Below are 51022 nucleotides of genomic sequence, written 5' to 3' on the forward strand. Positions count from 1 at the left end.
CCCCACCAGCGCCGTGACCTGCAGCAAGTGCCACACCGTTACGTTCAAATCCCCCTCGGTCACCTCAGCTCCTGGTGACAAAGGCATCATCACCCTCCACTCCTCCAGCCACATGAGCTGCCCGGATTGCGAGACGAAGCTCGTCGCCTGGGGCAAGAAGGGCGAACTGCCCACTCACACCTGCAAGACCTGCGGCGGCACTCTGCATCATTGCTCAACTCACTAAGCTGGAGCATCGCATCCACACGGGCGGCGTCTGTGATCCAGACGCCGCTTTGTTTTTATCGAGCGTGCGGGACTTTGAGCCCAAACCAGATCACAGCGCACAAGGCGAGCCCACCACCCGTGCCAAAGGCAACGAAAGGCCCGTACGCCGTCCACAGCCAGCCCATGAGCAGGCTGGCAGGCAAGGCTCCAATGCCGGTGATGAAATTGAAGCTGCCAAAGGCACGGCCACGCTGGGCATCCGGATAAAAATCAGCCACCAGCGCACGCTCCGTTGATTCCGTCATGCCGTAGAAGAGGCCATAGGCGACAAACAAGGCCCAGATGTGCCAGGGCTGTTTCGCGAGGCCAAAGCCCACATACACCAGTGCATACACACACCAGCCACCGATGATGAGCCCCCGGCGGCCGATGCGATCACTCAGCACGCCTGCAGGATAGCTGCTCAAAGATTTTACCAAACTGAGCGCCAGCCACAGCAGCGGCAGACTGCTGACAGGAATGCCCACCGCCCGCGCGCGCAGCAACAGGAAGGCATCGCTCGAATTTCCCAGCGTGAACAGCAGCACGGCGCCGAGATAGCTCTTGAAGGCGGGCGTGACATTGAAAGGAACCACAGATTTGTCCGCAGGAGGTGCTGCAGGAAGCACCTGGTCCCGTGCGCCAAAAATCAGACAACCCATTGCCCCAACCATGGGGATCACGGCGATCCAAAACAGCACCCGGTAATCACTCGTGAACCAATGGAGCATGATCCACGCAATGAGTGGTCCGAATACAGCACCAGCATTGTCCATGGCACGCTGCACACCAAAGGCCGCACCACGCTGCTCCGCCGGCACTGAGGCCGCCAGCAAGGCATCGCGCGGTGAAGCACGGATGCCTTTGCCGATGCGATCGATGAAACGTGCGCCCAGCACTTGTCCACCTGTTGCTGCAATGGCAATCAGTGGCCGTGTGAGCGCACTGAGGCCGTATCCTGCGATCATCAGAGGCTTGCGCTTTCGCACCCGGTCAGACAACCAGCCGCTGGCGATTTTCAGCAGGCTTGCCGTGGACTCTGCGATGCCTTCGACCAATCCCACAAACGCCATGCTGGCCCCCAGCACCGTAGTGAGAAACACCGGCAGCAGCGGGTACACCATCTCGGTGGAGACATCGGTGAAAAAGCTCACCCATCCCAGCGCCCAGACAGTGGCGGGCAATCTGTACCGGGGTGGCGGTTTCATGGTCATGCGCGACGATGCCACCGCTGCCGTAGACCTCAAGAACTCGTGGCCGTGAAACTCCATCAATTCGAGAACTAATCATTCTTTACGAAGCTCAGCACGTCTTCGTGATTCGGGAAACCATCGAAGCCCGTGGCCCAGATGCGATTTGCCAGTGCTTTACCAGCATGTTGTCATGACAGCGTCCCCGCCTTCATGAGAGGTTTTTCATCTTGCAGGCAAAATCATAACCCGGCATTTCATTACCACCTCGTCAGCCTGCATCCACGCTCTTTTTACTTATCCAACCATGACTCCCGACCCACAACCAACTGTCATGCCCAGACGACTGACACCACGATCGACCATCGCCCGGGGTGCCCTGTTGATCACCGCCATGTTTCTGCTGATTGCGCTGCTCATCCGTGTCGCGCTTTTGATTCAAGGACGGCATGACATCGCGTGGAATCTTTCCCTGCTCGGCTCGTTCGGCTTTGGCCTGTGGTATGATCTGCTGGCCGCCGGGCATGCAGTGGTGCCATGGTTTTTGCTCACCCTGCTGCTGCCAGCCGTGATGTGGCGCAGCAGGGCGGCCCCATGGGTGGTGTCTTTTCTCCTCCTGCTGTACGCCGTGGCGTTCATTTTCATCGGCGTGGCGGAGTGGTTTTTCTGGGATGAGTTTCAGGTGAGGTTCAATTTCATCGCGGTGGATTACCTCGTCTTCACCCAGGAGGTGATCGACAACATTCAGCAGTCCTATCCAATGCCGCTAATCTATGCAGGACTGGCACTCGCCGGCTCTGCTGTAGTCTGGGTAATGTGGAAGACAGGCGCGGTGCGCTGGGTATGCGCAGGAGACAGTGCCTGGAAACTGCGCGGCCTGCCCATGCTCGGCATCGCCGTTGCAGTGGTGGGCATCTCCTATCTTTTCTCGCAATCACAGCTCCCGCGCTTCAGCAACGAGTTCAATCGCGAACTGGCCAAGGACGGCCCCTATGCTTTCTGTGCCGCGTTCTGGGAGAGCGAGATTGATTACGAGCGCTTCTACCTCAAGCAGGACACCGACAAGGCGCTCGCCCGAGCTAAAGAACTGCTCACTCTTTCAGACACCCCGGGTGCCAGCGTTGATCCACACGACTTGCGTCGTGTCATCAAACACGAAGGCGCGGAAAAGCGGTACAACATTGTCTTTGTCTCCGTGGAAAGCCTGAGCGCCGCCTTCATGAGCCACTTCAAGGTGAACTTCAAGATGCGCTCCTATCTCACTCCGAACCTCGACCGGCTCGCGGATGAAGGCATCCTCTTCACCAATCTTTACGCCACGGGCACCCGCACCGTGCGCGGGCTGGAGGCGCTCACCCTCAGTGTGCCGCCCACGCCGGGCCAGTCCATTGTCTGGCGGCCGATGAACACGAATCTCTTCACCTCCGGCTCCGTCTGCCGCAGCCGTGGTTACGACGTCAGCTACCTCTACGGTGGAGACGCGATGTTTGACAACATGCGCACCTACTTTTCCCGCAACAACTACCGGGTGATCGATCGCAGCACCAAACCCAAAAGTGAGATCACTTTCCAAAACGCCTGGGGCGTGGCGGACGAGGATCTGTTCCGCTGGGCCCTGCAGGAGGCGGACACGAACCATGCGGCTAGCAAACCGTTCTTCATGCACGTCATGACGGTATCAAATCACCGTCCCTTCACTTTCCCGGACAACCGCATCGACATGCCGCAGGGATCCCGTGATGCCGCCGTCAAATACACCGACTGGTGCATCGGCGACTTCCTCGAAAAGGCGAAATCAAAGCCGTGGTTCGCCAACACGATCTTTGTCGTCGTGGCAGATCATTGCCACGGCAGTGCAGGCAAGGTGGAGCTGGATGTCACCAAGTATCACATCCCCTGCATCATCTGGAATCCTCAGCTGATCCAACCCCGCTCCTACGACCGCCTTTGCAGCCAGATCGACATGGTTCCGACACTCTTTGGCCTGATGAACTGGAGCTACACCACGCGGAACTTTGGCCAGGACGTTTTTTCTCCCGGCTACACACCAGACAAGGAGCGCATCTTTGTCTCGAACTACCAAAAGATCGCCTACATCACCCAGGGTGACTTTGCCATGCTCAAGCCCAAGCAGGAGACCACTGTCGGCAAGGTCGATCTGAAAGCAGGGACGATCACACCTGACAAATCAGGAGCATTGCAGTCGCGACTGGATGACACCATCTCGCTCTACCAGTCCGCCTCATGGCTCTTCCGCAACGGGCATCTGGGTGCAGAGACGGACAAGCCGTGAGTCACTGGCCCATCCTTAATGGACCGCCGCTGCGCACCTCCGTGAGTTTGCCATCGCGGATCGTGACACCACCGTTCACAATCACATGATCAAACCCCTCCGCGTACTGATGCGGGTCGCTGAAGGTGGAAGGATCTGTGACTCTGGCAGGATCAAAGATCAAGATGTCGGCATGCGCACCCACTTGGAGCATGCCACGATCTTTGAGATGAAAAATCTGCGCAGGCAATGAGGTCATGCGGCGCACCGCTTCTGGCAAAGTGAGCAGTTTCAATTCGCGCACGTAGCGGCCAAGCACACGCGCATTGTTGCCATAGCTGCGCGGATGCGGCACATCCTCGCCGAGGCGGCGCGGCCCGCCGTCGCTGGCGGTCATTGTGAGCGGATGCTTCAAGAAGATCTGCAAATCTTCCTCGTTCATGCCGTGGAAGATGGCGCTGGCACCACCCTGCGCTTCGATCTCAAGGATGACTTCGATTTGATCCTCAAGCGTGTCTGCTCCGCGCCGCATCTTTGCCGCCTCAGGAATGGTTTTGCCGTTGAGCGAAGGATCGGCCTTGCAGCGGGCGATCACCGCATATCCGTAATCTTTGCGCCCCTGGCGGGCACGCATCTCGGCCATGCTGGCGATGATCGAGGCTTTCTTCTGAGGATCAGAAATTCGTGCGACGAAGTCTGCATGCTCGCCTTCGAGGGCGCTGTCTGGCAAAGTCTGGCGCAGACCGGTGCTGGAGGCCGTGTAGGCGTACTGATCTTGCGTGATCTTCAAACCGCTGGCACGTGTCTTGTCGAGCACAGCGAGCACTTCGAGGGCCTTGCCCCAGGCAGTTGGGCCTGAAAGCTTGATGTGTGAGACTTCGGCACGAATTTTTGCTTCTGTGGCAATGCGGATGATCTCATCCAGTGCTTCAAAAATGCGCACGGTTTCATAACGCATGTGGCTGACATAGATGCCGTCATGAGCTGCCGCGACCTTTGCCAGCTCGATGAGTTCATCCGTCTTCGCAAAAGAGCCGGGCACATAAATGAGCCCCGTGCTCAAACCAACCGCGCCGTCCTTCATCGCCTGATCGACCAGTCCTTTCATCGTGGCGAGTTGTTCCTCATTCGGTGCCCGGATGAAACTGCCGCCCATGCCCTGCTCACGCACAGAGCCATGGCCGATCAGCGTGGCCACATTGAGAGCGACTTTCGACTCCTCGATCTCCTGAAAAAACTTCGCCACATCGGTGCGCGAATGACCGCAGTTGCCGGTGATTATGGTCGTCACGCCCATGCGCAGAAAATTTTCCGCCGCGGGGATGAGGCAGATGTCCTCGGAGTGGGTGTGAACATCAATGAAGCCCGGCGCGGCCACTTTGCCGCCCGCATCGATGACCGTATCGGCTGAGCCTTCGACTTGGCCGACCGCCACAATGCGCCCGCCCTTCACCGCAATGCTGCCATGCGCCAGCGGACCGCCGCCTCCATCCGCAATCTGGGCGTTGGTGATGAGAAGATCAAAATCCGCCGCCAGGGCGGACCCCGCGAGCAGCAGGGCAAAAAAGAAGCCGGAATTCATGGTGACAGGGAAAGACGTGGCTGATGGCACGGACATTGCCAGGATTCCTTTTGCCAATCCGGCCTCCGCATTCCATATCTTCGCACCATGATCGACCTGACGAACAAGAAAATCGCCCTCCTGATGGGCGGCCCCGGCTCCGAACGCAAAGTTTCGCTCAAAACCGCCGAAAGCGTGGCCGAGGCGCTGCGCAGCAAAGGCGCCATCGTCGTCGAAGTGGATGTCACCGGCCCGGACTTCGAAGTCCCCGGGGATGTGTTCATCGCCATGAACCTGATCCACGGCACCTTTGGCGAGGACGGCCAGATTCAGGCCATTCTGGAACAGCGCGGCATCCGCTATACAGGTGCGGGCGTGACCAGCAGCCGCATCGCCTTCGACAAGCTTCTGAGCAAGGAACGCTTCATCGCCGCCGGTGTGCCGACTCCGCTCTCGCAAACCTATCCCCTCGATGGCAGCCAGCCGCTGGCGATCTCCCTGCCCCTCGTCGTCAAACCACCGCGTGAAGGTTCCAGCGTGGGCGTGCATATCTGCCACACGCAGGCGGAACTCGATGCCGCCATTGAAGACGCGAAGAAATTTGGCAACGACACCCTGATTGAGGACTACGTGGCCGGCAAAGAACTGACTGTCGGCATTCTTGGCGACCAGGTGCTGCCGATCATTCACATCGAACCCGTCGAAGGCTTCTACGACATCAACAACAAGTACCCTTGGATGGGCGGCACCGGCAAAACGAACTACAACTGCCCTGCCAACCTCAGCCCCGAGGTGACCAAGGCCGTGCAGGACGCCGCCTTGAAAGCCTTCCGTTCCTGCGGCACCGAAGTCTATGGCCGCGTGGACGTCATGCTGCGCGACAGCGATCAAGCACCCTTCGTCCTCGAAGTGAACACCATCCCCGGCATGACAAGCAGCAGCCTGCTGCCCAAAGCTGCGAAGGCGGTGGGCATTGAGTTCCCCGATCTGTGCGCGAAGATCATTGAGCTGTCGATTGCGGCCAGACCCTGAGTCGCTCAGGCCCGGGAGGGCTTGCGCAGCCAAAGATCACTGCAAAACAGCAGCACGCCGAGCCAGATCAGGCCAAACGACACCAAGGAAGCGGTGCTGACCGGCTCATGATACACAAAGGCCCCCACCATGAACTGCCCCGTGGGCGCAAGGAACTGCAGCACTCCGAGCAGCGCGAACGGCAGCTGTCGTGCACCATGCGCGAAACCCAGCAGTGGAATCGTGGTGATGATGCCGAGGCCGACGATGAGCAGCAGATCATGCGCTGAAGCCGTGCCCCAGATGGGCATGCCACTCTGCTGCGTCCAGATCAGGTAGAGCACCGCCACCGGGATGCCGACCACGGTTTCCACCGCCAGCCCCGGTAGGGAGCCGAGCGGTGAGCGCCGCCGCGCCAGACCGTAGAGCGCAAAGCTCCCAGCCAGCAGCAGGCCGATCCACGGAAATCTCCCCAGCAAGACCAGTTGCGTCAACACCCCAAAAGCAGCGGAGGCGATGCTGAATTTTTGCAATCGCGACAAACGCTCACCCAGCAAACGGCTGCCGATGAGAACATTCAGCAGCGGATTGATGAAGTAGCCGAGGCTGCAGTCGATGATGCGACCATGCTGCGCCGCCCAGACAAAGACGCCCCAGTTGATGGCCAGCAAAAAGGCGGACCAGGCATGCGCTTTGAGCAGGCGCAGATCCCGCATGGAGCGCAGAAAACCGGTCCACTCGCCGCGCAGCATCAGCAGAGGCACCACAGTGGCCAGGGTCCAGACGACACGCTGCGCCAGGGCCACGCCGCTGCCGAGATGACCAATCTGTTTCCAATACACTGGCAGCACGCCCCAAAGGCCAAAGGCGATCACAGCACTCAGCACTGCATTGGCGGATGATTTTTCAGGATTCATGCAGCTGGGTTTTGCGAGTGTAGAGAATGAGGAGCGCCGCCACAATGCCGAGCACGGCATTCATCACCCACAGCACGGTGGGGTGATGATCGTAAAGCGGCATGCCGAGCGCTGAACTGGCGGTATTTCCCGCGCACCAGGCCAGACTGAGAAAGCCGACGTAACGCCCACGCATGTCTTCTGGAGAGAGACTCGCCGAATAGGCCTGCTGCCGCGAAAACGCGGACATCTCTCCCATCGTGAAAACCACCATCATCAGCACAAAAGCAGTGAGCGATCCGCTGATCAGGAAGGTCAGGAAACTGGCCCCCATCAGAATGTAGCCGAGCGCAAGCACCTGCTTGACCGGCCACAACCGCAGTCCAGCCGCCAGCGGCACCTCAAAGAGGCAGATCATCACGCCATTCAAAGCCAGCACGAGACCGCACCAATGCAGCGGCAGGCCATTGCGCTCAAAGTGCAATGGAAAGGTGGTGTTCGTCTGCCGGAAGATCCATGCCGTGCAGATGCAGGCACCAAACAAGGCCAGGAAGGCGTGATTGGCACGGATCGACCGCCACGCATGGCCCCAGCCCGCATGCTCGCGCGCGGTGCGTCTGCCGCGCGGCAAAAACAGCCACGCGACGATGCCAAAGAAGGCCGATGAGGCGGCATCCACCACGAAGAGCCAGAAGAAAGAATACTCCGCCAGAAACCCGGCCGTCGCGGGTCCAAGGGACCACGCCAGGTTCACGGCAAACCGCTGCACCGCATAGGCAATGACACGGTGCTCTGGTGGCACAATATCCTGCACCAGCGCCGCGCTGGCCGGACTCCCCGCCTCATTGATGGCCCCCGTGATGAACGCCAGCGCTGCCAGCGCCCGCCAGTCCACCGCCTGCGACATGGCGATCATGCAGACTGCGCCTGCGAGCGCTGAGACAGCCATGGTGACATTCCGCCCAAGACGGTCCGCCATCCAGCCGCCGATCCCGGCGGCAATAAAGCCCCCTAACGAATACGCAGCCACGGCGTAGCCTGCCTGCGTGGCCGTGTTGCCGTTCCGCGTGATGAAAAGCGCCAGGAACGGCACGACGAAAACGCCGAACCGGTTGACGAAAGTCGCGCCTACGAGAACCCAGAAGGGCCTGGGAAGGAGCTGTAGTTGTGAAAACAGAGACATGGTTGGAAAGAGAAAAAGTGGTTCATGGGAAGTTGGGAGATGAGCAGGTACGCAAAACGGGCCGGCTCAGATGAGCCGGCCCGTCGAAGGCTTTGAAGGTTGCTGTGTTCGTTTAGATTACAGGCCTTTGCTCACAATGTATTTCACGAGATCGACGACTCGGTTGGAATAACCCCACTCGTTGTCGTACCAGCTCACCAGCTTGAAGAACTTGCTGTTCAGCTCAAGGCCGGAACCGGCGTCAAAGATGGAGCTGTGCTGGTCGTGCATGAAGTCGGTGCTCACCACTTCGTCGGCGGTCCAGTTCAGGATGCCCTTGAGGTAGGTTTCGCTGGCCTTCTTCATGGCGGCGGAGATTTCCTTGTAGCTGGTTTCCTTCTCCGTCTTCACGGTGAGATCGACCACGGAAACCGTCGGCGTTGGCACGCGGAAGGACATGCCGGTGAGCTTGCCCTTCACTTCTGGAATGGCGAGGCCCACGGCCTTGGCGGCGCCGGTGCCGGAAGGAATGATGTTGATGGCGGCGCTGCGGCCACCTTTCCAATCCTTGGCGCTCGGGCCGTCCACAGTCTTCTGCGTGGCGGTGTAGCTGTGGATAGTGGTCATGAGGCCTTCGGCGACGCCGAATCCTTCTTTGAGAAGTACGTGAACGACAGGAGCCAGGCAGTTCGTCGTGCAGCTTGCGTTGGAAACGACGTGATGATTGGCGGGATCATACTTCTCATGGTTCACGCCCATGACGATGGTGATGTCTTCATCCTTGCCAGGGGCAGAGATGATGACCTTTTTCGCGCCGGCGTCGATGTGACCCTGAGCCTTGCTGCGCTCGGTGAAGAGACCGGTGGACTCGATGACGATGTCCACGCCAAGCTCTTTCCATGGAAGTGCGGAAGGACCTGCGCGCACGGCGAGGCATTTGATCTCATGGCCATCGACCACCAGGATGTCGTCTGCAGCCAGATCAGGGCTGGATTTCTTGGAGGAAACGTTCTCACGGGCCTTGCCCTGGGTGGAGTCGTATTTGACGAGGTAGGCGAGATTGTCAGCAGGCACGAGGTCGTTCACAGCAACGACGTCGATTTCCTTGCCCAGGAGGCCCTGGTCACAGATTGCGCGAAACACGAGGCGGCCGATGCGCCCGAAACCATTGATGCCGATTTTGACCATGTTATTTGAGGTAGTTTGGATTTTTGAGGGCTTCAGGATTACCGCCGGGGGGAGAGGGTGTCAACCGCCGAGGCAGCAGGATTCGGGCCCGAGAAAGCTGGTGTTAATACAAACCTTACGATTAAAATTAAGGCATGAGTCCTGTTTTATTCACCTCGAGGGTGGTCCTTTGCCTTCTCAACCTCCCCTGCTTGACACTCAGGCTGCCTGCGGCCGAGCCCAACCATGGAAACGTGCAGGTCTCAGCAAAAGTTTGGACATTGGATTCCGCCGTCCCGCTCAAAGAGATGGGGCCGCTTGCCAGACAAATGCCGGCCAATCCAACCATTGGAGGAGTCCTGCCGGAGCCTCAACCGATGCTGCCAGGAATGATGCCAGCTCCTGTCTTTCTCCCTGCCGCCAAAGCCATGCGCATCCTGCAGGAACTCGAGACGAATTCCGGGGCCAGGAGTCATCCTTCGGTCACCAAAACGGTAGCCATCGGCGAGGAAGTGGTCTTCAGCATTCCTTTCGCGACTGAAAAACTCGAAATGCATGTGCAGACAGTTTTAAACTGCCGCCTGCGCGATGTGGTCAGCCTGCTGGCCTCCTTCCCAGATGCCTCTCGTTCGGTGAATCCCGTGGTGGAAATGCAATATTCATCCCCGTCGTACGAGGACACCTCCTGCCTGCTCTGCCGTACTGAGGCAAAAGGCCCCCTACTGCACCACACCCTGATCCTGATGGAAGAATCTCATTATGACGTATGCGGGACGGACTCGGTTACACTCACCCGCAACCAGATGCAGCGCCTGATTCTTCCCCAGGCGCATCTGGAAAATCTGACCTCGCTCCGTCTACTCGAATGGCTGGTGCAGCAGAGCCGAAAGCAGGGCGGATCATCAGATCACACTTCCCGGCGCGGCATCAATGCGGTCTGGCGGCTGGAGACAGCGGAAGATGTAAAAAACTCCTACCCGCTGGGCATCGACTCACTTTTCGAGGAGAAGGGCACGACTCTGCGAAAAGCTCTCACCGTGCTGACCGAATTGAGCCAAATGGACATGGGGATCGAACAGCACGCGCTGGTCTTTCACACCGGCTCAACAGACAATGAATGCTCTCCAGGAGAACTGTTGCGTCATCAGTTTAAGGTAAAGTCGGAGATTCTGAAGCGTTTCCAGGACAATTCAGCCATCAACAGAGCCGCACGGTCATCCAACATCCCCATCTATGAAGAAGATGGTTTGGCGCTGGATCGGGAGCACCTCATTCTGACCTACAGACAGACACCCGAACACTTCATAGTGGCCGAAAAATGGCTGCGCGATCAGAATCTTCTGAACGAAACCCCTCCGCCACCACCCGCGCTGCCTGCGGCACTTGCCAGAGCCGGGAAGATCGTTCTGCCGCAGCTTGATCTGCGACGGACCAGCTTGAACGAGGCTGTGAAAGCCATTCAGCAGGCTGCGGCGGCAGCCGACCCACCGGTCAAAGATCTGAAAATTGTCATCCAGCCAGGCACCGAGGAAAAAACCCTCATCACCATGTTCACACGTGGAATGCCCGCAGATGAAGCACTCAAACATTGTGCCCGTTTGAGTTTTCATCGGATCGAAGCCGACGAGACAACCATCATCTTGAAACCTTCATTTTAGGCCTGCCCCCGCACGGCTCGTTTCGCCGCCCGGAATTCGGCTGCTGCTCCACCAGCCAATGCCTCATCACTACATTTGTAGTTGCCATTTCACGACAAATGTAGTGAAATGGTTTTAATTCCAATTAATCATGCCAAACGCACCCGACATTGCTGAATCCGAATGGTCCGTCATGGAGGCCCTTTGGGAGTCTTCCCCTCAGACAGCTTCTGAAGTTACCAAGGCGCTGCGCCCCACCATGAACTGGGCGGAAAACACCGTCCGCACCCTGCTCACACGCCTGGTGGAAAAAGGCGCGCTCAAGACCGCCGAGAACGCCAGCGGCACCCGCACCTTTCTCCCTGCCGTGAAACGGGAGGCCTGCGTGCGCGCCGAGAGTGAGTCCTTCATGCAGCGCATCTTCGGCGGTGCCGCCAAGCCCCTGCTCGTCCACTTCGCCCAGAACAGCAAGCTCACTGCGGAGGAGGTGAAGGAGCTCAAGAAACTGCTCGACCAAAATCTCAACTCCTAACCCTCCATGAACACGCTCACCCAGATCTTCGACTGGCTCCTCGCCGCCAGTCTTCGTGCGTCCCTACTCACACTCGCGACGCTGCTCGTTCAGGTGGCTTTTCGTCGGCACCTCACCGCCAGCATGCACTATGCCCTCTGGCTGCCTGTGCTTGTCGTTCTCCTCATGCCCGTGTTGCCACAAAGCCGCTGGAGCATCGAGCACGTCTTTCAAGCTCCACCCCAGCCAGCACTACCAACTCCCTCAGCCGTCTCTCCTTTGATGGTGGAAGCGGCCCCGGTTGTTTTCGAGGCACCGGCCCCGATGCCCGAACCCACCAACTGGCAGCACGTGCTCCTTCTTTCCTGGCTCGGCGTCTCCGCAGGCATGCTCGTCTTCGGCAGCGTCTCCTTCATGCTCACCCTCCGCCGTTTCAAACACGCCCGCCATCCCGCCAGCGACGAGCTTCTCGCCACGCTCGCCCAAATCGCCAGCGAAATGCACTTGCGCTACGTCCCGCGAGTTTTGATCGCCTCCAGTGTCAGCAGCCCTGCCGTCACCGGTCTCCTGCGCCCCACCCTGCTGCTGCCCGCAGAGTTTGACCGCGAGTTCACGCCAGCCGAGGCAAGGCTCGTCCTCAAGCACGAACTCATGCACCTCAAGAGGGGCGATCTCCCGCTCAATGCCCTCATGTGCGTGCTCATGGCGCTGCATTGGTTCAATCCCCTGCTCTGGATCGCGTTCTTCAAAATCCGTGCCGACCGTGAAGCCGCCTGCGATGCCCAGGTACTTCAGGATGCCACCCGTGACCACCGCATCGCCTACGGCCATGCCCTCCTCAAAGTCGAAACCGCCTTCTCCCCTCGCGGCTTAAGTCTCGGCTTTGTCGGCATCTTCCAGCGCGGCTCCGCCTTGCGCTCCCGCATCCAGTCCATTGCCACGCATCGTACGCCTCATCCTGCCATGAAGACCTTGATCGCGTTGTGCATCTTTCTCATGACTTTCCTCGGCATCACCCGAGCGCAGCAGCCGAAACCCGCTGAGGATGCGCAGCTCATCGCGATCGAAGTGAAAATCGTGGAATTCAAGAAAGCCACCGACTGGAATTTTGACGGCATGCTGCCAGCCGATGAAACACAGTCTTTTCTCCCGGCGCTGTTGTCCCCCGACGAGTTCGCCGTTCAACTGCGGGAACTGCTGAGGAATGACAGAACCAATGTCACCTCCTACCCACGCATAGTCACGGCCAACGAAAAGGAAGTCGTGATTAAAAGCATCGTGAATCAGCCCAGCAAAGACAAGGATGGCAAAATTGTCTATGTGCCGATCGGCCTCGTCTGCAAGTTCACGCCCACCGTAAGTGGTGAAGCGGTCCGCCTCGGCATTGATATCAACATCTCGGAGCTTTTTGACCCGGCAACAGGTGCGGTGGTCTCCGAGGTCAAAGGTGAATATGCGAACGCCCGCAGCCGGGTTTACAAGTCCACTCAACAAATGCAGAACGGACAATCCTGTGTGATCGCCGGTTGGCATGACGGCAAACCTCAAAGCAAACGTCCCTTGCTTTATATCATCACCCCCCACGTGATCGATCCAAAGAAGGGCGGTCTTCCGGCAGCCACCCCCAGCGACTTCGCCGTGGGAAAATCCGCCTTTCGTCCTCGCGACTCCATGGTCATTACCTCCATGACGCGCTCCGCCGAGATGCTCACGGTCGGGGTGGATTATGAACTCGGCAGCGCAGATGAAGCAACCGCAGCCCTGTACATCACTTCCACCACTGATCAGAAAGCATCCGCCTTTGATTCACGGCAGCATGTCCTTGTGAAACGAGGCCGGGGCAGCTTTGTCCTGCATCTCCCGACACCCTCTCAAGGGCTGCCACACGTCACTTTCTACGATACCCTCACACACAAGCCATTCGGCGGCATCTACTTTGGTACTGAAGCAGAAGCCGCCAAGTCCCGGGCGCTTGATCTGAGTTACATGACCTCATACGCTCAGACGAAAGCAGCAGCATCGACTGATTTCATCAAAACCAAGCTCAACGAGATCATCATCCCCAGCGTTCAGTTTCAGGGTGCCTCGGTGGAGGAGGCCATCGAATACCTCCGCATCAAAACCCGTGAACTCAGCCCCGGCCCCAAGGCACCAGGAGTAAGCATCATTTACAGACAAGGCAATCCACCCTCGAAAGCTGCCATCTCCATGGATCTCAAAGACGTGCCACTGGGTGAAGCCCTGCGCTATGTCGTGGAACTGGCCAGCCTCAAGATGATCATTCAGCCATACGCTGTTCTCATCGTCCCTGCTGATGACTCCGTGTTTGCGAAATCCGCGGCTGCACCGCCTGTGCTCGACCCGTTCGACAAACCCACTGAGATTGTCAATGCAGCCCCGGGCTCCAAAATCATCATCCCCAGCGTCGAATTCCGCGACGCCTCACTCATCGAGTGCATCGACTTCATTCGCATCAAGTCCCGCGAACTCGGCCCCGATAAAAAAGGTGCCAACATCCTCATCAAGCCCGGCGGAGATGCATCGGCACGAATCACGCTGTCTCTCAAGGACGTTCCGCTGTCCGAAGCCTTGCGCTACTGCGCGGAGCTCACAAACCATAAGCTCACCTCAGACGCCAAATCCTTTTTCATCACTCCCGTTTTAGCAGAACCTCCGGCTAATAAAGATCAGGCTTCCAGCCCTGCTGCACAGCCATCACCAGGTGCCGCCGAGGCAAAGGCCGCAGAACTGCGCAAAGCCCGTCCGCAACAGTATGACTTCGCCAAGGCGAACCTCGGCGATGTGCTGCGTTTTCTTGCCACCGATGCCGGCATCAATTTCATTTCACTGCCGGATGACAATCCCATCAATCAAAAGTTGGTGACCTTCAGTATCAACAGCAGCCCGTTTGGGGTCCTTGAGACTCTTTGCCGCGCGAATGGTCTGGTGCTGGTGCTTGATCAGAACAGGTGGTTTATCCGTATCGCCGATGACTCCGCCCTGGTCACGAAAGTATATGCCCTGCCAAAAACGCAGGCCAGCATCGAAACCATTCTCAAGGACATCAGCACAGTCATTGAGGGTGACGAAACCAAGCCTGTTGCAGACGCACCTCAGCCCAGCATGACCTTCAAAAAAGAACAGAACTCAGTCTCCGTTAAGGCCACCCGCCTGCAGCACACCTGGATCAGCGCCTATTTCCAAGGGCTGAGCAGTTCAGCTCAGTCCGGCAAAACCAAGTGATCCCCGGTTGAACTTGCCTCAATGCTCGCTCTGGATGCCCCGCTCATGGCATCCCCACCCGACCTCGATCTCACTCAGCGCCTGCGCGAAAACGCCTGGATTGGCGATGCCGTTCTCGAACTCTACGTCCGCAGCCTCATCCTGAAGCAGCAGGGCAAGGTGGATGCCGAGATGAAAACGCGCTTCACCTGCAATCAGTTCCTCTCCTGCACCGGCAATCCCACCGCTGTCGAAGCCGACATCGGCGTCATCTATCAGCGCGAAGGCCTGGAGGCCGCCTTCGCGTGGATTCGCGAAACTTTGGAACCGCTCTTTCTCAAACAGGAAGCCAAACGCAAGCGCACTGGAAAATAACTACACCCGCTGCCCCAGCGCCTTCAGCTTGGCCTCGGCTTCACTCCAAGGAACATCATGCGGCAGTCGCTTTGTCCTCGCCGCCAGCGCTGCAGTCACGCCAGCAGCTTCGCCCATCGCCACGGAATTTCCTGTCACCCGATAGCTCGCGTGAGCAATGAAATCACCGCTGATGTTGCGCCCGGCCATCATCAAGCCGTCCACGTCTTTCGCGATCAAGGCCCGCAATGGAATGTCATACGGCTTCACTTTGATGCCCGCATTGCTGTAGGCCGACTTCTTGTTCATGTCCGCACTCAGTGCGTGAATATCCACGCTGAAGGTCGGCCGCACCACAGCATCATCATAGCGCGCACCGGCGATCACATCTTCCTTGCTCACCGTGTAGCGTCCCGCAATGCGCCGCCCGTCGCGCACACCGATCTGCTCCGCCGTAGCGGCGATTTGCAGTCCCTCCCATGCTCCGCCGAGATTGCGCAGGCCATTCACGATCTTGTTCATCTCCGCACGAGCATGAACAGTGGCCTCGGTGATCTTCGCCGCATCAAAACACGGCACGCCATATTGGTGGTTCATCATCACCAGCAGCAGATTATCCCGCACCTGCCACAGCGTGGGCTTCGCATACGAGGGGAAATGATCGGTGCGTTTGATCTCAGCAAGGAACGCGTCTTTTGACGTGCCATCCGTCTTGCTCGGATCTGAACCGTGAATAAAATCCTTCAATGCCGCCGCGTCTTTGCAGACCAGCAGAGCATTGAGCGACATCGGCTGGCAGGGACACGAATCTGCCTCGCCATATTCAAAGGCACAGCCTGCCAATGCGCCGAGATCTCCATCACCCGTCGTGTCAATGAACACCGGCGCTTTCCACGCCTGCCGCCCTGACTTCGACTCGGTCACGATCGTCGTGAGCCGTTTCCCTTCGCGGTATGCAGCGCAGACCTTGGTGTGGAGCTGGAACTTGATGCCCGCTTCCACAAACATTTCCTCCAGCAGCAGTTTCATGCCTTCCGGCTCATACACGACGCTCTTTTTGTTCGTGCCACGGCGAATGTCGCGTTCCTCCAGCCGTTTCAGCAGTTCCTGGTTGAAGCCCGGCTTGTCAAAATCCAGCAAGTAACCCAGCAGCCCGGCCGTCCACACGCCACCGAGGCAGCCACGCCACTCAAACACCTGCACCTTGGCCCCGGCACGCGCCGCAGTGATCGCCGCCGCAATTCCAGCCGGTCCCGCACCGCAGACAATGACATCGGCATCTTCCGCCAGCGGCAGATCCTGCGCAGGCTCATGAAACTTCCCTGCAATGGCCTTCTCCACCTCCGCCGCATTCATAACTCCAGGGGTGACAAGTGCACCGGAGAATGCTGCGGCCAGAAAGGAGCGGCGTTTGAGATCAGGGGACGGGCTGGGAGTGCTCATGATGGTATAGAAGTCAGATCAAAGGCAGAATTGGACAAGATCATTGTTCACTTTTCACCATCAGCGACTCCACCTGCACCGCCACGGCCTCATCGCAACGCTTCAAGGCTTCCTGCAATTTCACGCGATCAGCCCCGCTCTCCTGGATCAATCGCCGGGCGATTGCTACCGCCGGCTCAAACCGTCCGTCACCATCTGCATCCAGCCAGATCGGATTCGTCGAACCCACCACACGCGGCACGAAAGTCTTGCTGCTCGGTTGATACGGCCGGGGAATCTCCCAAAACGGCTCGGTGACGCCCGGTCCCGTCGCAATCACCACCAGATGCATATCGTGCGCCGGTTTCGGCAGCTGCCAGACGATGCGCGCCTTTTCACCCGCACGATGGCCATCCTCGATCTTCTGCTCGCGAATCAGAACGCCGTTCGCGAAAAGCTCGATGCGATCTGCCTGCGTCCACGCCGGACCAAAGACGGTGGCCTCCACTTGGATGCTCTTCCCCAGTCCCGTGGCCAGATCGCCGACCGTGAACTTGTCATCCACCCTCAGCGTCGTCAGCAGCCCCAGGCTCACCAGCAGCCGCCCCTCCTTGTAGCTGCGCCAGACTTCATCGCGATCCAGATTCGCTGGATCGGCATCCTTCGCCGCCACATACGTGCGCCCCTGCCCCAGTATGAAGCGATTCACATCGTGGCTGTCGCTCGACGCAATCGCCGCGATGCGATGACCACGGTTCAGCAAAGCAAACCAATCCCGGTACAGCAGATGAATGTCCGACTGCATCGCCGCTGAGGTGATCACCTCCATCGCATCAATGTCCAGCGCGTCCGCCTGACGATGCCTGCCCGTCTTCGGATTGAACTGCATGCCGCCTAGCGGAATAAAGCCGCTGTGCAGGTCACGTGGATGATTCAGCGTGATCACCTTCACGCCCGGTGTCGCACGGATCTCTGGCAGCAGCTTCGCCCAGTCCTCCTGCTGGTGATTCACCACACGCACACCCGGTTCAATCGGAAACGCATTGAAGTGCCCGTGCTTCGTCGTCACCTCATTGCCGATCACCGGCGCGAATCTCTCCGCCACGCCCATGCTCGCAGCGCTGGGAGCATAATCCGTGTGATGGTTGTGATCTGTGGCTATCGCCAGTTCGATCCCCTCCCCTGCAATCGTCAGCATCCGCTCCTCGATCTTTGCATCGCCATGGCCGCTGTGCGTCAGCGTGTGAATGTGGCTGTCTGCCGCGATCCAGCCCGCCGTCGGCACCTCACGCCGCAACTGCACCGCCACCTGCTTTGTATCACCCGTGCGCAGCGAAATCGCCGTACGCTCCACACTCCATTCAAAACCACGTCCCGCATGCAGAACATAGTCACCCGGCGGCAGCGAAAGCATGGCCTTGCCATTCCGCGTATAAACCACGCCAATCCGCACCGCCACCTCTCCCTCCGGTTCCGCAAGCAGCGGCTGCAGCGTCCCATCCGCACGCGTCAATGTCAGCCGGCATGGCAGTCCCCCGCCCGTTTCACCATCCGTCACCGTCACCTCCACTTTCGCGCCTCTCATCACCTCCGGCATCGGCTTCGCAGCAAGGAACACCGGCCCCACCTCGATGTCATCCAGACTAGGCGGTGCTTCGATCGTCAAAACATTTTCACCATCACGCAGAGCCCCCGCCGGGATCGCCAGCAGGCTCTCCATCGCCGTTTCCGCCGTCACCAGCGTTCCCAGCTTGCGCCCGTTCAACAGCACCGGCCATGTCAATTTCACATCCCGCTGCCATAGCCGCAGCGTCTGCTCAGTGGCATTGGCCTTCGCCTCAAATCGCCGCTCAAGCCGCTCTGCATCGACAGCGCGATCCTTGAACGCCTCCCACTCAAACTGCCCCGTCTTTCCGAGATGCAGCCGCTTGGCTTCCACCGTCAAATCCTCCGCCAATAAACTAAGTGCAGGCAGGCAAACCAGAATCCATTTCATCCAGCACCAACGCACCTACTCGATGACAACTATCCACCCGCCGTTGAATTGACGCGTGACCTTGCCAAAGCTGCCGCATGAAACGCTACCCCGTCCGCCACGCCTCCTCATCTCCCTTGGATTGGTCTTCCGTGGAACCATTGACCGACTTCACCTTTCCTTGGGAAGAGCGCCACACTCCGTTCACCGAGTTCCGCGCCCTGTGGAATGAAACCCATCTTCATTTCCGCTTCGACTGCATCGATGACGATCTAGTACTGCCCGAAGGCCCCACCGCCAAAGACCGCGTGCTCGGCTCCGACCGCGTCGAAATCTTCCTCGCCCCCGATCTGAGCCTGAAACCCTACTACTGCCTCGAAATGTCCCCCCGTGGTGACGTGCTGGCCTACGAAGCAAATTTCTACCGCGAAATGATCTGGGACTGGCAGTGTGAAGGCCTGCAACTCACCGCCAATATCGAAGGCAATCGCTACACCGTCACCGGCAGCCTGCCGCTCGACACACTGCGTGCCTTGAAGGTGCTCAAGCCCGGCTCATCTGAATTCTTCGCCGGCCTCTACCGCGCCGAATTCCATCACCGCCCCGATGGCACCGTTCACTCCGGCTGGATGCCCTGGGTGGATCCGCAAACTGAACGCCCAGACTTTCATGTGCCCGCTTCGTTCGGGGTGCTCGAACTCGTGCGGTGATCACTTCACACCTGCCAATGGATACTTCGACACTGTATCCCATGCGATTTTTTGAAGTATCGCATGCTGCTCCGCATTGATGCTGCGCTCAGGGGCCGTGTGGCCAACGGGACTGATGCGATAGATCGCGGCAAAGTTGCAATAGGCAGCCAGTGCCATGACGGCGCCCTGACCATGGCCGATGGGATCGCGGAAGAGCGCGGACTGTTTCGTGATCCTAGGAAACTCACCCGCCACCACCATGGCGCGCAGTTTCACCACTGCATCGCCCACAGGGACAATGAACACACACTTTTTGCCGTACTTCTGGTTGAGTCCGGCCACTTGCGCTTCGATCTGCGTGCGCCAGCCATTGATGGCGGCTTGCAGATCTTCGATCTTCACGTTGTCACGCTGGGCATTGTCCTTGATTCGCCGGTCCGGCTCACCGGAAGCAGGTGCAGGTAAATCAAAGGGATACCACGAGGCCTGCACCAGGAAGCGCACGTTGGGATTATGCTCCAGACCAAGTTTCACGAAATTCGTGATGCCTTCATCCGGGCTGAGCAGGTGTGACGCCATCGTGAAGACATCGACCTCGCCGCCGCCGAGCGCTTTTTTCGCCACGTTCTTATCGTCCGCCAAGTCCCAGTGCTGGATCACCTTCGAACCACCGATGCCCTGCTGCCCGGCAAGCTTGTGCCTCCTAATGTCCGTGGTCTTGACCATCGCTTCGATCATCCCCGGCACAAACATGTGAAAGCTGTGCCCCGTGTAAAAGACTCGCTGGCCAGGAACGGCGTCAGCACCGTTGGCGCAAAACAGTGATGCAGTCAGGCAGACGGCAAGGAGACGAAGGATGAATGAGTAGCGGCGCATGAGCATGGTGATTCATCAGCTACGCGTCCTCCCCCTCCTACATTACGATGAATCAATTATGCGTCCGCATCCTGGCTGGATTCATCCAGCTCCGCCAGCTCGCTCAGCAGGGTAGTGGCATAGGTCCCTTTGGGAAGATCAAAGCGAATCTTCAGGTCACCATTTCCCATCACCTCAAACGTGGAGTCGAGAGGACGCAGCCGCATCACCCGACGCTCCTGCCTCAATCCAAAGGCTTCGAGTCCAGCGGTGATGTCAGGAAACCCAGCAAGCAGTTCCTGTTCGAGGCTGCGTACCTCGCCCGCACTTTGCAGCTCGCCACTGCCCCATAGGGGTGCCGTGAGTTCAACGATTCCTTTCTCGAATCGTGCCACCTCATCGCCACGCTGATTTTCCGGCAGCAGAATCGTGCCGTTGTCAGCAAACCCGAAGACCTCACCCTCCAGCGATTTGTCCCAGCTCCCGCCCGCCATCCGGCCAGCCACCACGGCATTGAACAAATGACTGCGCGCAGCAGAAAGCAGGATGCCTCTCAGCAGACGATCCCCCGGTGTGAACTCTCCGCGAAACATCGCCTGCGCCTTCGCCACATTTTGCCCCTCGTTACCAAAGCGCTGGGTGCCGAAGTAATTGGGAGCGCCCTTCTCCGTGATCGCCTGCCAGCGCTGCGCGGCAAGCCCTGCATCGAAATTCGGCTCGCGCAGCCGGATCGTGAAGCGATTGCCCAGATGAATGCCTCTCCGCAGCTTTCGTAAGTTACGAGTGATGCGCAATACACGCAGCCCTTCGGATTCCAGCGCCTCAGGTTCCGGCGATGCCTGCCCCGGCATGTGCAGGCTGAACCACTGGCGCGTGACCGCATGCCGGTCCTTCAGCCCACAGTGGCTGACCAGCCGCCGCCGAATGCCCACTGCATCTGCCAGGCGAGCCGCAGCAGCATTGCTGTCCAGATTACGCTTCTCCGCCCAGACAAGGCAGTGCTCGCCCTCGCCCGAAGGTTCGAAACCGAGCAGCTCCTCCACCACAAAATCTTCCGGCTGCACTTTGAAACGCGCACGACCTAAAGGGCCGCCGTGCAGATAGGGAAGATCGTTCGAGTCTGAAATCATTTTCAAGCCTCGGGCCCGCTCACCAGATGTTTCGGCAGATCTGCCACGCGCTCACATCCCACCTGCTCCATCACCTGCTTGATCTGGCGCTTCAGCATCGTCATCGTATGATCTCCACCGGCCTTGCCCAGTGCAGCGACGCCATACATGAAGGACCGCCCCATGAAGGCAAACTTGGCACCGCTCGCGAGGGCACAGGCGACATCCGGACCAGCGCGCAGGCCGCTGTCGATCATGACCGTGGTGCGCTGTCCAAATTTCTTGGCGAGCTCGGTGAGCGGTTTGATGGTGGACTGCCCGGCATCAAGCTGACGGCCACCGTGATTGGACACAATGAAACCATCCACTCCCAGGCCCAGCGCCGTCTCGGCATCCTCCTCAGTAACGACGCCCTTCACCACGAGCTTGCCCTTCCAGCGCTCGCGAATGGCTTTGATCTTCGTCGGATTCAAGCGACCCGAGAAGGTTTTGTTCATGAAGAGGCCGAGGTGTTTCATGCTCAGCCCCTTCGGCAGATAAGGCTTCATCGTCTTGAACTCCGGCGCACCTGCCGCGAGCTGGCTAAACGACCACGTGGGATGCAGCATCATCTGAATCACATTGCGCACCGACATCCGCGGCGGGATGGACAGTCCATTGCGGATTTCCTTGGGCCGATAGGCAAAGGTGGGCGTGTCCGCGAGAATGACGAGCACTGGAAAACCCGCATCCCGCGCACGATCCAGCAGCTTGTCGCGCAGCGAATCCTCGGCGGGATGGTAAAGCTGAAACCAGGCCTTCCCTTGCGTGAGTTCGGCCACCGTTTCGATGCTGGCCGTCGCGACCGTGCTGAGCGTAAAGGGGATGTTGTGCTGATGCGCCGCTTTTGCGATGATCTCGGTCGCCTTGGGCCAGATCAGTCCCTGCAGCCCGATGGGCGAGACGCCAAAAGGTGCATCGTAAGTCGTGCCAAAGAGCTCCGTCTTCAGGTCTGAACCCGGATAGTCCCGCAAATACCAAGGCCGCAGCTGCACCTGCCGGATCTCATCTGTGTTGCGTTGGAGATTGATGTTTGAGAAGCAGCCGCCCTCCAGATACTCAAAGGCAAAGCGCGGTACACGCTGACGCGCTCTCTCGCGAAGATGTTCGATGGAGGGGTAGTTGGAATTGAAAGCTTCAGACATGGGGCGTGAGTGATTTGCAGTGAAGACGAAAACCGCCCGTCGATCAACACTGGCGGCCCGTCTTCTTCATCCGCAGTAAACGCCGGATTTACAATCTTCCAACACCCACACTGCAAATACCGAAACGCACATGTGCGATTCCGGGGCCGGCGGCCGATCACTTCACCTTCTTCATGCCATCTTTCTTCTTTCCACCGGGCCCCTTGCCTTTGCCCGGTCCTCGTCCCTGCGGAAAATCTCCACGCTCCAGCGCTGCGTAGGCCTGCTCCCCGAGGCCTGCACGGACGTGGGCCTTGAGCTCGGCCTGAAGTCTTGCAGCAAGTTCAGGATTTTGCTTCGCGAGATCACGTGTCTCCCCAAGGTCCTTCACCACATCAAAGAGCAGACCTTCCTTGGTATCCCAAAAATAGAGCAGCTTGTAGTCTCCCCTGCGAATGGCGGACTGCGGATGCTCAACCTCGACAGTCTGGTGCCACACGAATCGATCGACAGGGCGCTTCACCAGCGCCTTGCCAGCGCTCATCAGCAATGGCTTCCAACTGCCCCCTTCAACACCCTTCGGCAGCACAAACCCTGGAGCCGCAAAATCAAGAACCGTGGCCATCAGATCGTAGCTGATGACAGGGGTGGTGCAGTTCACACCACCTTTGATGCCAGGAACTCGAATGATCATCGGCTCACGGATGCCGCCTTCGCCCAGATCACCTTTGCCGCCGTTAAGCAGCGTCGTTCGCGCACCGTTGTCGGAGGTGTAAATGACGAGGGTGTTTTCGGCGATGCGTAGGTCGTCGAGCTTCTTCAAGACCGCCCCCACACAAGTGTCGAGATCCTCAGCCATGGCCGCCATCACCGCACGATCTCCGCGCCCGCCTTTGCTCGCATCAGCCATGCCTTCATATTTTTTGAGCGTCGCAACAAGCGCCTGCGGTGTCTGATGCACGGCATAGTAGGAGAGCTGAAGAAAGAACGGGTGCCCCTCTTTCACCTGCGACTCCATGAATGCACCCGCCCGTTGAGTGATGCTGAAGGACTGCTTGGGATCTTCTGGATCTGTCGTGTCTCCATCCTCATTCATCGTGATGCCATCGCTGGCATCGTAACCCATCGACTCCGGCGTGTGAAACCACTGCCACTTGCCGAAATGCGCAGCACGGTAGGTGCCATCCGCCTTCTTGAGCGTGTTCACAAGTGAGTCCGTGACCGGAGCACTCCAGTTGCGCGCATTTTTGTCAGTCGCATTGAGCGTGCTCGTGCTGCGCCCCATCTGGATCGCCGCGCGTGAGCACTCGCATTTGCAGTGGGCCGCATAGGCCTGCGAAAATGTGATGCCCTGCGCCGCAAGTTTTTCGAGATTCGGCGTGCGAAATTCGCGGCTCGCACTGTCCGCCTCATTGGGCATCATGCGGACCGAGGTCCCGCTCCATGATTGGTCATCCGCGAGGATGAAGAGAATGTTCGGGGCCTTGGCCCAGGCGCTGCCAGCCAGAAGCAGCAGACTAGATGTGATGAGTGTTTTCATTTCAGGGGTGCTCCGGTGACGTCGAGATCAGGCTTCGTGTTCCAGCGCTGCTTCCACTCAGGCTTTTCGATCATGGTGCGGAAGATGATCGTGTTGTCGAGTGCGAGATCATCGGTCCAGATAAACTTGGCACCTTCAAAATCATTCTCGAAATAAGGCTGCTTGGGATCAACCTCCTCCACCGTGTACTCTTTGGCGTTCTTCCATGAACTGTCGTCGAAATCCACGGCCCACCAGTTGGCCGGCAGCAGCTCCTGTTTGACCTGCGGGTTTGCAGTGTCGCCATTGATCGGACCGTGGAAAAAGCTTTTTGCCTTCCACCTGGCATTGGTCACGGTGCCATCGGCAAACTTCAAAACGAAGCCTCCATCACCTATGCTGCTGCCGTATTCGAGAGCGGTCTTCGGATCGGCGTTGTCCTTCGCCAGCACCGCAATCGTCATCGGATACTCAGGGAGGAAATCCACACTGACGACATTATGCGGGGTGAACTGAATCGGATCCACGGCCACAAGGCGTCCATTCACATAAAGCATGAACCAATTGTCCGCATACACGTTGAGCTTCATCGTGTCAGTGATGCTCGGCTTGATGAGTCCGGGTGGACCACCACCTTTCTTCTTTTTTCCGCCCCCACCCTTTCCAGTCTCACCCGGAGCACCCCCAGGCCGCTGCCCACCCTGGCCTGCACCGGCCTGCGCACCCCCACCGCCTGCGCCAGTCTGCACAGTCGGATTGAAAATGCCGTCGAGCGGGCGCATACCGCCGCTGCCACCAGCCCCGTTTGCGGTTGGCATTGCGGTTGGTCCGGGTGGAGGATTCGTGGCAGGAGGTGGCGCGGGCGGTTGATCTCCACTGCCAGGAGCGGCAGCGCGCAACGGCGTGTTGGGCGCGTTTTGCACCTCTTCCGCCGTGAGCTTGCCATCGTGGTCCAGATCCGCTGCACCGAACATGTACTTGGCGGCATCCGCCAGTTCCGCGCTGCTCAGACGGCTGTCTTGGTTCGCATCCAGTTCGTAAGCATGACGGTAGATAAAACCGGCAAACGCAGCACCTTCGCGGATGTCACCTGCCGAATCGATCTCCGCAGGTGTGATGATGCCATCCATGTCCGCATCATATTTCGAAGCAGCGACCTTCATGTCAGCAAGAGCCTCTGCCGCGGTCACGATGCCGTCCTGATCGCCATCGAGCTCAGTTCCATGCATCTGCATCCACGGCTTGCGCTGACCACCCTGCTGCCCGCCACCCCCCCCCTGCGGAGCCATGGGCTGCGTCGGCTGCATGGACGTGTCAGGCCGTGCCGGCTGGGGACCTCCGCCGGGAGCCATGCCACTGCGTCCGCCACTTTCACCACCACCTCGTGAGTAAACCACGCTCAAATCCGCCTTGGCGAGAATCTTGCCATCAATCGCAGCGAGCAAATCTTCGCGTGTCACGCCCCCGCGCCCCGTGGCCTTGGGCGCAGGCTCAGCCGAAAGCGCATAGACATGCAGCACATACGTCTTTTCACCGGGTCCCTGTGAATGCGGCGGCTCGTAGCCTTCCTCACCTTTGAACCCAACCCCCAGCTTGCCCACACCCTTCACGTTCTTCGGCAGATTCGTCACCTTCGCCGGGATGCCCCACATCACCCAGTAGCTTTTCATCTCATTGCCCGGAGCCAGGTGATCCATGATCAAGGCAAAGCTCTTCGTGCCAGTGGGCGCCCCCTGCCATTCGAGAGGCAACGTCGCACCACTGCCATCGCCGGTATAGTCTGCGGGCAGACTGCCGCCGTCTGCCACTTCGGGGCTGGTCAAAACGAAGCCACGGGTCGTTGCGGCAGATGCTCCACCTCGCCGGCCGCTGGGTTCCTGGGCAGACGCGGCCATAAGCGCCGCCAGTTCGCTCACATCCAGTTTGCCATCAGCATTGCGGTCCAGTGCGGTGAATTCGGCGCGGGCCTTCACCATGGCGGCCGCCAGCGTCCCGCCACTGCGCTTCGCGGTAAATTCACGTTTCACATTATCAGCAAATTCTTGCGCTGAGACAATGCCGTCACCATTCGCATCCATCAGGCTCCCTGAAACATGCGGCTGAGGTGGGCGCAGCGCATCTTCCGGAGGAGGTGCAGGTGGATTTTCATCGGGCTTCATGCCTTTCCCAGGGCCACCCTTGCCCTTGCCTTTTCCGCCGCCACCACCGGGTCCTTTGCCTCCGCCACCACCGCCCCCCCGGCTCGTATAGACTTCCTTTACGATACCCTCGCTGCCGTTGTTAAACTCAAAAGGATAAGTGCCATCGCTGTTGATGCTGTAACTGATCGAACGCTTATCACTGCCCACCTGATAGCTGAGCTTGTAGCTGTTGGCTCCCGTACTTTCAAACCCGGTGATCTCTGCACCGCGCAGAGGGGGCGTATCCGGGCGCACGCCCTGCGCACGCGGCTGCGGGTCCACCTGGCCCTCGGCCTCCACCACCACTCCGTGAAACGCACTCTGCAAATACGGCCGCTTCGTCGATGCATGGTAGTGGTAGCCCACCTTCGCATCCTCATGTCCTTGGCACTCGTCCAGCTTGCCCACGGGCGATCCGTCCGACTCCGTGAGGCCATAGATCGGGTAGCCATCCAGCGCATAAGCGATCGGCATCCCCTTCCCCACCATCGTCTGCAAATGCAACGGCGCGATGTGGTAGTGGTAATCGTCCGCACGTCCACAGTGACCGCCCCACTTGTCCAGTTCCCCGATCTCATAGGAAACCTCGCCGCGATTGTTCTGCGGATTGAAAATGGGAATGCCGTTCACCCCAAGCGCGATGGCTCCTCGCAGGAAATGCCCTCCCACTATCGCGGGAGTTTTCGCCGGCACTGGATGCAAAGGAATGCGCCACATGTTGTCCCCCGTGTAGTTCTGCGGCAGCGGCACCTGCTGCTGCCACGCGGTGATGCCCACCATCATGTTGTGATCAGGCATCCCATTGGACCCAACGAACAGGAAATCCTTGTCCCATTTCAATTCAAGTCTCTGAAACGCCAGGAACGGCTTCGCCGCCGCCGGTGCGTTCGCCGCATTGGCCACCGTCGCCGCAGCAAGATTCAAAGTGGATGCTGTCGAAGCCACCTGCACCGGCTTGATCTCCCCTTGAGCAGATTTCCCATGCTCCTGCATCCACTCCTCCAGAATATGCTCACGCAGGCTCTCTTTGTCGGTGGCTGCACCGGCTTTCCATGTGTGGGCAAAAGCCGCAGGACTGTTGAACAATCCCACGGACAAGGCGGCAACGAAGATGGCTTTCATAGTCCTCATGCTGGAGCACTGGTGTCAGTCGCTTATCAGCGAATCGCTCCAGATTTGTCAGCAAACCGTAAAGAAACTCGCGAAACCAGTCGCTGAAGCCCATAGTTCCACATGGTACCCGTCACGCGCATCCTCGTCATCGACGACGACACCGAGCTTTCCCAGCTCGTGGCCGATTACTTGAAGCCGATGGGCTTTGAGGTCGAGTGCGAACACGAGGGCAACAGCGGAGCCGAACGCGCCACCAGCGAAGCTTGGAATGCGATCATCCTCGATGTGATGATGCCCGGCTGCGATGGTTTTGAGGTGCTGCGGCGCATCCGGGCAAAATCCAAGGTGCCGGTCATGATGCTCACAGGCCGTGGTGAAGAGGTGGATCGCATCGTCGGTCTCGAACTCGGAGCAGACGACTACCTGCCGAAAACGTTTTCATCGCGCGAGCTTCTCGCCCGGCTGCGCGCCGTGCTGCGGCGCTCCGGCTGGGTGGCGGAAACTTCCACGCAGGCCCCCATGAAGGAGATCGTCATCGGCCCGCTGCGCATCAATGTGGATTCGCACGTGGTCGTTCTCGGCGACACCCCCTTGGAACTCACTCCGGCAGAATTTGGCCTGCTGCTCTCATTGGCAAAGGCCCATGGCCGCGTGCGCACCCGCGAGCAGCTCATCGAAGATGTCGCCGACCGTGAATGGGATGTGTTTGACCGCGCCATCGACATGCACATTTCCACGCTGCGCCGCAAGCTTGGGGACGACCCAAAGAACCCGCAGTTCATCAAGACCGTGCGCGGCTACGGCTACCAGCTCGTCACGCCCACTCGCTGACCCCTCATGAGCCGCCTGCGCCTGCCATTGTATCTGAAGATTTTGCTCTGGTTCGGAGTGAATCTGCTGGTGCTGGCATTCCTCGTCTTTGGGTTCCTCAGCATGCAGTTTCGCATGAGCCTCGACTGGATGCTTTCTGGGGAGGCAGGCGAGCGTGTCTCCGCCATCGGCGACAGCCTCACGGACGAGCTCTCCCAGCTCCCCGAACAGCAATGGCCAGAAGTCCTGCAGCGGCATGGCGCGCAGTACGATGTGACCTTCGCTCTTTTCAGCAGCAACGGAACCCAGATCATGGGTACCCAGGTCCAAGTTCCACCGGAAGTTCTGCCAAAACTCATCGACAAACGTGGCCCGAACGACCGCCCGCCCCCACGACGCCCGCCACCCGGCGTTGCCAGAAAGAGACCCAGCGATGCGCCGCCCAAACCACGCTTCATGCTGCGCGCCGGTGATCCCGCACACTATTGGGCGGGCGTGCATCTCGATCTCACCCAGCAGATCGATCACCTCCCGCTGACCCTGCTCATGGTCTCAAACACCATCACCGGAGGCGGCCTGTTTTTTGATCTATGGCCCTGGCTTGGTCTCGCCGCCGCAGCCCTGCTGCTCTCCGCGCTCGTCTGGATGCCCTTTGTGCGTGGCATCACCGGCTTTATTGGACGTCTCAACCATGCCGCAGGCCGCATAGCACAGGGAAACTTCGGCGAACGTGTCTCACGCAGCCGCAATGATGAACTGGGCGAGCTGTCCTCCTCCGTGAACACCATGGCAGCGCAGCTCGGCGAATACGTCGCGGAGCAGCGTCGCATCACGGCGGACGTGGCGCATGAGCTTTGCTCGCCAATCGCGCGCATGCAGATGGCGCTCGGCGTGGTGGAACAACGCAGCACGCCGGAACAGGCGGGCTATCTAAAAAAACTCGACGCCGAACTCCAGCACATGGCGAAGCTTGTTGAAGAGGTGCTTGCCTTTTCCAAAGCAGAGACGCTGCCCGAGCGCGAAACCGCCGAAGACATCAACCTGCATGATTTGATTGTGGCGGTCATCGCTCGTGAAGCCCCTGAGGCTGATATCCAGCTTGCTGTGTCCACGGATCTTCAGCTGCATTCACTGCGCGACGCTCTCGATCGCGCCATCGGCAACGTCCTGCGCAATGCCGCACGCTACGCCGCCGATTCCGGCCCCATTCAAATCCATGCCGGGCAGCAGGATGGCAAAACCATCATCCGCATTTCCGATCAAGGCCCGGGTGTGCCGTCCGAAACATTGCCCCGTTTATTCGAACCCTTCTATCGTCCGGAAGCCGCACGCCGCCGCTCCACCGGCGGCAGCGGCCTCGGCCTCGCCATCACGAAGCGCTGCATTGAGGCCTGCGGCGGCACGGTGACCGCAAAACTGCGCGAACCAACCGGCCTGGAAATCGCGATCTCCATTTCCGCGGCGTAACAACGTTCAGTCCGCCTTTTTCAATTCCGCCAGCATCTCCAGCAGGTTGTCCGTGAGAATGACACTCGTGTCCTTCTGCACCTGATTTGTACCCAGCCAAGTCTCATAACCTCCGAGCTTGTGCTGCTCCAATGTGGGCAGATAACCGTGCCGTCCATTGGCCAGACCAACGACCATCGTCTGAGGAAATGGGCTGCGTTTCTTCAAGTCGAGACCGATTTCGACAAAGGTCTCAAACGGAATGCCACACACCACAAGGTCGCCAATGCGGATGGCTTGCAGCTGCACCGTGAGCGTTTCTTCCTTGCGCTCCGCCGCAGCGACAACACTGCCAGCATAGTTCTTCGCCAGACGCGGCAGCTTCTCCACCGCCTCCTTGTCCTTCACCGCCAGCACCGCTTTCGCCTCAGCAACATCCTGTTCCGACGGGCGGCGAAACTTGAGCGTGATCTCGCGCTGGAGCATGCCCAACGTCACATCGCCGCGATGCTTTTCGATCTTCCTCTGCGCAAACCAGGCCGTGTCCGCCGCCTTCTGCGCCACGATGCGGATCTGCTCAAAGGGCTCACGTGGCGGACGCGTCACGCCAAAGGGAATGTTGTTGATGTCGCCGGAGGTCCCGTTCGACATCATCGCCACGAAGTTCTCATCGCCACGCACACGCGAAGGCATGACGCGGGCAAATTCACCAAAGTAATCCGCCGACATCTCCCCTGCTGGCGCACCACCGACATAGTGCAGCGAGTAGTTCGCATAAAGGGCGATGGGCTTCCGCTTGGCATCCTGCACCGAAATGATCGTGATGTCAGGATCCGTGGGTCCGGCAGGATGATCCAGGGTGTTCGGGTCGGTGCCAGGATTCATCTTCACCTTGTCCATCCGGCCAAAGGGATTCAGCGGCATTTTCCCTGGCTTCAAATACCAGCGACGATTGAAAACCTCATCTGCAAGAGGATGCGCCGCCGCACCGACCGACGCCGGCCTCAGCGCCCCATGCGCCTTGATGATTGATTCGGAGATCCCCTCGACAAACCGTTTGTAATAACGCGCTGCCATCTCGCTTCGAGTGTTCACCGAAGGACCGCTGTGCGTGTGCGTGGAACTGATGAGCATCTTGTTCGCCGCCATGCCTGTCTTTGCCGCTGCGATGGCCTTCGCCTCATTGAGCACATCCGGCCCCGCACCCAGAACATCCACCACCACCATCGCCACCGTCGTTTTTCCATCATCAAGCACCAGGGCACGGGCATGAAACGGATCATGCGCCTTGTTCGCCGCATTGGCGCTGAATCCTCCCGGCATGTTCATCGGAAACTCCGTGGGCGTGATGTCCACCGCCGCTGCTCCGGCACGCAGCGTTTTGGTTTGCGCAAACAGGGATGGGGCAATGAGTAGCAGGGCAAAGACGGCAGATTTCATGGCTCTCCAATACGTTTCACTTGTGCGGATTCTCATACCAAATCACCCCAAGCTGATCCCGCTCCTCGCAGGTGATGACATCGAGATCGCCATCCCCATCGAGATCCAGCGTTTGCATGAGGTCATACTTCAAGCCTTCTGGCCCACCCAGCGTGTGCTGCTTCCAGGGCCCATGGCGCTGCTGCTCCAGCCACACGATGCCCTCAAGTTTCCCTTTGGCATTTTCACAGGTGAACAAGAGATCCGCGAGCTTGTCACCATTCACGTCCGCAATTTTCACCGCCTTGGCATCGCCCAAATTTGCGCCATCCAGTTTCAATACGTGCTCGTCCCAGCCCCCATCGGCCTTGCGCAAACAAAGCACGATCTCCACCGGTTTGGCGGCCACCGCGACATCCAGCAGGCCGTCACCATTCACATCGCCAAGGTCGGCAAACATGACCTGTTTGCCCAAACCACCGATGGCATGCTCTTTCCACGCTCCATGCTCGCGGTTCCCCGCCGCCCCGGGATTTTCCAGCCAGAAAACACCCGTGCGCTCACCTTTGCGATCACTGATCACAGCATCCGCGTCACCATCCTTATCCATGTCCTGCGGCGTGAGTGACATCACCCAGCCTGCATCACGCAGCTTGTGCAGTGACCATGCTTTGAGATCATCCGCTTTTTGCGGCGCCTGCAGCCAGCTCACCGCTGCGCCTTTGTTTTTCGATGCCACCAGCAGATCTGCCCCATGCTGCCCGTCGAGATCAAGCGCAGCCACCTGCATCCACATCTGCGTGTTCGTCGCTGCAGGAAAGGGTTGCGTCGTCCATGCGCCGTCCACCCGTCGGTGCCAGTACAGCGTGCAGGTCTTGCCTTCCGTGCCACTGACAACCTCCAGCTCTCCATCACCATCCAGATCGGTGAAGATCGCCTCCTCGACATTCTTCACCTCACCCACGGTAACCTGCGGCCACGGCTGACGCGCCTTCGCCGCGCCTGGATTCAAATACACCCGCACCACGCCGCCCTCCTCCCAGCCTGTGACAATGTCCGGCTGTCCATCCTTGTTCAGATCCCCCAGTTTCACCCCATCGGCCCCACGTGAAGTGTTGTCGATGGTATGACGATTCCAAGGTGTCTCGGGCACCAGGATCACCGAATCGTCAGCCATCAAAGAGGCCGTGAAACACAGGGCAGCTAGAAGCAAGTTGGGGCGCATGCCCCTACTGAACGGTGAGGAACGCCAGCAAATCTCTCAATTCTTCATCTGTCAGAGACACCGCGAGCCCCTGCGGCATGATCGATGTTTTCAGCTCCGTTCGCTTCACAATGTCCGTCTGCGGAAAGGAACGCTCCTTGCCGGTGAGATCACGAAAGACCTCCGTATTGGAAGAACGCAGCATGATGCCGATGAACTCGGTGCCGTCCTTGAGCTTCACCTGTGAGGGGTAGTACTGCGGGGCCACCTCACGGCTGGGCTCTAAGATGGAGCGCAGAATCGCCGCTCGATCCCCCTGCTTCGATACTAGGCTCAAATCAGGACCCACCACATTGCCGCGCCCGCTGTGGCGATGGCAGGTGGCGCAAAGCCCGACTTTGGAATGAAAGAAAATCCGACGGCCAGCATCCACATCCGCCTTGCCAGGCAGCGCATCCAGCAGTTTCAGCCACGCAGCGGTGTCATCAAACACAGGGCGGGTCGTGCTCATCACAAACGACTTGTCCTTGTCAGTATAGCGCAGCGCGCGCCGCGCTTCATCCCGCAGGCTGGCTTCCGTGCCTGCAGCGAGTTTCACCAGCAGTGCCTGTTCCTCTGCTTTGGTGGAACTAGCGAGCCCCATGATGGCATCCGCACGAACCTCCTTCTTCTGGGATTCATCGGCCGCAATCTCCGTCAGCACCACGCGCGCATCATCAGCATTGCGTGCCACCAGAGTGCGCACCACTTCCTGTGACAGCACGGAATCGCCATTAGCAAAAAGCTCACGCAGCAACGGCACCGTGAGTTGCTTGTGCGTTGCTGGCGCAAGACGAAGCGCATAGCCTTTGAGCCGTGCGGGCGTCTTGGGATTGATGATGCGCTCGACAAGCACCTCAGGATTCGTCACGCCTGCGGCGGGTTCACCGCGCAGCGTGTTCCAAGTGGCCAGAACAGCTTCAAACAGATGATAGTCGAGCGTCGAGTCTGACAACATCGCCTCCACCTGCGGCGTGAACTTGGTCAAAACCGCATCCGCAATCCAGCGCAGGCACTCGAACCGCATTTCAGGATCTCCATCGCCCAAGAAGGCGCTCACCCATTGGTCATCGTTCAAATCTACCCGCCGCAGCGCCACAAAGGCCCAGAGACGGTCTTGCGCCGGCAGCTGCTTCAGCTTATCAACCGTCCACTTCACACGCGCGAGTGCAGTCAAAGCGGCATCAGCCAGATACGCATCCTTGCCACGCGCAAGCTGGAGCAGCTTGTGGGTATCCAGCGTGGCTTTGCCAGTGCGAAGATCTTCGGCAAGACGCGCATCTTCATTCGGCACATCCGGTTTGTCTTTCACCCAGGGCGCTTTCGCCTTGTCGATCTCCAGCTTCCAAAGACGCCCGCGCTTATGAATCGGATAAGAGCTGAACACCCAGTCATTCAGATAGTAGGAACCATCGGGACCGACCGCCATGCACGTCGGCCGGAAGAAATCGCTGCCCTTGACCAGCGGAATCCGCTCTGAAGTATATCCCGCACCTTTTCGAGTGAGAGGAAAGTAATCAATGCTGTGATCGCTCCAGCTCGGGATCAATACACCGCCGCCGAGTTCCACAATGGCACAGGGGCCTTCGCCAGAAGGATGCACCATGCCAAGCGTACCGCGCAGTTCGCCGTTCCATGCTACGAAAGGATGCACCGGTGCGCTGCCATACACCCACTGGAAACCGTAGTCTGCGCCTTCCACGACATACAACAACCGGCACGGCGGACGGCTGCCGGGATCATTTTCAGCAGCGAAGATCTCGCCGTCTTTGCGCACCATCAGTCCAAACGGATTCCAGAAGCCCCGGGCGATGCGGCGCATCTGCGCACCCTCCGCCGTGCAACGAAACACCCCGCCCTCACCACGTCCGCTGACCTTGGAGCCATCCTTGGCCGTGAGCGTCCAGTCCTTGCCAAAATTTTCACCGAGCGAAAAGACAAGGCCGCCATCAGGATGCCAGGCCATGCCGCTCAGTCCGTTGTGCGGATAATCCGCCACGGAATCGAGCGTGGCCAGATTCTCCTCCACATCACCCACGCCATCACCATTGGTGTCCTTCACACGCAGCACGCGGTCCCGCTCCGCAAGGTAGATCCAGCCATCCGGCCCGATCTCCACATGCATGGTCGCATCAGTCTTGTTGTAAAACACCCGGCGGTTCTTGCCGTTCGCATCAAAGATCACCACCTCATCATGCACCGGGCCGTCATAGTCCTCCGGCCGGAAATGCGTGTGGCAGGAAATCGAATAGATGTTCCCATTTTTATCCACAGCGATGCCTGTCGGCGTCACCAGATCAGGATGCTCTGCGAGCAGCGTGAGTTTGACGCCCGGCTGCAACGTTTCGATCTGCGGCGGCAGCTGCGCCGGCACTTCCGGTGATTTGGTCGGTGCGGCACCCAGCGCGGCGAAAGCTGGCAGAAGAAGAAGCAAGTGGAGTGGTTTCATAGAGTTATGCATTGCGGACGCGTTCCAAGGCAGCGGCGATTTCTCTTTCGATGACCGGCAGCGGATTGAGCAGGGTGAGTGGATCGGGCACAGGCGTGACTTCGTTGGTGCGTGGGTCCCAGTTCACCGGGCCGAAGCGGCAGGGTGCTGGGTTCCCAGTCAGGATGTGCATCCCGGCATCGTCTTTGTCGAAGTGCCAGAACTCGAACGGGAAATGAATGAAGCCATGCTTCTCCATCATCGCCGCGATCTCTAGCCGTGTGGCGACGTGCTCGGGCGCGACGAAGGGCGACCTCATCGGCGTGCATTCGCTCATTTCGAGATACGGATAGCCGCGCCTGACCTCGGTGCCGTCATCACGACGAAACACAGAAATGTCGATGGCTGAACCCGACATATGCGCACCGATCTTGGGCATGTTCGCCGTCAGCACAATGGCCCGCCGAAACATCATCTCCGTGCTGGGGATTTCTCCTCCGAGTTCCCAGATGCACTTCTTCAAAACCGTGTCAAACACCGAAGGCTTGCGCACCAGTTGCCGCTGCATGTCCAGCGAACGAAACCCATCCTCAATCTTCAAGATCCAGCCACGCTCATTCATCTCACGCCCGATGGTGATGACATCTCGCACAAGGCTCTCGCGCAGGAAGTAAACGCGGTCCAGATCCCCGGCGATCTTGCTGGTGGAAAACATCATCTCCACATCCGCCGCCGCAGCGGCATCAGGGATCGAGGCAAACCGCTCGCCACATTCATTGACCGGAAACTCGATGAGCTTCTGCACAATCGCATAGCCTTGCTCCATTTGATCCGCCCAGTAGGCACGGCGTGCTGCTTCGTCGTTGTTCATAAGCAGTTGGTTCAGTTGGCTTTGCGTACCGCCACGGCCTCCACCTCATAACGCAGCGTGGGCGGCAGGCAGTTCGTGATCGTGGTGCGCGCAGGCGAAGGCTGCGGGAAGTATTCACGATAGAGCTGATTGTACAGCGGCACGTCCTCCGCATCGCGCACATAGTTCCGCGTCTGCACCACGTGGGCGAGATCACTGCCCGCGGCTTCCAGCACCTTGCGCACGTTTTCTATGCTGCGTCGAAACTCCCCTTCGAAAGTATCGCTGACAATGTTACCCTCCTGATCCACGGAGGCTTGGCCTGAAACAAAAATCAAATCGCCCACCACCACGCAGGGACTGAAGGGCAGATGTGATGTGGGCGTGTCAGGCAGCTGAGGATAAGAGACAAGCGGATGGGTCATGATGATAAGAAGATCAGGGTTTGCCGGCTGGCGCGGACTGCAGGCGCGCCTTTTCCTCGGCTTCGCGCTTCTGCATATCCTTCGGATGTTTCGAGAAACTCTCAAACACATCGCCGACCACTCGATCCGCCAGCGCGCCAAGCTTCTTCAAAATGATCGCCTCAGCTTCGGGCTTGAGCTTGGACAAGTTGGGCTCGTAACCACCCACCGTATGGGCATCTGCAGTGGCGATGTAGCCGATGTTTCCATTCGCATAGCCGACGATGATGGGCGTGGCCCGGTTGGCGATGGCCTGTTCAAGTTTGAAGCCGTATTCCACCATCGGCTCACCCGGCATGGTCAGCAGAAGAAACGGGCCGATCTTCATCGCCATCAGTTCAGCGCGCACCGGCTGTTCTTTGCCTGGAAGTTCCACCACCTCGCTGGCGACACGGATGGGGTAAAAGGTCTCGCGTTTGCGCAGTTGCTCACGCGTCACGCTGAATGACGCCGCACGCGCCACCGCGCCTCCGAGATCACGGCCCGCCCACTGGATGTCCGCCTCATCAGCACAGCGATACGGATACCCGGGCAGATTGGGCCGTATGTCTCCGGCACAGCCCTGCATGAACAAAGCGCTGGTCTTTTGCGCGTAGCACATCTCCACAAACGTCTGCGCCTCGCCAGGGAAGTCGGCGCTCATTTTCGGATACCCTTTCGGATACGGCTGCGAGCCCTTGTCGCCCCAGGTAAAAAAGCACGGATGACAAACCGCGTGCATGATGACCGCCAGCGGAGTCAGCGTCTTGCCATCATCAAAGCGCAGCACCTTAACACGCTTGTCATTGGGTCCGTCGGGGTTCAAGCTCACCACCGCCCGGCCATCGTATGTTTTCCGGCGGTTGATGCCAAAGCTGATGCGATCTTCGCCGTAGCCGATGTTTACAGACTTCATGCTGGCAGCAGCCTCCTTCGCAGCCTGCCCCAGTTTTTTGATCAAATCCGCCGCCCACCGCATGTTTTCCATGTACCCAGGCCCCGAATGATTGTGTGAGGCGGAGATCAGGATGTTGGCGGACGGCACTCCTGTTTCCGCCTCGATCCGCGCCCGCGCATCCCGCACCATGTCATCCCACGCGCCAATGGTGTCCATTGTGACAATGGCAGCTTTCGTATCGCCATCGTCCAGAATCAAAACTCCTGCACGCAGCGGATCTCGCACACCGCCCACCTGACGCACATGCCCGACAATTTTGGATTCCGCCGCATCAGGCGGGGTGATGTCCACCTTGGCCACCCCCGCTTTGAGATTCGAGATGATGGGAAAACTGCCATCCCTGACCTCCTGTGCCTGCGCACTGGAGAGGAGAAAGCAAACACCAAGAAGAAGTGCCGGGCGGAGATGCATGGCTCTCTTCTACGCTCTCAAAGGCTGCAAATCATCACGCGATCAGCTCCGCGATCGGCTTTCCATTCTCCACAATGTGAACAGGACGCCCATTGAGATCGTTGAGGGTGACCTTGGAGTAGTCGATTCCGAGATGATGATAAATCGTGGCCAGGAAGTCGCTCGCGTTGCAGGGGCGCTCGACCACGTCTTCACCGCGCTTGTCACTGGCGCCGATGATGCCACCCGTCTGGATACCACCGCCGGCCCACACATTGGTGAAGGCACGTGGCCAGTGATCACGTCCGGGCTGCAGTGTGCCAGTGGGTCCGCTGGCATCACCCGCGCCCGTGCTTCGGTCAAAGCTGATTTTTGGCGTGCGCCCAAACTCTCCCGTCACGACAACCAGCACGCGTTTGTCGAGACCACGTGCATAAATGTCCTCAATCAGCGCGGACACTGCACGGTCGTAAGTCGGCATGCGGAAACGCAGCGCTTCAAATTGATGCTGGTTCACCGCGTGGTCGTCCCAGTTGTTCACCCGGCCGCACAACGGGCCGCTGAGGCTGCTGGTGACGATCTCCACACCCGATTCGACGAGACGACGCGCCAGCAGAAGCTGCTGCCCCCAGCGATTGCGTCCATAACGATCACGGATGGCGGCATCCTCCTTGCTCAGGTCAAAAGCATCACGCGTTTTAGGATTCGTCAGCAGCGTGGCCGCCTGTGCTTCAAATTCATCCAGTGCACCGAGTTCGCCCTCACGGTCAAACGCACGCTCCATCTTGTCCAGGCTCTTGCGCAATACGATGCGGTCACTGAGGCGGCGATTTTCCGATTCATCAGCCAGACCGATGTTAGGCACCTGAAAGCTCGGACGGTTTGGATCATCGCTCACTGCAAATGGCGCATACGCATCGCCCAGATAGGCAGGACTCGAATACTCCGGAGATGCCGCTGGCACCCCGATGTAATTTGGCAGCGGATTGGCTCGGCCGCCTTCCTTGGCTCGCAGGTAGTGTGCCACCGACATCCAGTCGGGCAGACGCGGCTTCGGCTTGTCTCGTGTGTCACTGTCACCGGAAAACATCTGCATCGTCCCTGCCGGATGTCCGCCCGCCGATTGGTTCATGGAGCGCACAATCGTGAACTTGTCCGCGATCTTCGCATTCATCGGCAGCATCTCGGTGAACTGCATGCCCGGCACCTTGGTGCTGATCGTCTTGAACGGCCCGCGATACTCGCTGCTGGCCTCCGGCTTTGGATCGTACGTGTCGATGTGCGACTGACCGCCCGGCAGCCACACCATGATGATGGACTTGCGTTCACCCTTCGGCTTCGCTGCATTTTCCGCACGCAGCTTCAGCAGGCCCGGCCAGCTCAGCGTCGCCATTCCTGACAATCCAAACTGCATGAAACTGCGCCGCGACAAGGGACCGGCGCAGCGAACGAGAGAAGGGGGCTGAATGATGGATGACATGCACTGAAACCTACGCTCGGAGATGCATCTCTTTATCGGGCAATGCATCGGCAAACTCACGCCATCAAGCCTGGAATCGGCCGGCCATGATCGACAATGGGCGTCGGGCGTCCATTGAAGTCATTGATTGTGACCTTGGAGGCGTCAATGCCCAGATGGTGATAGATCGTCGCAAGAAAATCCCCCGCGCTGCACGGCCGCTCGATCACGTCCTCGCCGCGTTTGTCCGTGGCACCGATGACCGCACCCGTCTGGATGCCGCCGCCGGCCCAGATGTTGGAAAAAGCCCGCGGCCAGTGGTCGCGGCCCGGTTGCAGCGTGCCCGCAGGTCCGCTGGCATCTCCCGCGCCCGTGCTGCGGTCAAAGGTGATTTTCGGTGTGCGCCCAAACTCACCCGTGACGACCACCAGCACGCGTTTGTCGAGACCCCGCGCGTAAACGTCCTCGAGCAGCGCGGACACCGCCTGATCGTAGTTTCCCATGCGGAATCGCAGCGCCTCAAAGATGTGGTGGTCCACCGCATGATCATCCCACACCTGAGTGCGGCCGCACAGAGGGCCATGCAGGCTGCTGGTGATGATCTCCACGCCCGCCTCCACCAGACGACGCGCGAGCAGCAGTTGCTGCCCCCAGCGATTGCGTCCATAGCGGTCCCGTGTCCGGCCGTCTTCTTTGCTCAGGTCAAAAGCATCCCGCGTCTGTGCATTCGTAAGCAGCGACATCGCCTGGGACTCAAACTGGTCGAGCGCACCGAGTTCCCCCTCGCGATCAAACGCGCGTTCCATCTTGTCGAGGCTGCGACGCAGCGCGACGCGGTCGCTGAGCCGGCGCGTCTCCGCCTCATCCGGCAGGCCAATGTTCGGCACTTCAAAACTCGGGCGGTTCGGATCCTCGCTCACTGAGAACGGTGCATAGGATGCGCCCAGATACGCCGGCCCGCTGTAGGACGCATTGATCGGATTGACGCTGACATAGTTTGGCAGCGCCTGCGGCCGTTGTGGATTTTTGGAGCGCAGGTAGTGCGCCACGGACATCCAGTCCGGCAAACGCGGCACTGGTTTGTCGCGCGTATCGGGATCACCCGAGAGCATTTGCAGCGTTCCTGCCGGATGTCCGCCCGCCGTTTGATTCATCGAGCGCAGCACCGTAATCTTGTCCGCAATCTTCGCCTGCAACGGCATCAACTCCGTGAAATGCACGCCCGGAATCTTGGTGGCAATCGTCTTGAACGGCCCACGGTACTCGCTGCTGGACTCCGGTTTCGGATCGTAGGTGTCGATGTGCGACTGCCCGCCCGGCAGCCAGACCATGATGATGGATTTACGCTCACTCTTGGGCAGCGCCGCGTTAGCCGCACGCAGCTTGAGCAGGCTCGGCCAGCTCAGGGTCGCCATGCCGGTCAGACCAAACTGCATGAAAGCGCGGCGCTGTATGGGACCGGCGCAACGCACAGAAGAAGGAGGCTGGATGAGGGAGGACATGAGAGAAATTCACGAAATAAAAAGCGGCCTTTCCTCCCATCGAATGAGCTACTTCGCCCCAAACGCCACCAGCTCTTTTCCTGCGCCATCCCACACGCGCAGGATGCTGTCTTCACCACCGCCGATGATGGCGCTGCCATTGGGCGCGCTCACGGCGGCCTGCATAAAGTCCGGCAGGTTGGCCATGGCACGGACTTCGGTGCCGTCATCGGTGACAATGCGAATGCGGTTGTCACCGGCCGAGGTGACGATTTGATTCGTGGCACCGATGAACTGCAGCGAAGTGACCTCCTTGGTCCAGCCTTCGATCTTTCTCTTCCGCTCGCCGATGATCATATTCCAAGTCACCACCGTGCCCTCCGCACCCGCCGTGGCAAGCACACGGCCATCGCTGCGGAACGCAACACCCATGACGTGATGAGTGTGGCCTTCGAAAAGGTTCAACTGCTTGCCCGTGGCGATGTCGGTGACACGCGCGATCTTGTCAGCCCCACCGGAGGCGAGCCGTTTGCCATCTGGCGAGTAATCAAGGCAGAGCACCGTGTCGGCGTGCTTTTCCTTCCAAGTCTGTGTGGCCTTGCCAGTTGCGACGTCAAAGAAAATAATGTCGCCGCTGCGTGACAGCTCACCGCCCCCTGTGGCGAGGGTTTTGCCATCGGGACTGAACCGCACCGCATTCACACGATCGGCAAAGAGTCCCTTCTGATCGATCTTGCGCTCCAATGCCCAGCGCGGTGAACTGCCTGCCGACTGTGTGACAGCCTTGGTGGCCACAAATGAACCATCGGGAGAGGAGGTGATGGTCGTGGTCGCGGCAGCACTGCCGGTGCTTTCTTCGATCGGCGTACCAGTGGCAGTTCCCCAGACGCGCAGGCTGCCATCATCGAACATCGAGGCCACACGCAGCGCATCGGCGGAGAATGATACGGCAATGGGTTTTGCGGTGGTCTTCGTCAGTGCCAGCTTCGCAGCAGCGAGATCGGCCGTGGCCTTGTCCTGCACAGTTTTCGCGGCCGCGATGGCGGCATTCGCAGCAGCAACGACCTTCGCATTGACGGCTTTGGAATCCGTGATGCGCTTCAAGTCATCCTCGGCGTCTTTCACATTGCTCTGCGTGGCGGAGACGGCCGCGAGCGCGGAAACCTCCGTCATTTTTGCGGTGATGAGCTTTTCTTGCGCGGCCTTGAGCTCCTTCTCAAGCGCAGCATCAGGTTTGCCGCCAGGCAATGCTTTGATTTTGGCGGCGGCTTCATCGACAGCTTTCTGTGCCGTCGTTTTCGCCTCGGTGGTCGGCGGCACGGCTTTCTGCTTCTCGGGCAGCACCTTGTTCATGGCCACAATGGCCTCCTTGGCTTTGCCCAGCAGAATATCCAGAGCCTTGTCCTGGGCCTCGATTCGGGTGATCTCACTTTTTTGAAATGCCTGCTCCAAGGTCTGCGCCGCGATGACCCAGTCCAGTTCCGCCATCTTCTTTGCCGCCGCCACACTGCCGCGCAGTTCGATGACAGGCTTCGCGGTCGCCGCATCCCACACACGCACGGAGCCATCCTCACATCCTGTGACCACCTGCTTGCCATCGGCAGACATCGCACTGCTCAGGACAGTGACTTTGCCTGCAGTGGCGATCTTCTTGATCAACTCGGCGCTCGCAGGAGCCGAGGACGCTTTCGCGGCACTCGCCGTTGGCTTGCCTTCTGCCAGTTTCCAAATCTTCACCTCACGAAAGCTGCCGCTCGCGAGGCGCGTGCCGTCCGGGCTGAATGAAAGCGACTGCACCAGCGCGCGGTGCGCTGCGCCATTTTTCTCCGCAGGGTCGCTGATCTGCGCGACGAACTGCCGCGTGGCCATGTCATAAACATAGATGTGGTTCGAACGCCCGCAGGCAACGTAACGCCCGTCCTTCGTCATCGCCACGCTGTAAATCGGATCAATGCTGGCGGAGAATGCCTGCAGCACCACCGCGCGCTCCACCATCACCGAACCCTTTGCACCCTGGTCAATCCACGCCTGTAGGGTGGCGATCTGCTCAGGGATGAGATTCACCGCGCCAGACTTGTTGTTCGGCGGCGGCATTTCCATGTCCTTCGTGTGCAGCGAGGCAGTGACGATCAGGCTCTCCGCGCCTTTCCCTGGAATGATCGCAGGACCGCTTTCGCCGCCTTTGATCATCAGTTCCGGTGTCTCCATGTTCAGATCTGCTTTCGTCGTCGTCTTGTTATGACACGAAATGCAGTTCGCTTTCAGGAACGGATAAACGTCCCGATAGTAGTCGAGATCGGCCGCCAGAGCTGCGGTCGAGGTGAACAGGAGAACGAGGAGTGAGTGCGGCTTCATCACTTGCTGGCTGTGGTGGTTGCAGCGGGTTTCACCGAAACGCGAATCGGTTCCGAAATGAGGATCTCCACCGTGTCGGTGGGCGAAGCCGCCGTGGTGATGGCCTTCATGCGGTTGGTCGCCGCAGTCATCGCGGCTTCCGCCTGCTTTTGCTTCTCAGCGGCTTTCTTCGCGGCTTCTGCATCCGTGGCGGCGAGTTTTTTGGCTTCGGCGGCCACCGTGGCCGCAAGCTGCTCGGCCTTTTTCTGCTCAGCTTCGGCCAGTGGCACGGCGGCGGGATTGTAGCGGTATTTGCAGATGCCCAGGCTCTGGAACGCAAAGGTGTAATCGCCCGGCGCGATCTTCAACGCAGCAAGATCAAGCACAGCGTCGTAAGTGGCTGCTTTGAGTGGAATGTCGAACTCCTTGATGGCGCTGAAACCTTCGCCGTAGGCCTTCACCTTGATCGAGGTGCCGTTGAATTCATTGCGCCAGGTGAGCTTGAGCGGGATTTTCAAGGTTTCGCCCACCTTCGCCTCGAAGACCTTGTTTTCAGCAGTGGCGATGGTCAGTGGTGCCTGCTCGGAATCACTCACGGAAACCGGAACGTCGGCCATGAGACGCGGCGCAGGAATCTCGCCCTTCGCATCTTTGACCGGCCATTCCATGCTCGCCACACGCACCGGACGCGTCACGACCGCTCCATTGACCGTGGCTTTGCCAGTGATTTTCGCCAGCGAGAAGCCGCGCTTCGCATCGCTTGAGGCAGTCAGAATCAGATGACCGTAGGGCTTGCCTTTCGCGATCTTCAATCCGGCGGCACTCACCCCAGGCGGCAGGTTTTCCATGCCGATCTCAATCTCGCCATCGAACCCATCGCGACGCTGCACCGCGACCTCAAAGGCGCGCGTCTCACCCGCACGCATAGCCATCGGCTTGGAAAGCGCAGCGCGGTCGCCGTTGCGCAGTGTCATGTGAACGGCCCAGGCAGCGAGCGAGAAATCCGGCGTGGCCTGACGTACGAGGAGGCGATAGACATTGTTCGCATCGCTGCGCGTGCCGCCGAAAAGATCGCGCACCTGCAGGCGATAGGTGCCGTCTTCCTTGATCTCAAACTTGCCGTTCACGTCGGGTGATCCGGCGTCGTAAGGCGGGCCGTCGTACGAGTAGCCGTTGCTGGTGACCTTCATGGGCGGCGCGATGTCATACAACTCGGCCACATCGGTCAGCGTTTCTTTTCCAGCCGTTGTTTTCACCTGCTGCACGAGCACAAAGGGGTCCGTGTTCAAACCAAGGCGCTCTGAGGCCACTTCGACCCACCAGGTTTCGCCTTTCTTGGCGGTGAACTCGAAGGTATCGACATCCGCAGCTGGGAAAAAGGAACCGGCAATGTCACAGGGCAGCGTGATCTTCTGTGCTTCAGCAGGCTTGTTGTTGGGCTCCGTTTCATTCGCCTTCGCAGTCGCGGCAAGACCGGCTGGCGGCCAGGACATGGCGCTGACCGTCTGCGTTTGCGGCTGGCGTGGTGCAGGACCGGTGCCCGGCACTTCCTGCAAAGCGAGGCGATAGAACAGGCGCTCGCCCCCTTGATAGGTGAGATCGCTCACCTTGATCAGGTAGGTGCCATCAGCAGGTGGGGTGAAGTCGATCACGCCTCCTGTTCGGTTCACTTTCAAATCACCACCCTTGGCGTCCGCCAGGATCAGCACCGGCGTCAGCCGGGAGTCGATGCCCGTCGCGGCGCAATCCACTGCCACGCGTTTCCCCTTCACGCCTTGGAATGCATAAAAATCCACCGACCGCTTCGTCATCGTCGCATTGCAGATGGTGCCCAGAGGCAGCGGCATCGCCGTCTCCACCGTGTTGTTCGCCTTGGTGCGAATCACCTCCGGCAGTTTGTTCACCGAAAACGCCCGCGCCGCCGAGACGCCAAGTCGTGACATCACCCGCGCATCATAAACGCCCACCGGTGCATCCGCCGCAATGCTCACCGTGAACTTGTTCTCCGTACCTGCGACTGGCTTCGCGGTGATCTTTGGCGTCGAGAACATCAGCTCGCTGATGTTCTCTGTGTTCTCTCCGGTGATCGTGACCTCAACAGTCGTGCCCGCCTGTCCGCCCATGGGCATGACCGTGAGCAGACGTGGCAACGGCAGAGTGACCTGCTGGGCGAGGGCCGAAGCAGCCATCCAAGTGAAGACGGCGAGTGTGAGTGTGGATTTCGCGAGCATAGATTAGTGATTGTACAAAAATTCCTTCGTGTTCAGCAGAGCCCAGAGCAGGTCTTCGTAGCCGTTGCGTTTGGCACGCTGGGAATCGAGCGGTTTACCGGCTGCATCAGTGCGGGGCTTGACGACATAATTTTCACTGATTCGCACTTCATCGGCGGTGGGTTCGCGGGAGAAGGCGGCAAGGTAGAGTTCACGGATGCGCTTGGGCTCGGGCATCTCGGCCTTGCTCAAGGATTCAGCACGTCCGCCGCTGGCGGTGAGCTTGGCCTTCACGTCGGCGGCATTCATGAGATGCAGGCTTTGCGCCAGGCTGGCGGACGACACGCGCTCGCACTCGCAGACGCTGGCCCCCTCAGGACGGCCGAAGACCTTGAGGAAAGGCGCGGCGCGGTTGTAGCTGTTGTCCGGCAGCGATATGGCGCGTGTACCGGCCGGCAGATCGGCGAAGTCGGTCTTGGAGCCGGTGACCATGTCGATGCTGTCGAGCATGACCTCGGCCGTCATGCGTCTTGGGTAGTAGTGGGAGTAGGCCTGCCGATCAACGGCATTGTACTGGTTCGGCGTGGAACTGAGCTGATATGCATGGCTTTGCGTGATGGTGCGCACGAGTGCTTTCAAATCGTAGCCGCTGTCCGTGAAGCTTTTGGCCAACGCCTCGAAGAGATCGGGATTGGTCGGCGGATTCGTGTCACGCAGATCATCCTCGGGCTCGACGAGACCGCGCTTGAAGAAATGCTTCCAGTAGCGGTTCACGAGCGACTTGGCGAAGAAGGGGTTGTCCTTCTTGCTCATCCAGTCGACCAGCGCGAGGCGGGGATCGTCATCGGGAGCGATGTCGAGTTCCGGCTCGCCGAGACCTGCTGGCTTCAGCATCACGCGGGTTTTACGATGCTCGGTCTGCGCGGTGCCGCGTTTGTGGAAAATGAGGTCTTCACCGGCAATGGCGGTCGGTTTGCGACCGATCTGGCTGAAGAAGGCAGCGAGGTGATAATACTCAGCCTGCGTCCAGCGCTCAAAGGGATGATGATGGCATTGCGCGCACTGCATGCGCACGCCGAGGAAAAGCTGTGCAACGTCTTCCAGCTGCGTGGTGGGCTCTTTCACGCGCTTGTACCAAGCTACCGGAGGATTTGAAACGATGGTACCGGTGGAGGCGAGGATCTGTCGCACGATCTGGTCGTACTTGGTATTTGCCAGAAGGCTGTCGCGCATCCAGGCATGGAAGGCAAAGTTCGAGGTGATGTCCGCCGCTTCCGAACGGGTGTTCTTGAGAAGCGAAGTCCATTTGTTGGCGAAGTAGTCCGCGTAGTCGGGGCTGTTCAGAAGGGTCTCGATGGCGCGGTCCCGCTTGTCAGGCGCCTGACTCTCCAGGAAAGCCTTTGTCTCTTCTGCTGTGGGCAGGCGACCACCGATGTCGAGGGAGATGCGGCGCAGAAAGGTCGAGTCATCGCAGAGGGGCGAAGGTGGCACACCGATCTGCTTCAGATTGGCAAACACATGCTGATCGATGAAATTCTTCACCGGGGGCAGCGAGTCAACGGGCGCACCCAGTGGAATTGAGACGCTGCAAACGGAAACACGGCCACCAAAGCGCACCATCACGGCCACGTTGCCGGGAATATCCAAGGTCTTCACCAATCCCTGCTCTCCTGCCTCGGCCATGGCGCGGTCATTGGCTTCAAAGAGCGCCAGTTTGGTCACATCCCGGCTGCTGCCATCCGAGTAGCGTGCGGTTACTTTAAGCTGCTGCGTGGTTTTAACTTTCATCGTCACGCGCGCAGGCTCCACCAAAATGCTGCTCAGCTTGGCCTCATCCTTTTGCGCATAGTTCATGCCTTCGGCAATCCAGCGCACGAGCATCTTGTAGTCTTCGGAGCCCGGTTCCAGCTTCTTCCCGCCCGTGTGCGGCACGATGGCTGCGCCCTTGGTGATCAGCAGACTTTCCTCAGGTGCCGGTGGAAACACACGCCGTCCCTTCCCCTGCTTCACGATGGCCTCGTAATCTTCTTCAGGCTCAAAACCGAGCACGCTCAGACGGAAGCCGCGCTGCCCTGTGATCGCCTTGGCATGGCACACGCCTGCATTGCATCCCGCCTTGGTGAGGATGGGTTGAATATCATTGACGAAGCTTAAGGGGCGCGACGATTCCGCCGCGAAACTCGTTCCGGCGAGCATCACGATCATCCATGCTTTAAGAGGTGCTTTCATTGTTATCACTTCAAACCTACGGTTTGGCGCACCCCTTTTTCGCATTCAGTAACTTTAGTATTAACTTCAATCACAATGAGACAGCTCGCATTTGCCGCTCTTTTGCCCCTTGCAACTCCCTCCTTGGTCTTGGGCTGGGGTGAGCCGCATCATGCCATCACAAGAGCGGCGCTGGAGGTTTTGCCGGCGTGGCAAAAGGAGGTGCTGGGTGGTGAATTGACGCAACTTGGCGACAACTACTGCATGATTCCGGACCATGTGTTCTCGGACAAGGAAAACGCAAAGTATGCCAAGATGGAGTCAGTTCCCAATGAGGTGTATTTGAAAATCCTGCACCTGCCGACGCAGCAGCCGGAATATCTTGAAGCGATGCGTTACTTCATGGAGCAGGCGGTTGCATCTCTGCGCAACGGGAAGCCTGGCGATGCAGCGCGTTACATGGGCACGGTCTGCCATCAGATCGAAGATTATGGCAGCCCTTCGCACACGGTGCCCGGAGACAACATGTTTACGCTGCTGCAGCAGTTCCTGCCGCCGACGGATGCCATGAAGGGCCAGCTCATGCATGGACCGATTGAGAACGGGGACTTCAAGGTGAGCATTGAGGGGTACAAGCCTGCACTGCTTGGCACCACGGTGAATGAAGCTGCATGGAGGCTCATGCACCGGGTGCACGATGAAATTCTCAATGCGCGCAGCACCACGGTGCCGATCATCCAGGCGCTGTACAAGGAGGACAAGGAAAGTGTCGTGAAGCATCAGCTGCGGGCGGCGACGATGGATGCGCAGGTGGTGGCGGATGCGGTTTATACGATCCTTTGCCTCGGGATGCAGAAGTTTGCAGCGGAAGAGCAGGCGGCGCTCAAGCAGGTGCAAATTGGCAGCTTCTTTCCGCTGGAGGCGGCCAGTTGCTACTATCCGCAGTCGCAGTTTTTCAGTTCTCCGAACTGGGGGTATGCGCGGAGCGGGGTCATATTGGCGGGTGGAAACACGGACATGCCGCTCAAACTTTGTGTCGGATCCGGCAATCAGGAGTTCAAAAACGGGATCAGCGCGGGCATGGGGAAGGCGCTGACTTTTTTGCTGCCGAAAGATGTTTATTCGCGCTTCACGGTGCTGGCCGGATTGCATCCGGAATTGGGGACCAAGGGGCGCGTTGAATTTACGATCAGCGGGGATGGCAAGGTGCTGACGACAGTTATTCTGAATGGGACTGATCCGGCAAAGTTGCTGGAGTGTGATGTCACGGGTATTTCGGAGCTTCAGCTTGCGCTCACTTCACGCGGTGTTGATTCCAAGAGCAACTATGCGATCTGGGCGGAGCCGACGTTGGTGAAGAAATGAGGAGCAGGAGGGCTCGCTGGAGGTTGAGAGGATGAGGAGACGTGCGGAGGCATGGGTGCTTGCGGAGTGCTGCGGACTGGAAGTCCGCGCTCCGGGGCGCTTTGGTCTGCGGCGCTCTATTCGCGATGATGGTTCTTAACTGAGTGCCATTCGCGCCTGAGATTATTTTAGCATTTGATCGAGCCACTGATATGCGGCTTTCCGTTCGGGGTCGGGGAAGTCGTGGGGGGCGCCGGGGGCGCCGGGGGTGACGAGGGTGAGTTTGTTTTCGGCTTTGAGGAGGGAGTAGATATCGGCGGCTTTGGTGAAGGCTTTGCGGACGCCGGTGATGTCGAAGTTGCTGTCTTTGATGGGGGAGTTGGAGAAGACGGCGCGGGGGGCGATGGCGGCGAGGATTTCGTAGAAGTCGAAGGGGATTTTGTCGGCGTTGTTTTCGTAGACATCGCGGATGCGGGGCATGTAGCGGTCGCTGGTCCAGCCGGCGACTTTGCCGCCGTAGTAGTCGTGGAAGGGAGTGAAGCCGCAGCTGGTGACGACGGCTTTGATGCGGTCGTCGAAGACGGCGGTGAAGAGGGAGTTGTGGCCGCCGAGGGAGTGGCCGATGACGCCGATGCGGTCTTTGTTTACCTGCGGGAGGGTTTGCAGGAGATCGACGGCGCGCATGTTGTTCCAGATGGCTTTCATGGAGCCGCTGGCGCGATGTGCGCCCTGGGTTTTGAAGTCGTAGGAGTATTCGCCGAAGGAGGGATAGTCGGGGACGAGGCAGACGTAGCCGCGTTCGGCGAGTTCGTGGGCGTAGTGCAGCGAAGGCTTGCCGCCGAGGCCGGCGGGTTCGTCTTTGCCGATGTTCGTTGTTTGATGGAGGCAGAGCATGGCGGGTGCTTTGCCGCTGGCAGGCAGTTCGTTTGGAATGAGGAGCCAGGCGGGGACGTGGTCGCCGAGTTCGGGGGTGAAGTGGATTTTGCGGCGGAGGTATTTGGCGGTTTTTTCTTCGGAGATGATTTTCACATCAAGCGGGGTCCAGCGGGAGGTGTCGTGGAGGGGGCCCATGACTTGCTGCATGTTGTTTTTGATGTGAGTGACGCGTTCGGCCCAGTCGGCGGCGGTTTGGACGGGACGCTCGGTGCCTTTGGAGTCGCGGACGATGAGGAGGTTGGAGTGGTCGGGATAGGCGATGGCTGATGGTGATTCAGCGGGTTTGATTTGTTCTGGGCGGGTGAGGAATTCTTTGGGGGTGACGGCGTGCACTGCGGCCATGATGCGGTCTTCGACATCGGGGGCGAACTTGGTGGGGCGGTCGTAATAGACCATGGCGCCCGCGCCTTCGTAGCCGCCTTCTTCGAGGATACGGCGGGAGGGGACGTAGCAGGGGACGTCGTTGGAGTAGCCGTTGACCCACATGCGTGAGCGGTCGAATTCGCGCTTGATGCGGAGGGAGTAATCGACGGTGATTTCGCCGGGGAGGAAGACCATGGCCATGTCATTGCCGAAGCTCCAGCGTTGGACGAGGTAGGGAAGTTGGGTGGGGAGCTTTTCGCCGCGATCGAGACGGGCGAGATTCTTCTTGGCGTGGTAGGCAATGGCGGGGGTTTTGGAGGCGGCGAGGGTTTGCCATTCTTCGCGAGTGGGGAGGGTGTCGAAGGCGAGTTCGATTTGTTTTGATTGGCAGGCGAGCGGGCCGTTGAGGGGTTTGAGTTCGCTGGTGGCGATGCGTTTGGCTTCGGTGCCGAGATCTTCGCCGTATTGTTTGACGAGCTCCATGGTGCGGCGGGGATTGGGATTTTGATCGGCTCCGCAGCCGAGGGCGGTGAGGGCGATGGCTCCGGGGAATTCGCGCTGGAGAGCTTCTTGAGCGACGCCGGCCCAGTCGCCGTGGATTTCATCGATGCCGATGGTGGTGCAGTGGCAGGCGTAGCTGGTGAAGATGGCGCGGACTTTGCCATCGGTGCCGGTGACGCGGAGGACGGGGAGGTCGTGGTCGATGGGCTTTAATGGGAAGAGGCGGCGGTTGGCGGCGAAGCCGACTTTGCCGATGCCCCAGGCGAGGGAGGAGGGCTTTCTATTTGCGAGGGCGGCGCGGGCGGCTTTCTCGATGTGGTCGGTGAGTTCGCGGGTGTAGCGCTCGATGGCTGGGAGGTGCTCGGCGGGGATGTCCATGCCGAAGAGATTGGGGAGCACGCCGATGAGCATGGGAGCGCAGTGGGTGTGGCTGGAGCAGAGGGCGAAGCGGGCGTCGGTGGCTTTGGTGTCCTGCGTGAGACGGCGCAGGACTTCGGCGCGCATGGAGGCGGGGATACCGACGTTGTCCACGGTGACGAGGATGGCGGGGCCTTCGGCGTCGCTCCCGAGGGCGAGGGCTTTGGCGAAGATGTGCTGGGAGACGCCAGTGTTGGGGGCGCGGCGGCCGCCGTAGCCACTGAGGCGCACGGGGTAGTCGGGGGTGATGTCTATGGAGGCGGCACCGGCGGGGATGAGGGTCTCGGCTGCCACTGCGGAGAAAGTGGTGAGGGGGAACAGCAGGAGGGAGAAGAGGAGGCGGAGGTTCATGGGCGTATGCGGAGCACTACGCTGAGGAATCACGGATTTAACACCGCAGAGGCTGGAACGCCGCAGAGAAGAGCTTTTGAATCATCGCCAGGGAGGGCTGGATCCGTTTTACTTCTGGATGGAGGGGAGAATTTTCCCCGTAGATTCAGGGAAGCCTCAGATTAGAGCATTTTG

Annotated in this window: 35 protein-coding genes and 1 pseudogene (1 of these 36 only partly in view); 11 read left to right on the plus strand and 25 right to left on the minus strand. The window is 59.2% G+C overall.

Annotated features, from left to right (window positions below; translation table 11 throughout):
- On the plus strand, positions 1 to 226 hold the 3' portion of the coding sequence (locus AC24GY_RS22745) for a hypothetical protein (RefSeq protein WP_487687552.1). It extends 98 nt beyond the left edge of the window; the window shows 226 of its 324 coding nt (coding positions 99-324); its start codon lies beyond the left edge, outside the window; its stop codon occupies positions 224 to 226.
- 55 nt (positions 227 to 281) lie between these two features.
- On the opposite strand, the gene AC24GY_RS22750 is transcribed toward AC24GY_RS22745, so the two are convergent.
- Positions 282 to 1454, minus strand: a complete 1173-nt coding sequence (locus AC24GY_RS22750; protein WP_487687555.1) for an MFS transporter — start codon at positions 1452 to 1454, stop codon at positions 282 to 284.
- 316 nt (positions 1455 to 1770) lie between these two features.
- On the opposite strand from AC24GY_RS22750, the gene AC24GY_RS22755 reads away from it, so the two are divergent.
- Positions 1771 to 3729, plus strand: a complete 1959-nt coding sequence (locus AC24GY_RS22755) for an LTA synthase family protein (protein ID WP_487687557.1) — start codon at positions 1771 to 1773, stop codon at positions 3727 to 3729.
- 1 nt (position 3730) lies between these two features.
- On the opposite strand, the gene AC24GY_RS22760 is transcribed toward AC24GY_RS22755, so the two are convergent.
- Positions 3731 to 5290 (minus strand): N-acyl-D-amino-acid deacylase family protein, encoded by a 1560-nt coding sequence (locus AC24GY_RS22760; RefSeq protein WP_487687560.1) that lies wholly within the window; start codon positions 5288 to 5290, stop codon positions 3731 to 3733.
- Between the two features lie 87 nt (positions 5291 to 5377).
- Here AC24GY_RS22760 and AC24GY_RS22765 point away from each other — a divergent pair, with 87 nt between their 5' ends.
- Entirely contained in the window at positions 5378 to 6301 is a 924-nt protein-coding gene (locus AC24GY_RS22765; RefSeq protein ID WP_487687562.1) for a D-alanine--D-alanine ligase, read from the plus strand.
- Positions 6302 to 6306: 5 nt separating this feature from the next.
- Here the strand turns inward: AC24GY_RS22765 and rarD are convergent, their stop codons facing one another.
- From rarD to gap, 3 genes are all read right to left on the minus strand, one after another.
- The gene (gene rarD / locus AC24GY_RS22770) at positions 6307 to 7197 is read right to left on the minus strand and encodes an EamA family transporter RarD (protein ID WP_487687564.1); all 891 of its coding nucleotides are present in this window, start codon (positions 7195 to 7197) and stop codon (positions 6307 to 6309) included.
- Entirely contained in the window at positions 7187 to 8359 is a 1173-nt protein-coding gene (locus AC24GY_RS22775; protein WP_487687567.1) for an MFS transporter, read from the minus strand. The genes rarD and AC24GY_RS22775 overlap by 11 nt, the downstream gene beginning before the upstream one ends.
- 117 nt (positions 8360 to 8476) lie before the next feature.
- On the minus strand, positions 8477 to 9526 hold the full coding sequence (gene gap / locus AC24GY_RS22780) for a type I glyceraldehyde-3-phosphate dehydrogenase (RefSeq protein WP_422316373.1): 1050 nt from the start codon (positions 9524 to 9526) through the stop codon (positions 8477 to 8479).
- Between the two features lie 134 nt (positions 9527 to 9660).
- On the opposite strand from gap, the gene AC24GY_RS22785 reads away from it, so the two are divergent.
- The 4 genes from AC24GY_RS22785 (at position 9661) to AC24GY_RS22800 (ending at position 15250) form a co-directional block, all read left to right on the plus strand.
- The gene (locus AC24GY_RS22785) at positions 9661 to 11163 is read left to right on the plus strand and encodes a hypothetical protein (protein WP_487687569.1); all 1503 of its coding nucleotides are present in this window, start codon (positions 9661 to 9663) and stop codon (positions 11161 to 11163) included.
- Between the two features lie 130 nt (positions 11164 to 11293).
- Entirely contained in the window at positions 11294 to 11674 is a 381-nt protein-coding gene (locus AC24GY_RS22790; RefSeq protein WP_422316369.1) for a BlaI/MecI/CopY family transcriptional regulator, read from the plus strand.
- A gap of 6 nt (positions 11675 to 11680) precedes the next feature.
- Entirely contained in the window at positions 11681 to 14896 is a 3216-nt protein-coding gene (locus AC24GY_RS22795) for a M56 family metallopeptidase (protein WP_487687572.1), read from the plus strand.
- 45 nt (positions 14897 to 14941) lie between these two features.
- The gene (locus AC24GY_RS22800) at positions 14942 to 15250 is read left to right on the plus strand and encodes a ribonuclease III domain-containing protein (RefSeq protein ID WP_487687574.1); all 309 of its coding nucleotides are present in this window, start codon (positions 14942 to 14944) and stop codon (positions 15248 to 15250) included.
- Here AC24GY_RS22800 and AC24GY_RS22805 read toward each other — a convergent pair whose 3' ends face one another.
- The gene (locus tag AC24GY_RS22805) at positions 15251 to 16672 is read right to left on the minus strand and encodes an FAD-dependent oxidoreductase (protein WP_487687576.1); all 1422 of its coding nucleotides are present in this window, start codon (positions 16670 to 16672) and stop codon (positions 15251 to 15253) included. It lies immediately after the preceding gene.
- A 40-nt stretch (positions 16673 to 16712) separates the two neighbouring features.
- Entirely contained in the window at positions 16713 to 18647 is a 1935-nt protein-coding gene (locus AC24GY_RS22810) for a CehA/McbA family metallohydrolase (protein ID WP_487687579.1), read from the minus strand.
- 77 nt (positions 18648 to 18724) lie between these two features.
- Between AC24GY_RS22810 and AC24GY_RS22815 the strand changes: the two genes are divergently transcribed.
- Positions 18725 to 19336: a carbohydrate-binding family 9-like protein gene (locus AC24GY_RS22815; protein ID WP_487687581.1), complete on the plus strand. Its 612-nt coding sequence runs from the start codon at positions 18725 to 18727 to the stop codon at positions 19334 to 19336.
- Here AC24GY_RS22815 and AC24GY_RS22820 read toward each other — a convergent pair whose 3' ends face one another.
- The 6 genes and pseudogenes from AC24GY_RS22820 to AC24GY_RS22845 form a co-directional block, all read right to left on the minus strand.
- Positions 19337 to 20194, minus strand: a complete 858-nt coding sequence (locus AC24GY_RS22820) for a hypothetical protein (protein WP_487687583.1) — start codon at positions 20192 to 20194, stop codon at positions 19337 to 19339.
- A 56-nt stretch (positions 20195 to 20250) separates the two neighbouring features.
- Positions 20251 to 21303: a tRNA pseudouridine(13) synthase TruD gene (gene truD / locus AC24GY_RS22825; RefSeq protein ID WP_487687585.1), complete on the minus strand. Its 1053-nt coding sequence runs from the start codon at positions 21301 to 21303 to the stop codon at positions 20251 to 20253.
- 2 nt (positions 21304 to 21305) lie between these two features.
- Positions 21306 to 22466 (minus strand): alpha-hydroxy acid oxidase, encoded by a 1161-nt coding sequence (locus tag AC24GY_RS22830; protein ID WP_397381221.1) that lies wholly within the window; start codon positions 22464 to 22466, stop codon positions 21306 to 21308.
- A 157-nt stretch (positions 22467 to 22623) separates the two neighbouring features.
- Positions 22624 to 23985 (minus strand): sulfatase-like hydrolase/transferase, encoded by a 1362-nt coding sequence (locus AC24GY_RS22835; protein ID WP_487687588.1) that lies wholly within the window; start codon positions 23983 to 23985, stop codon positions 22624 to 22626.
- The gene (locus AC24GY_RS22840) at positions 23982 to 24746 is read right to left on the minus strand and encodes a hypothetical protein (RefSeq protein WP_487687625.1); all 765 of its coding nucleotides are present in this window, start codon (positions 24744 to 24746) and stop codon (positions 23982 to 23984) included. The genes AC24GY_RS22835 and AC24GY_RS22840 overlap by 4 nt, the downstream gene beginning before the upstream one ends.
- 135 nt (positions 24747 to 24881) lie before the next feature.
- A pseudogene (locus tag AC24GY_RS22845) lies at positions 24882 to 27275 on the minus strand (YHYH protein); the annotation flags it as partial.
- Between the two features lie 102 nt (positions 27276 to 27377).
- Here AC24GY_RS22845 and AC24GY_RS22850 point away from each other — a divergent pair.
- Positions 27378 to 28088 (plus strand): response regulator transcription factor, encoded by a 711-nt coding sequence (locus tag AC24GY_RS22850; protein ID WP_487687590.1) that lies wholly within the window; start codon positions 27378 to 27380, stop codon positions 28086 to 28088.
- Positions 28089 to 28094: 6 nt separating this feature from the next.
- The gene (locus AC24GY_RS22855; protein WP_487687593.1) at positions 28095 to 29534 is read left to right on the plus strand and encodes an ATP-binding protein; all 1440 of its coding nucleotides are present in this window, start codon (positions 28095 to 28097) and stop codon (positions 29532 to 29534) included.
- 6 nt (positions 29535 to 29540) lie between these two features.
- Here AC24GY_RS22855 and AC24GY_RS22860 read toward each other — a convergent pair whose 3' ends face one another.
- The 11 genes from AC24GY_RS22860 to AC24GY_RS22910 are packed head-to-tail and all read right to left on the minus strand — an operon-like array spanning position 29541 to position 46957.
- The gene (locus AC24GY_RS22860) at positions 29541 to 30953 is read right to left on the minus strand and encodes a neutral/alkaline non-lysosomal ceramidase N-terminal domain-containing protein (protein WP_487687595.1); all 1413 of its coding nucleotides are present in this window, start codon (positions 30951 to 30953) and stop codon (positions 29541 to 29543) included.
- Positions 30954 to 30969: 16 nt separating this feature from the next.
- Positions 30970 to 32157: an FG-GAP repeat domain-containing protein gene (locus AC24GY_RS22865; protein ID WP_487687597.1), complete on the minus strand. Its 1188-nt coding sequence runs from the start codon at positions 32155 to 32157 to the stop codon at positions 30970 to 30972.
- Between the two features lie 4 nt (positions 32158 to 32161).
- On the minus strand, positions 32162 to 34624 hold the full coding sequence (locus tag AC24GY_RS22870) for a PVC-type heme-binding CxxCH protein (RefSeq protein WP_487687599.1): 2463 nt from the start codon (positions 34622 to 34624) through the stop codon (positions 32162 to 32164).
- Between the two features lie 4 nt (positions 34625 to 34628).
- The gene (locus AC24GY_RS22875) at positions 34629 to 35474 is read right to left on the minus strand and encodes a M15 family metallopeptidase (protein ID WP_487687601.1); all 846 of its coding nucleotides are present in this window, start codon (positions 35472 to 35474) and stop codon (positions 34629 to 34631) included.
- Between the two features lie 11 nt (positions 35475 to 35485).
- Positions 35486 to 35878 (minus strand): RidA family protein, encoded by a 393-nt coding sequence (locus AC24GY_RS22880; RefSeq protein WP_397385101.1) that lies wholly within the window; start codon positions 35876 to 35878, stop codon positions 35486 to 35488.
- A 13-nt stretch (positions 35879 to 35891) separates the two neighbouring features.
- Positions 35892 to 37265 carry a hypothetical protein gene (locus AC24GY_RS22885; protein ID WP_487687604.1) on the minus strand — a complete coding sequence of 458 codons (1374 nt, stop codon included), beginning with the start codon at positions 37263 to 37265 and terminating at the stop codon, positions 35892 to 35894.
- 34 nt (positions 37266 to 37299) lie between these two features.
- On the minus strand, positions 37300 to 38724 hold the full coding sequence (locus AC24GY_RS22890; RefSeq protein ID WP_487687606.1) for a DUF1501 domain-containing protein: 1425 nt from the start codon (positions 38722 to 38724) through the stop codon (positions 37300 to 37302).
- Between the two features lie 56 nt (positions 38725 to 38780).
- Positions 38781 to 40205 carry a DUF1501 domain-containing protein gene (locus AC24GY_RS22895; RefSeq protein WP_487687608.1) on the minus strand — a complete coding sequence of 475 codons (1425 nt, stop codon included), beginning with the start codon at positions 40203 to 40205 and terminating at the stop codon, positions 38781 to 38783.
- A gap of 48 nt (positions 40206 to 40253) precedes the next feature.
- Positions 40254 to 42539: a c-type cytochrome domain-containing protein gene (locus AC24GY_RS22900; RefSeq protein ID WP_487687610.1), complete on the minus strand. Its 2286-nt coding sequence runs from the start codon at positions 42537 to 42539 to the stop codon at positions 40254 to 40256.
- Positions 42539 to 44749, minus strand: a complete 2211-nt coding sequence (locus AC24GY_RS22905) for a PPC domain-containing protein (protein WP_487687612.1) — start codon at positions 44747 to 44749, stop codon at positions 42539 to 42541. The genes AC24GY_RS22900 and AC24GY_RS22905 overlap by 1 nt, the downstream gene beginning before the upstream one ends.
- Before the next feature lie 3 nt (positions 44750 to 44752).
- A complete protein-coding gene (locus AC24GY_RS22910; protein WP_487687615.1) occupies positions 44753 to 46957 on the minus strand; it encodes a DUF1549 and DUF1553 domain-containing protein in 2205 nt (734 codons plus the stop codon).
- 75 nt (positions 46958 to 47032) lie between these two features.
- Here AC24GY_RS22910 and AC24GY_RS22915 point away from each other — a divergent pair, with 75 nt between their 5' ends.
- On the plus strand, positions 47033 to 48301 hold the full coding sequence (locus tag AC24GY_RS22915; protein ID WP_487687618.1) for an NPCBM/NEW2 domain-containing protein: 1269 nt from the start codon (positions 47033 to 47035) through the stop codon (positions 48299 to 48301).
- Between the two features lie 162 nt (positions 48302 to 48463).
- On the opposite strand, the gene AC24GY_RS22920 is transcribed toward AC24GY_RS22915, so the two are convergent.
- Positions 48464 to 50848: an alpha/beta hydrolase family protein gene (locus AC24GY_RS22920; protein WP_487687620.1), complete on the minus strand. Its 2385-nt coding sequence runs from the start codon at positions 50846 to 50848 to the stop codon at positions 48464 to 48466.
- Positions 50849 to 51022: the final 174 nt, after the last annotated feature.

The organism is Prosthecobacter sp. Pr1, assembly GCF_057652315.1.

Excerpts from the sequence above, each read along its gene's own strand:
- AC24GY_RS22755 (WP_487687557.1), top strand. The coding sequence starts at position 1,771 with ATGCCCAGACGACTGACACCACGATCGACCATCGCCCGGGGTGCCCTG.
- truD (WP_487687585.1), bottom strand. The coding sequence starts at position 21,303 with ATGATTTCAGACTCGAACGATCTTCCCTATCTGCACGGCGGCCCTTTA.
- AC24GY_RS22790 (WP_422316369.1), top strand. The coding sequence starts at position 11,294 with ATGCCAAACGCACCCGACATTGCTGAATCCGAATGGTCCGTCATGGAG.
- AC24GY_RS22870 (WP_487687599.1), bottom strand. The coding sequence starts at position 34,624 with ATGAAACCACTCCACTTGCTTCTTCTTCTGCCAGCTTTCGCCGCGCTG.
- AC24GY_RS22915 (WP_487687618.1), top strand. The coding sequence starts at position 47,033 with ATGAGACAGCTCGCATTTGCCGCTCTTTTGCCCCTTGCAACTCCCTCC.
- AC24GY_RS22785 (WP_487687569.1), top strand. The coding sequence starts at position 9,661 with ATGAGTCCTGTTTTATTCACCTCGAGGGTGGTCCTTTGCCTTCTCAAC.
- AC24GY_RS22895 (WP_487687608.1), bottom strand. The coding sequence starts at position 40,205 with ATGTCCTCCCTCATCCAGCCTCCTTCTTCTGTGCGTTGCGCCGGTCCC.
- AC24GY_RS22810 (WP_487687579.1), bottom strand. The coding sequence starts at position 18,647 with ATGAAATGGATTCTGGTTTGCCTGCCTGCACTTAGTTTATTGGCGGAG.
- AC24GY_RS22800 (WP_487687574.1), top strand. The coding sequence starts at position 14,942 with ATGGCATCCCCACCCGACCTCGATCTCACTCAGCGCCTGCGCGAAAAC.
- AC24GY_RS22760 (WP_487687560.1), bottom strand. The coding sequence starts at position 5,290 with ATGAATTCCGGCTTCTTTTTTGCCCTGCTGCTCGCGGGGTCCGCCCTG.
- AC24GY_RS22835 (WP_487687588.1), bottom strand. The coding sequence starts at position 23,985 with ATGAAAACACTCATCACATCTAGTCTGCTGCTTCTGGCTGGCAGCGCC.
- AC24GY_RS22865 (WP_487687597.1), bottom strand. The coding sequence starts at position 32,157 with ATGCGCCCCAACTTGCTTCTAGCTGCCCTGTGTTTCACGGCCTCTTTG.
- AC24GY_RS22855 (WP_487687593.1), top strand. The coding sequence starts at position 28,095 with ATGAGCCGCCTGCGCCTGCCATTGTATCTGAAGATTTTGCTCTGGTTC.
- gap (WP_422316373.1), bottom strand. The coding sequence starts at position 9,526 with ATGGTCAAAATCGGCATCAATGGTTTCGGGCGCATCGGCCGCCTCGTG.
- AC24GY_RS22815 (WP_487687581.1), top strand. The coding sequence starts at position 18,725 with ATGAAACGCTACCCCGTCCGCCACGCCTCCTCATCTCCCTTGGATTGG.
- AC24GY_RS22875 (WP_487687601.1), bottom strand. The coding sequence starts at position 35,474 with ATGAACAACGACGAAGCAGCACGCCGTGCCTACTGGGCGGATCAAATG.
- rarD (WP_487687564.1), bottom strand. The coding sequence starts at position 7,197 with ATGAATCCTGAAAAATCATCCGCCAATGCAGTGCTGAGTGCTGTGATC.
- AC24GY_RS22775 (WP_487687567.1), bottom strand. The coding sequence starts at position 8,359 with ATGTCTCTGTTTTCACAACTACAGCTCCTTCCCAGGCCCTTCTGGGTT.
- AC24GY_RS22765 (WP_487687562.1), top strand. The coding sequence starts at position 5,378 with ATGATCGACCTGACGAACAAGAAAATCGCCCTCCTGATGGGCGGCCCC.
- AC24GY_RS22750 (WP_487687555.1), bottom strand. The coding sequence starts at position 1,454 with ATGAAACCGCCACCCCGGTACAGATTGCCCGCCACTGTCTGGGCGCTG.
- AC24GY_RS22840 (WP_487687625.1), bottom strand. The coding sequence starts at position 24,746 with ATGCGCCCGCTCGACGGCATTTTCAATCCGACTGTGCAGACTGGCGCA.
- AC24GY_RS22880 (WP_397385101.1), bottom strand. The coding sequence starts at position 35,878 with ATGACCCATCCGCTTGTCTCTTATCCTCAGCTGCCTGACACGCCCACA.
- AC24GY_RS22900 (WP_487687610.1), bottom strand. The coding sequence starts at position 42,539 with ATGAAGCCGCACTCACTCCTCGTTCTCCTGTTCACCTCGACCGCAGCT.
- AC24GY_RS22820 (WP_487687583.1), bottom strand. The coding sequence starts at position 20,194 with ATGCGCCGCTACTCATTCATCCTTCGTCTCCTTGCCGTCTGCCTGACT.
- AC24GY_RS22905 (WP_487687612.1), bottom strand. The coding sequence starts at position 44,749 with ATGCTCGCGAAATCCACACTCACACTCGCCGTCTTCACTTGGATGGCT.
- AC24GY_RS22805 (WP_487687576.1), bottom strand. The coding sequence starts at position 16,672 with ATGAGCACTCCCAGCCCGTCCCCTGATCTCAAACGCCGCTCCTTTCTG.
- AC24GY_RS22890 (WP_487687606.1), bottom strand. The coding sequence starts at position 38,724 with ATGTCATCCATCATTCAGCCCCCTTCTCTCGTTCGCTGCGCCGGTCCC.
- AC24GY_RS22830 (WP_397381221.1), bottom strand. The coding sequence starts at position 22,466 with ATGTCTGAAGCTTTCAATTCCAACTACCCCTCCATCGAACATCTTCGC.
- AC24GY_RS22850 (WP_487687590.1), top strand. The coding sequence starts at position 27,378 with ATGGTACCCGTCACGCGCATCCTCGTCATCGACGACGACACCGAGCTT.
- AC24GY_RS22795 (WP_487687572.1), top strand. The coding sequence starts at position 11,681 with ATGAACACGCTCACCCAGATCTTCGACTGGCTCCTCGCCGCCAGTCTT.
- AC24GY_RS22910 (WP_487687615.1), bottom strand. The coding sequence starts at position 46,957 with ATGAAAGCACCTCTTAAAGCATGGATGATCGTGATGCTCGCCGGAACG.
- AC24GY_RS22860 (WP_487687595.1), bottom strand. The coding sequence starts at position 30,953 with ATGAAATCTGCCGTCTTTGCCCTGCTACTCATTGCCCCATCCCTGTTT.
- AC24GY_RS22885 (WP_487687604.1), bottom strand. The coding sequence starts at position 37,265 with ATGCATCTCCGCCCGGCACTTCTTCTTGGTGTTTGCTTTCTCCTCTCC.
- AC24GY_RS22920 (WP_487687620.1), bottom strand. The coding sequence starts at position 50,848 with ATGAACCTCCGCCTCCTCTTCTCCCTCCTGCTGTTCCCCCTCACCACT.